Source organism: Marinobacter sp. LQ44, assembly GCF_001447155.2.
GTDB lineage: Bacteria > Pseudomonadota > Gammaproteobacteria > Pseudomonadales > Oleiphilaceae > Marinobacter.
Map to the genome: position 1 here is coordinate 3,376,108 of NZ_CP014754.1, position 56,784 is coordinate 3,432,891.

53 protein-coding genes, 2 rRNA genes and 1 other RNA gene (1 of these 56 only partly in view) are annotated in these 56,784 nt (G+C 58.3%); 44 read left to right on the top strand and 12 right to left on the bottom strand.

The genetic code is table 11. The features are described from left to right. From ASQ50_RS15495 to ASQ50_RS15565, 15 genes are all read left to right on the top strand, one after another. Nucleotides 1-1,742: ribosomal RNA gene (locus ASQ50_RS15495) — 23S ribosomal RNA — on the top strand (it extends 1,150 nt beyond the left edge of the window). Nucleotides 1,743-1,848: 106 nt separating this feature from the next. Beyond that, a 5S ribosomal RNA gene (rrf, locus tag ASQ50_RS15500) occupies nucleotides 1,849-1,962 on the top strand. A gap of 113 nt (nucleotides 1,963-2,075) precedes the next feature. Then, entirely contained in the window at nucleotides 2,076-3,626 is a 1,551-nt protein-coding gene (locus ASQ50_RS15505; protein ID WP_058092405.1) for a 2-isopropylmalate synthase, read from the top strand. Nucleotides 3,627-3,668: 42 nt separating this feature from the next. Beyond that, complete coding sequence (locus tag ASQ50_RS15510; RefSeq protein WP_058092406.1) at nucleotides 3,669-4,478, top strand: hypothetical protein; 810 nt, start codon at nucleotides 3,669-3,671, stop codon at nucleotides 4,476-4,478. Then, complete coding sequence (gene rimI, locus ASQ50_RS15515) at nucleotides 4,478-4,957, top strand: ribosomal protein S18-alanine N-acetyltransferase (RefSeq protein WP_058092407.1); 480 nt, start codon at nucleotides 4,478-4,480, stop codon at nucleotides 4,955-4,957. Before ASQ50_RS15510 ends, rimI begins: the two co-directional genes overlap by 1 nt. A gap of 61 nt (nucleotides 4,958-5,018) precedes the next feature. After that, nucleotides 5,019-6,599, top strand: a complete 1,581-nt coding sequence (gene prfC, locus ASQ50_RS15520; protein ID WP_058092408.1) for a peptide chain release factor 3 — start codon at nucleotides 5,019-5,021, stop codon at nucleotides 6,597-6,599. A 19-nt stretch (nucleotides 6,600-6,618) separates the two neighbouring features. Then, nucleotides 6,619-7,386 carry a TatD family hydrolase gene (locus tag ASQ50_RS15525; protein WP_058092409.1) on the top strand — a complete coding sequence of 256 codons (768 nt, stop codon included), beginning with the start codon at nucleotides 6,619-6,621 and terminating at the stop codon, nucleotides 7,384-7,386. Between the two features lie 219 nt (nucleotides 7,387-7,605). Then, nucleotides 7,606-8,034 (top strand): 50S ribosomal protein L13, encoded by a 429-nt coding sequence (gene rplM / locus ASQ50_RS15530; RefSeq protein ID WP_022988664.1) that lies wholly within the window; start codon nucleotides 7,606-7,608, stop codon nucleotides 8,032-8,034. A gap of 12 nt (nucleotides 8,035-8,046) precedes the next feature. Beyond that, nucleotides 8,047-8,439 (top strand): 30S ribosomal protein S9, encoded by a 393-nt coding sequence (gene rpsI, locus ASQ50_RS15535; protein WP_058092410.1) that lies wholly within the window; start codon nucleotides 8,047-8,049, stop codon nucleotides 8,437-8,439. A 237-nt stretch (nucleotides 8,440-8,676) separates the two neighbouring features. Beyond that, entirely contained in the window at nucleotides 8,677-9,270 is a 594-nt protein-coding gene (gene petA / locus ASQ50_RS15540; RefSeq protein WP_058092411.1) for a ubiquinol-cytochrome c reductase iron-sulfur subunit, read from the top strand. Then, nucleotides 9,270-10,502 carry a cytochrome b gene (locus ASQ50_RS15545; RefSeq protein ID WP_058092412.1) on the top strand — a complete coding sequence of 411 codons (1,233 nt, stop codon included), beginning with the start codon at nucleotides 9,270-9,272 and terminating at the stop codon, nucleotides 10,500-10,502. The genes petA and ASQ50_RS15545 overlap by 1 nt, the downstream gene beginning before the upstream one ends. Next, on the top strand, nucleotides 10,502-11,257 hold the full coding sequence (locus tag ASQ50_RS15550) for a cytochrome c1 (protein ID WP_058092413.1): 756 nt from the start codon (nucleotides 10,502-10,504) through the stop codon (nucleotides 11,255-11,257). Before ASQ50_RS15545 ends, ASQ50_RS15550 begins: the two co-directional genes overlap by 1 nt. A 105-nt stretch (nucleotides 11,258-11,362) precedes the next feature. Next, nucleotides 11,363-11,992: a glutathione S-transferase N-terminal domain-containing protein gene (locus tag ASQ50_RS15555; RefSeq protein ID WP_058092414.1), complete on the top strand. Its 630-nt coding sequence runs from the start codon at nucleotides 11,363-11,365 to the stop codon at nucleotides 11,990-11,992. Nucleotides 11,993-12,049: 57 nt separating this feature from the next. After that, the gene (locus tag ASQ50_RS15560; protein WP_197463856.1) at nucleotides 12,050-12,460 is read left to right on the top strand and encodes a ClpXP protease specificity-enhancing factor; all 411 of its coding nucleotides are present in this window, start codon (nucleotides 12,050-12,052) and stop codon (nucleotides 12,458-12,460) included. A 99-nt stretch (nucleotides 12,461-12,559) separates the two neighbouring features. Further along, a complete protein-coding gene (locus tag ASQ50_RS15565) occupies nucleotides 12,560-14,044 on the top strand; it encodes an IS1182 family transposase (RefSeq protein ID WP_076657121.1) in 1,485 nt (494 codons plus the stop codon). Nucleotides 14,045-14,120: 76 nt separating this feature from the next. Here ASQ50_RS15565 and ASQ50_RS15570 read toward each other — a convergent pair whose 3' ends face one another. The 3 genes from ASQ50_RS15570 to ASQ50_RS15580 are packed head-to-tail and all read right to left on the bottom strand — an operon-like array spanning nucleotide 14,121 to nucleotide 16,972. Beyond that, entirely contained in the window at nucleotides 14,121-14,711 is a 591-nt protein-coding gene (locus ASQ50_RS15570; protein WP_058091019.1) for an SIS domain-containing protein, read from the bottom strand. A gap of 8 nt (nucleotides 14,712-14,719) precedes the next feature. Further along, complete coding sequence (locus ASQ50_RS15575; protein WP_058091018.1) at nucleotides 14,720-15,085, bottom strand: YraN family protein; 366 nt, start codon at nucleotides 15,083-15,085, stop codon at nucleotides 14,720-14,722. Between the two features lie 12 nt (nucleotides 15,086-15,097). Then, nucleotides 15,098-16,972, bottom strand: coding sequence for a penicillin-binding protein activator (locus ASQ50_RS15580; RefSeq protein ID WP_068351562.1), 1,875 nt, complete (start codon nucleotides 16,970-16,972; stop codon nucleotides 15,098-15,100). A 151-nt stretch (nucleotides 16,973-17,123) separates the two neighbouring features. Between ASQ50_RS15580 and rsmI the strand changes: the two genes are divergently transcribed. The 18 genes from rsmI (at nucleotide 17,124) to lpxC (ending at nucleotide 36,795) form a co-directional block, all read left to right on the top strand. Beyond that, nucleotides 17,124-18,002, top strand: a complete 879-nt coding sequence (gene rsmI / locus ASQ50_RS15585; RefSeq protein ID WP_058091017.1) for a 16S rRNA (cytidine(1402)-2'-O)-methyltransferase — start codon at nucleotides 17,124-17,126, stop codon at nucleotides 18,000-18,002. Between the two features lie 39 nt (nucleotides 18,003-18,041). Further along, nucleotides 18,042-18,393: RNase P RNA component class A (rnpB, locus tag ASQ50_RS15590), an RNA gene on the top strand. Nucleotides 18,394-18,697: 304 nt separating this feature from the next. Further along, nucleotides 18,698-19,150, top strand: a complete 453-nt coding sequence (gene mraZ, locus ASQ50_RS15595; RefSeq protein WP_058091016.1) for a division/cell wall cluster transcriptional repressor MraZ — start codon at nucleotides 18,698-18,700, stop codon at nucleotides 19,148-19,150. Next, nucleotides 19,147-20,103, top strand: coding sequence for a 16S rRNA (cytosine(1402)-N(4))-methyltransferase RsmH (gene rsmH / locus ASQ50_RS15600; RefSeq protein ID WP_058091015.1), 957 nt, complete (start codon nucleotides 19,147-19,149; stop codon nucleotides 20,101-20,103). The genes mraZ and rsmH overlap by 4 nt, the downstream gene beginning before the upstream one ends. 26 nt (nucleotides 20,104-20,129) lie before the next feature. Next, entirely contained in the window at nucleotides 20,130-20,534 is a 405-nt protein-coding gene (ftsL, locus tag ASQ50_RS15605; RefSeq protein WP_058091014.1) for a cell division protein FtsL, read from the top strand. Nucleotides 20,535-20,565: 31 nt separating this feature from the next. Then, complete coding sequence (locus ASQ50_RS15610) at nucleotides 20,566-22,308, top strand: peptidoglycan D,D-transpeptidase FtsI family protein (RefSeq protein ID WP_058091022.1); 1,743 nt, start codon at nucleotides 20,566-20,568, stop codon at nucleotides 22,306-22,308. Between the two features lie 4 nt (nucleotides 22,309-22,312). Continuing rightward, a complete protein-coding gene (locus tag ASQ50_RS15615) occupies nucleotides 22,313-23,797 on the top strand; it encodes a UDP-N-acetylmuramoyl-L-alanyl-D-glutamate--2,6-diaminopimelate ligase (protein ID WP_058091013.1) in 1,485 nt (494 codons plus the stop codon). Continuing rightward, entirely contained in the window at nucleotides 23,794-25,191 is a 1,398-nt protein-coding gene (locus tag ASQ50_RS15620) for a UDP-N-acetylmuramoyl-tripeptide--D-alanyl-D-alanine ligase (protein ID WP_058091012.1), read from the top strand. Before ASQ50_RS15615 ends, ASQ50_RS15620 begins: the two co-directional genes overlap by 4 nt. Then, nucleotides 25,176-26,261, top strand: coding sequence for a phospho-N-acetylmuramoyl-pentapeptide-transferase (gene mraY, locus ASQ50_RS15625; RefSeq protein WP_058091011.1), 1,086 nt, complete (start codon nucleotides 25,176-25,178; stop codon nucleotides 26,259-26,261). Before ASQ50_RS15620 ends, mraY begins: the two co-directional genes overlap by 16 nt. A gap of 15 nt (nucleotides 26,262-26,276) precedes the next feature. Further along, nucleotides 26,277-27,617, top strand: a complete 1,341-nt coding sequence (murD, locus tag ASQ50_RS15630) for a UDP-N-acetylmuramoyl-L-alanine--D-glutamate ligase (protein WP_058091010.1) — start codon at nucleotides 26,277-26,279, stop codon at nucleotides 27,615-27,617. Next, nucleotides 27,617-28,816 (top strand): putative lipid II flippase FtsW, encoded by a 1,200-nt coding sequence (gene ftsW, locus ASQ50_RS15635; protein WP_058091009.1) that lies wholly within the window; start codon nucleotides 27,617-27,619, stop codon nucleotides 28,814-28,816. The genes murD and ftsW overlap by 1 nt, the downstream gene beginning before the upstream one ends. After that, nucleotides 28,809-29,894, top strand: coding sequence for an undecaprenyldiphospho-muramoylpentapeptide beta-N-acetylglucosaminyltransferase (murG, locus tag ASQ50_RS15640; protein WP_058091008.1), 1,086 nt, complete (start codon nucleotides 28,809-28,811; stop codon nucleotides 29,892-29,894). The genes ftsW and murG overlap by 8 nt, the downstream gene beginning before the upstream one ends. After that, on the top strand, nucleotides 29,887-31,326 hold the full coding sequence (gene murC, locus ASQ50_RS15645; RefSeq protein ID WP_058091007.1) for a UDP-N-acetylmuramate--L-alanine ligase: 1,440 nt from the start codon (nucleotides 29,887-29,889) through the stop codon (nucleotides 31,324-31,326). Before murG ends, murC begins: the two co-directional genes overlap by 8 nt. Further along, on the top strand, nucleotides 31,323-32,300 hold the full coding sequence (locus ASQ50_RS15650) for a D-alanine--D-alanine ligase (RefSeq protein ID WP_058091006.1): 978 nt from the start codon (nucleotides 31,323-31,325) through the stop codon (nucleotides 32,298-32,300). Before murC ends, ASQ50_RS15650 begins: the two co-directional genes overlap by 4 nt. Then, on the top strand, nucleotides 32,293-33,132 hold the full coding sequence (locus ASQ50_RS15655; protein WP_058091005.1) for a cell division protein FtsQ/DivIB: 840 nt from the start codon (nucleotides 32,293-32,295) through the stop codon (nucleotides 33,130-33,132). The genes ASQ50_RS15650 and ASQ50_RS15655 overlap by 8 nt, the downstream gene beginning before the upstream one ends. 36 nt (nucleotides 33,133-33,168) lie before the next feature. After that, on the top strand, nucleotides 33,169-34,404 hold the full coding sequence (gene ftsA, locus ASQ50_RS15660; protein ID WP_058091004.1) for a cell division protein FtsA: 1,236 nt from the start codon (nucleotides 33,169-33,171) through the stop codon (nucleotides 34,402-34,404). A gap of 102 nt (nucleotides 34,405-34,506) precedes the next feature. Further along, on the top strand, nucleotides 34,507-35,664 hold the full coding sequence (gene ftsZ, locus ASQ50_RS15665; RefSeq protein WP_058091003.1) for a cell division protein FtsZ: 1,158 nt from the start codon (nucleotides 34,507-34,509) through the stop codon (nucleotides 35,662-35,664). Between the two features lie 216 nt (nucleotides 35,665-35,880). Further along, nucleotides 35,881-36,795: a UDP-3-O-acyl-N-acetylglucosamine deacetylase gene (gene lpxC / locus ASQ50_RS15670; protein WP_058091002.1), complete on the top strand. Its 915-nt coding sequence runs from the start codon at nucleotides 35,881-35,883 to the stop codon at nucleotides 36,793-36,795. A gap of 11 nt (nucleotides 36,796-36,806) precedes the next feature. On the opposite strand, the gene ASQ50_RS15675 is transcribed toward lpxC, so the two are convergent. Further along, entirely contained in the window at nucleotides 36,807-37,259 is a 453-nt protein-coding gene (locus ASQ50_RS15675; RefSeq protein WP_058091001.1) for a DUF721 domain-containing protein, read from the bottom strand. A 235-nt stretch (nucleotides 37,260-37,494) separates the two neighbouring features. On the opposite strand from ASQ50_RS15675, the gene ASQ50_RS15680 reads away from it, so the two are divergent. From ASQ50_RS15680 to ribA, 6 genes are all read left to right on the top strand, one after another. Beyond that, on the top strand, nucleotides 37,495-38,430 hold the full coding sequence (locus ASQ50_RS15680) for a M23 family metallopeptidase (RefSeq protein ID WP_227513190.1): 936 nt from the start codon (nucleotides 37,495-37,497) through the stop codon (nucleotides 38,428-38,430). Between the two features lie 89 nt (nucleotides 38,431-38,519). Next, nucleotides 38,520-41,252 (top strand): preprotein translocase subunit SecA, encoded by a 2,733-nt coding sequence (secA, locus tag ASQ50_RS15685; protein ID WP_058090999.1) that lies wholly within the window; start codon nucleotides 38,520-38,522, stop codon nucleotides 41,250-41,252. Between the two features lie 102 nt (nucleotides 41,253-41,354). After that, on the top strand, nucleotides 41,355-42,572 hold the full coding sequence (gene argJ / locus ASQ50_RS15690) for a bifunctional glutamate N-acetyltransferase/amino-acid acetyltransferase ArgJ (protein ID WP_058090998.1): 1,218 nt from the start codon (nucleotides 41,355-41,357) through the stop codon (nucleotides 42,570-42,572). Beyond that, nucleotides 42,553-43,533, top strand: coding sequence for a Nudix family hydrolase (locus ASQ50_RS15695; protein WP_058090997.1), 981 nt, complete (start codon nucleotides 42,553-42,555; stop codon nucleotides 43,531-43,533). Before argJ ends, ASQ50_RS15695 begins: the two co-directional genes overlap by 20 nt. 91 nt (nucleotides 43,534-43,624) lie before the next feature. Continuing rightward, a complete protein-coding gene (moaC, locus tag ASQ50_RS15700) occupies nucleotides 43,625-44,107 on the top strand; it encodes a cyclic pyranopterin monophosphate synthase MoaC (RefSeq protein ID WP_058090996.1) in 483 nt (160 codons plus the stop codon). 132 nt (nucleotides 44,108-44,239) lie between these two features. After that, nucleotides 44,240-44,851, top strand: a complete 612-nt coding sequence (ribA, locus tag ASQ50_RS15705) for a GTP cyclohydrolase II (protein ID WP_058090995.1) — start codon at nucleotides 44,240-44,242, stop codon at nucleotides 44,849-44,851. 56 nt (nucleotides 44,852-44,907) lie between these two features. Here the strand turns inward: ribA and dxs are convergent, their stop codons facing one another. The 4 genes from dxs to ASQ50_RS15725 all read right to left on the bottom strand — a co-directional run bounded on the left by dxs (nucleotide 44,908) and on the right by ASQ50_RS15725 (nucleotide 48,960). Further along, nucleotides 44,908-46,839 (bottom strand): 1-deoxy-D-xylulose-5-phosphate synthase, encoded by a 1,932-nt coding sequence (dxs, locus tag ASQ50_RS15710; protein WP_058090994.1) that lies wholly within the window; start codon nucleotides 46,837-46,839, stop codon nucleotides 44,908-44,910. Nucleotides 46,840-46,975: 136 nt separating this feature from the next. Beyond that, on the bottom strand, nucleotides 46,976-47,872 hold the full coding sequence (gene ispA, locus ASQ50_RS15715) for a (2E,6E)-farnesyl diphosphate synthase (protein ID WP_058090993.1): 897 nt from the start codon (nucleotides 47,870-47,872) through the stop codon (nucleotides 46,976-46,978). Beyond that, complete coding sequence (locus ASQ50_RS15720; protein ID WP_058090992.1) at nucleotides 47,872-48,129, bottom strand: exodeoxyribonuclease VII small subunit; 258 nt, start codon at nucleotides 48,127-48,129, stop codon at nucleotides 47,872-47,874. The genes ispA and ASQ50_RS15720 overlap by 1 nt, the downstream gene beginning before the upstream one ends. 57 nt (nucleotides 48,130-48,186) lie before the next feature. Further along, entirely contained in the window at nucleotides 48,187-48,960 is a 774-nt protein-coding gene (locus ASQ50_RS15725) for an NRDE family protein (RefSeq protein WP_058090991.1), read from the bottom strand. Nucleotides 48,961-49,059: 99 nt separating this feature from the next. On the opposite strand from ASQ50_RS15725, the gene ASQ50_RS15730 reads away from it, so the two are divergent. From ASQ50_RS15730 to ASQ50_RS15745, 4 genes are all read left to right on the top strand, one after another. Continuing rightward, nucleotides 49,060-49,857 carry a sulfite exporter TauE/SafE family protein gene (locus ASQ50_RS15730; RefSeq protein ID WP_058090990.1) on the top strand — a complete coding sequence of 266 codons (798 nt, stop codon included), beginning with the start codon at nucleotides 49,060-49,062 and terminating at the stop codon, nucleotides 49,855-49,857. A 10-nt stretch (nucleotides 49,858-49,867) separates the two neighbouring features. Next, nucleotides 49,868-50,656: a prolipoprotein diacylglyceryl transferase gene (gene lgt, locus ASQ50_RS15735; RefSeq protein WP_058090989.1), complete on the top strand. Its 789-nt coding sequence runs from the start codon at nucleotides 49,868-49,870 to the stop codon at nucleotides 50,654-50,656. Beyond that, a complete protein-coding gene (locus ASQ50_RS15740) occupies nucleotides 50,653-51,492 on the top strand; it encodes a thymidylate synthase (protein WP_058090988.1) in 840 nt (279 codons plus the stop codon). Before lgt ends, ASQ50_RS15740 begins: the two co-directional genes overlap by 4 nt. A gap of 393 nt (nucleotides 51,493-51,885) precedes the next feature. Further along, nucleotides 51,886-52,401 carry a dihydrofolate reductase gene (locus tag ASQ50_RS15745; RefSeq protein WP_058090987.1) on the top strand — a complete coding sequence of 172 codons (516 nt, stop codon included), beginning with the start codon at nucleotides 51,886-51,888 and terminating at the stop codon, nucleotides 52,399-52,401. 20 nt (nucleotides 52,402-52,421) lie between these two features. On the opposite strand, the gene ASQ50_RS15750 is transcribed toward ASQ50_RS15745, so the two are convergent. After that, complete coding sequence (locus tag ASQ50_RS15750) at nucleotides 52,422-53,945, bottom strand: DEAD/DEAH box helicase (protein WP_058090986.1); 1,524 nt, start codon at nucleotides 53,943-53,945, stop codon at nucleotides 52,422-52,424. Nucleotides 53,946-54,142: 197 nt separating this feature from the next. Here ASQ50_RS15750 and ASQ50_RS15755 point away from each other — a divergent pair, with 197 nt between their 5' ends. Further along, nucleotides 54,143-54,931: an acyl-CoA thioesterase gene (locus ASQ50_RS15755; protein WP_058090985.1), complete on the top strand. Its 789-nt coding sequence runs from the start codon at nucleotides 54,143-54,145 to the stop codon at nucleotides 54,929-54,931. 12 nt (nucleotides 54,932-54,943) lie between these two features. Here ASQ50_RS15755 and ASQ50_RS15760 read toward each other — a convergent pair whose 3' ends face one another. From ASQ50_RS15760 to ASQ50_RS15770, 3 genes are all read right to left on the bottom strand, one after another. Beyond that, nucleotides 54,944-55,843 (bottom strand): haloalkane dehalogenase, encoded by a 900-nt coding sequence (locus ASQ50_RS15760; RefSeq protein WP_058090984.1) that lies wholly within the window; start codon nucleotides 55,841-55,843, stop codon nucleotides 54,944-54,946. A 122-nt stretch (nucleotides 55,844-55,965) separates the two neighbouring features. After that, complete coding sequence (locus ASQ50_RS15765; RefSeq protein ID WP_058090983.1) at nucleotides 55,966-56,214, bottom strand: hypothetical protein; 249 nt, start codon at nucleotides 56,212-56,214, stop codon at nucleotides 55,966-55,968. Between the two features lie 97 nt (nucleotides 56,215-56,311). After that, nucleotides 56,312-56,662, bottom strand: coding sequence for a hypothetical protein (locus tag ASQ50_RS15770; protein WP_058090982.1), 351 nt, complete (start codon nucleotides 56,660-56,662; stop codon nucleotides 56,312-56,314). Nucleotides 56,663-56,784 lie beyond the last annotated feature (122 nt).

The window sequence follows — 56,784 nt, forward strand, 5'->3', positions numbered from 1 at the left end:
CGGCTGCATACATTGTATGCGGGGTAGGGGAGCGTTCTGTAAGCCTGCGAAGGTGTGTTGAGAAGCATGCTGGAGGTATCAGAAGTGCGAATGCTGACATGAGTAACGACAATGCGGGTGAAAAACCCGCACGCCGGAAGACCAAGGGTTCCTGCGCAACGCTAATCGGCGCAGGGTGAGTCGGCCCCTAAGGCGAGACCGAAAGGTGTAGTCGATGGGAAACGGGTTAATATTCCCGTACCTTGGATAGCTGCGATGGAGAGACGGAGAAGGCTAGGTGAGCCGGGCGACGGTTGTCCCGGTTTAAGCGAGTAGGGAGTGGACTTAGGCAAATCCGGGTCCACAATCCTGAGACGCGACGACGAGTGCCCACGGGCGCGAAGTCATTGATGCCCTGCTTCCAGGAAAATCTTCTAAGCTTCAGGCTATTCGAGACCGTACCCCAAACCGACACAGGTGGTCAGGTAGAGAATACCAAGGCGCTTGAGAGAACTCGGGTAAAGGAACTAGGCAAAATGGTGCCGTAACTTCGGGAGAAGGCACGCCGGTGTGTACGTGAAGCCCCTGCGGGTGGAGCGGAAGCCGGTCGAAGATACCAGGCCCCTGCGACTGTTTATTAAAAACACAGCACTCTGCAAACACGTAAGTGGACGTATAGGGTGTGACGCCTGCCCGGTGCCGGAAGGTTAATTGATGGGGTTAGCACTCGTGCGAAGCTCTTGATCGAAGCCCCGGTAAACGGCGGCCGTAACTATAACGGTCCTAAGGTAGCGAAATTCCTTGTCGGGTAAGTTCCGACCTGCACGAATGGCGTAACGATGGGGGCGCTGTCTCTACCCGAGACTCAGTGAAATTGAAATCGCCGTGAAGATGCGGTGTATCCGCGGCTAGACGGAAAGACCCCGTGAACCTTTACTATAGCTTCACAGTGAACTTTGAGCATGCTTGTGTAGGATAGCTGGGAGGCTTTGAACCCGGGACGCCAGTTCCGGTGGAGCCAACCTTGAAATACCAGCCTGGCATGTTTGAGGTTCTAACTCTGGCCCCTTATCGGGGTTGAGGACACTGTGTGGTGGGTAGTTTGACTGGGGCGGTCTCCTCCCAAAGCGTAACGGAGGAGCACAAAGGTGGGCTAAGCACGGTCGGACATCGTGCGGTTAGTGTAATGGCACAAGCCCGCTTGACTGCGAGACAGACACGTCGAGCAGGTACGAAAGTAGGTCATAGTGATCCGGTGGTTCTGTATGGAAGGGCCATCGCTCAACGGATAAAAGGTACTCCGGGGATAACAGGCTGATACCGCCCAAGAGTTCACATCGACGGCGGTGTTTGGCACCTCGATGTCGGCTCATCACATCCTGGGGCTGAAGCCGGTCCCAAGGGTATGGCTGTTCGCCATTTAAAGTGGTACGCGAGCTGGGTTTAGAACGTCGTGAGACAGTTCGGTCCCTATCTGCCGTGGACGTTGGAGATTTGAGGAAAGCTGCTCCTAGTACGAGAGGACCGGAGTGGACGAACCTCTGGTGTTCGGGTTGTGTCGCCAGACGCATTGCCCGGTAGCTATGTTCGGACAGGATAACCGCTGAAAGCATCTAAGCGGGAAGCCCCTTCCAAGATGAGATCTCCCTGAGGCCTTGAGCCTCCTGAAGAGCCGTTCAAGACCAGGACGTTGATAGGCTGGGTGTGTAAGCGCTGTGAGGCGTTGAGCTAACCAGTACTAATTGCTCGTGCGGCTTGACTATATAACACCCAAGACAATTGCGGATAACGCAGAGCAACGCGAAAGCCACGCTCAAACGAAATCAACATCACGTTCCATCTCGTCCTTCCCAGTGATCATCCGTTTTGCCTGACGACCATAGCGGTCTGGAACCACCTGATCCCATCCCGAACTCAGAAGTGAAACAGACCAGCGCCGATGGTAGTGTGGTTCGCCCATGTGAGAGTAGGTCATCGTCAGGCTCCTAATGCCAAAGCCCCAGCATCCTTGATGCTGGGGCTTTTTTATTTGTGCCTCGGGAGAAGTGATATACTCCCTACCATTATCCGAACCAAGTTTTGATGGGAGCCTTCCAATGGCCGCAACTGATCACCTGGTCATTTTTGACACTACTCTCCGTGATGGCGAACAGAGCCCTGGCGCCACCATGAACAAGAACGAGAAGCTGCGTATTGCCAAGGTGCTCGAGAAATTGCGCGTGGATGTGATAGAGGCCGGCTTTGCAATTGCCAGTCAGGGCGACTTCGAAGCGGTCAAGGCCATCGCAGAAACCATCAAGGATTCCACGATATGTAGTCTTGCTCGTGCCCTGGACAAAGATATTGATCGTGCGGCGGAGGCCATCCGCCCAGCGGACAGCGGCCGTATCCATACCTTTATTGCCACCTCACCGATCCATATGAAGCATAAGCTGCAGATGGAGCCGGATCAGGTAGTGGAGCAGGCGGTTCGGGCGGTAAAGCGTGCTCGTAGCCATACCGACGACGTGGAGTTTTCCTGTGAAGACGCCGGTCGTTCCGAGCTGGATTTCCTATGCCGAATTATCGAAGCGGCGATTGATGCCGGCGCCCGAACCATTAATATTCCAGACACTGTCGGTTATGCAATCCCCGAGCAGTTCGCTGAAACAATTCGACAGCTATTGAACCGTATCCCCAACGCTGACAAAGCCATTTTTTCCGTCCATTGTCATAATGATCTGGGGCTGGCTGTGGCTAACTCTCTTGCTGCGGTTACCAGTGGTGCCCGCCAGGTGGAGTGCACCATTAACGGTCTGGGTGAGCGTGCCGGTAATGCTTCTCTGGAAGAAATCGTGATGGCGGTGCGTACCCGTCAGGATCTCTTCAATATTGATACACGAATCGATACCCAGCACATCGTGCCGGCGTCCCGGCTTGTGTCGACCATTACCGGTTTTCCGGTACAGCCGAACAAGGCCATTGTGGGTGCCAATGCCTTTGCCCATGAGTCCGGCATCCATCAGGATGGCGTACTCAAACACCGGGAAACCTATGAGATTATGCGCGCGCAAGACGTGGGCTGGCATACCAATAGCCTGGTTCTGGGTAAGCATTCCGGTCGTAACGCCTTCCGTACCCGGTTACTGGAACTGGGCATTCAGTTCGATACCGAGTCCGAGCTGAATGAAGCGTTTACCCGTTTCAAGGCCCTGGCTGATCTGAAGCACGAGATTTTTGATGAAGATCTCCAGGCCATAGCCAGCGACACGCGTCAGAAAGACGAGGAGGGGCGTTATGGTCTCGTCTGCATGCAGGTCTGCTCGGAAACCGGTGTTGTACCCAAGGCTCATCTGACCCTGACCATGGATGGCAAGGAACACACGGTTGAGGCCGAGGGTAGTGGTCCGGTGGATGCAACATTCAAGGCGATTGAGTCGCTGGTTGATTCAGGCTGTAATCTCCAGCTGTATTCCGTGAATAATATAACCAGTGGCACCGATGCCCAGGGCGAAGTGACCGTGCGCCTTGAGCGTGGCGGGCGTATTGTCAATGGCGTTGGCTCTGATACTGATATCATCATCGCATCAGCAAAGGCCTATATCGAGGCGTTGAACCTGATTGCCAGAGGTGGTATTCGTCAGCACCCTCAGGTGGCCGATGTCTGATAGTGACGTTATGTGGCACTTGTCCCCGGTCAGAGGCATGACGTGATCCGAACAGAAGCGGAAAGGCAGTTCTATCTCGGGGCCGCAGGCATTCATCTGTGGTATGCCCGCGCACCGCTGCCTGGCGCGGCGCCAAGCCCGGAGTATGATTTCGGCGTTGCCGAAGTCGAGCCAGCCCCGGTCGTTGTTGATGCGCCGGCAACCAAGCGTGCCGTGCCCACTCGCCCTGCCGTTGATCCCGGCAATAAAGACCGTCTGGCGCAACTCAAGAATCTGATGGAGACCGGCGCTGGTAAACCAGATAAAGCAGCGCCGCTGGCCGAGGCTGAGTCGCAAGTTGTGGATTCCGTCGAGCCAGACTCGGCAGCAGACCTGTTGGGTGAAAATCAGCCCAATGTCAGCCCACGGGTTGCTTCGATCAAAGATATCGCTCGGCTGTGTCTGCAGTTCTGGGTGGGAGATAGAGTTCTTTTGCTTGCCAATCTCTCCGAGGAAGCCAGTTTCAGCATGCAGGACGCACTGGCTCGCAACATTCTTCGCAGTCTCGGTGAGCAGACCCTGGACATGTCAGACGTCATTCGCTGGCCACTGTTCAATAATCTGAGGGTGTCGCTCAACAGTGATGCAGATCTGACGGGCTTACTGCGGCAAGCGCTGGTCCCTGCCACTGGCAAGTCTGTCATAGCGCTTGGTCTGGGAGCCGGGGCCGGTGCGGTGCCCAATATCCTTTCCGACGTTATGGGTCGCGGCCCGGAAGTGGTGTTTGACGCCTCCCTTGCTGGCCTGGCAAGTAACCCGGTATTGAAACGAGAGTTATGGCAAAAGATTCGCTCCCTGGGCGCGAAGGATTAATGTCAACACAAATCCTTCGCCAGGTTCAGAATCAGGACCTGACGGTTCGCAGCCTCGTGGAATCCGATCTCCCCCGAGTGATGGAACTGGAGCGCCTGGGGTATTCTCACCCCTGGCCGGTGTCTGTATTCCAGGACTGTTTTAAGCCGCAATATCGACTGTGGGCGCTGATGCAAGGCGATGAGTTGGTCGGTTATGCCGTAGTCAACTATATGGTTGATGAGGCTCACCTGCTGAATGTCTGCGTGCATCCTGCCCTGCGGGGTCACGGAGCTGGCCGTTACTTGTTGCGCTACGCCGTGGCTGAATCTATCCGGGACGGAATGGTACAGATGATTCTGGAAGTCCGGCAAAGCAACGAAGCGGCGGCTGCGTTGTATGCCAGCGAGGGATTTGAGGAAATCGGCCGCAGGCCCGGCTACTACCCGGATGCCACTGGACGAGAAGATGCCCGCGTAATGGTCTATCGGTTCACCTGACCCCACGCTACCCCGTATAATAGACCGCTTTTCACCCAACCCAATCAGGTTTCCGTTGTTTATGTCTAACCTATCCCAGGAAGTGGCCAAGCGCCGCACCTTTGCGATTATCTCGCACCCGGATGCCGGTAAAACCACCATTACCGAGAAAGTGCTGCTCTTCGGTCAGGCGCTTCAGAAAGCCGGAACGGTCAAGGGCAAGAAGTCCGGCCAGCACGCAAAGTCCGACTGGATGGAGATGGAAAAGGAGCGGGGTATCTCGGTCACCACCTCAGTGATGCAGTTTCCTTATGGTGGCAAGCTGGTCAACCTGTTGGATACCCCAGGTCACGAAGACTTCTCTGAGGATACCTATCGGACCCTGACGGCGGTTGATTCGTGCCTGATGGTTATCGACAGCGCCAAGGGCGTTGAGGAACGCACCATCAAGCTGATGGAAGTGACCCGCCTGCGTGATACGCCAATCATCACCTTCATGAACAAACTGGATCGCGACACCCGGGACCCGATCGAGTTAATGGATGAAGTGGAAGATGTTCTAAAAATTGCCTGCGCCCCCATCACCTGGCCGATTGGCATGGGCAAGAGTTTCAAGGGTGTCTACCACTTGTATCGGGATGAAGTGATCCTCTATCAGACTGGCCAGGGCCACACCATTCAGGAAAAGCGGGTTGTCAAAGGCCTGAATAACCCCGAGCTCGATGAAGCGATTGACGGCTATGCCGCTGACCTGCGTGACGAAATTGAATTGGTTAAGGGTGCGTCTCATGAGTTTGATCATGAGGCATTCCTTGCCGGGCAACTAACCCCGGTGTTCTTTGGTACAGCACTCGGTAATTTCGGTGTGGACCATATGCTGGACGGCCTGGTTGACTGGGCGCCTGCGCCCCAGGGGCGCGAAACGGATGTGCGCAAGGTCGAGCCGGCGGAGGATGCTTTTTCCGGTTTTGTATTCAAGATCCAGGCAAACATGGACCCACAGCATCGTGACCGGGTCGCGTTCCTGCGTATCGTGTCAGGTCGCTATAATCAGGGTATGAAGGCGCGCCATGTGCGGATTGGTAAAGAAGTGAGGTTCTCCGACGCTCTGACGTTCATGGCGGGTGACCGTGAACATGCCGAGGAGGCATACGCTGGCGATATTATCGGTTTGCACAACCACGGTACGATCCAGTTGGGCGATACCTTTACCGCCGGCGATGACATGAAGTTCACCGGCATTCCGAACTTCGCGCCGGAGCTGTTCCGCCGTATCCGCCTGAAGGATCCGCTCAAGGCGAAGCAATTACAGAAAGGCCTGATCCAGCTCTCTGAGGAGGGTGCTGTTCAGGTGTTTCGGCCGGTGAAGAACAACGATCTGATTGTTGGTGCAGTAGGCGTCTTGCAGTTCGATGTGGTGGTTAGTCGCCTCAAGAGTGAATACAAGGTTGAGGCCGTTTACGAGCCGATCAATGTTGCCACTGCACGCTGGGTGAGCTGCAGTGATGAGCGCAAACTCGATGAGTTCCAGCGCAAGAATCAGGAGAACCTGGCCCTCGATGGCAGTGACCGGCTGGCCTACATTGCACCGACCATGGTCAACCTGAATCTGGCTCAGGAACGTTATCCGGATATCCAGTTCCATAAAACCCGGGAACACTGATCGGCCACCGGAGGACTCCATGCAGCTGGTTGATGCCCATTGCCATTTCGACTTCCCCGAGTTTGATGGGATTCGTGACCAGGTGTTGGCGGAGGCCAGAGGCCGGGGAGTGGAGGCGTTGGTCATTCCGGGTGTTCGCCGGGCGGACTGGGCGCGGGTTCAGGCGCTGGCTTCACCGGATAGGGGGCTCTGGATTTGCCTGGGAATTCATCCCTGGTTTGTTGGAGAGCACAGTGAGCAGGATCTGATTGTCCTCGAGGCGCAGCTCGCCGACCTCCCCGAGGGCTGCGTAGCGCTGGGAGAATGTGGCCTTGATGCTCTTCATGGTGAACTCGCCGCGCAATTGCCTTGGTTCCAGGCGCAGGTTGATATTGCCGCGAGGGTGAAGTTGCCGTTGGTCATTCACTCGGTGCGCAGCCATGATGAAGTGCATGGGTTGCTGCGCTCTTCCGGTTGGTCTGGCCGGGCCTTGGTTCATGGCTTCTCCGGAAGTTACCAGCAAGCCAGAAAGCTGGTGGATCTTGGCTGTTATATCGGGGTTGGTGGTGTGATCACCCACGATCGGGCGCGTAAAACCCGCGATGCGATTGCCAGGTTGCCGGTCGAGGCCCTGGTGATCGAGACCGATGCGCCCGACATGGCTCCGGCCGGTGTGGCCAAGGGACAGAATTCACCGATTTACCTGCCGAGGGTACTGCAGGCGTTGGCGGAGCTGAGGGCCGAGTCGGCCGAAACGCTCTCTGAAGCCTTGTATGATAACGTTCGACAGTTGTACGGCTGGTGTTGATGCCAGTGCAGAATAGGGGATTGACGAAACACAGTGAGGCAGGGTTGGTTTTCCTGACTGCTTCGAGTATACTTCGCGCCCTGGCTTTTCAAGGCGATGTCACTATCTCAGCCCCGAATGGTGGCGACGTCAACATACAGGTATGAACCTCCTCCGGATGCCTTGCATTTACCGGTGGTGGTTTTTAACGTTTCTTATATAGCGTTCAAGGCGGAATCAATGAAGACTCTGAGTGCGAAACCAGAAACAGTAAAACGTGACTGGTACGTTGTAGACGCAGCCGGCAAGACGCTGGGTCGTCTGTCAACCGAAATCGCCCTTCGTCTGCGGGGCAAGCATAAGCCTGAGTATACCCCTCACGTGGACACTGGCGACTACATCATTGTTATCAATGCCAGCCAGGTGAAGGTTACCGGCAAAAAGGCATCGGCAAAGATGTATTACAGCCATACCGGCTTTCCGGGTGGAATCAAATCCATCAACTTCGAGAAGCTGGTTGACAAGGCTCCCGAGCAAATCATTCAGAAGGCCGTAAAAGGTATGCTTCCGAAGGGTCCGCTTGGTCGCGCCATGTTCAAGAAGCTGAAAGTGTACGCAGGCGCTGAGCATGCTCATGCCGCCCAGCAGCCCAAAGAACTCGACATCTAACGGAAGGCGAATATGTCTGTAGCACAAAATTACGGTACTGGTCGCCGCAAATCATCCACGGCTCGCGTCTTTATCAAGCCGGGTAGCGGTAACATCTCCATTAACGGTCGCACCATCGAAGATTTCTTCGGTCGTGAAACTCTTCGCATGATCGTTCGTCAGCCGCTGGTTGTTGCTGAGTCTGCTGATCGATTCGACATCACCATCACCGTAAAGGGCGGTGGTATCAGTGGCCAGGCTGGCGCAATTCGCCATGGTCTGACTCGTGCGCTGATGGAATACGACGAAACTCTGCGCCCTGCGCTGCGTAAAGCGGGTTACGTAACCCGTGACGCCCGTAAGGTTGAGCGTAAGAAGGTTGGTCTGCGCAAGGCGCGTAAGCGTCCGCAGTACTCCAAGCGTTAATCGGCGCCATTGCCGATGGAAAAACCCGATCCTATGGTCGGGTTTTTTTATGCCTTGAAGGTCGCCAGATTTTTGATCTGACGCAGGGATAGGCTCTCAGTTGAGCCTTTCCGGCTTGTAAGCGAGGGGTAATTTCATTACCATTTCAGCGCTTATATTTTTGGGTTGTGAAGTCCTTTTCGAAGCGCAGTGCCGGTTTTTCCGCGTCTGTGCCTCGCCTGATGGGAGAAAACCATAATGAGTAATGGCGACGTGAACCAAGGTCGACGCCGGTTTTTGATCGGTGCAACGTCCGTGGTGGGTGGTGTCGGCGTCGTCGGTGCAGCGGTCCCTTTCGTGGCGTCCTGGAATCCCAGTGCGAAAGCGGAAGCGGCCGGTGCTCCGGTAACCGTAACTGTCGACAAGATCGAACCTGGACAACAGATTACCGTCGAATGGCGGGGTAAGCCGGTGTGGATTATCCGGCGCACCGACGAGATGCTTGAGAACATTGAAAAGCTGTCTCCGCGAATGAAAGATCCTGAGTCCGAAGACCCTCAGCAACCGGCTTACATCACCGGCGCACAGCGGTCCATCAAGCCGGAGTTTATTGTCCTGGTGGGTATCTGCACGCACTTGGGGTGCGTGCCAAGCTATCGCCCGGAAGTGGCGCCGGCTGACTTGGGTAGTGAATGGTTGGGTGGTCTTTTCTGTCCGTGCCATGGCTCCCGATTCGACTTGTCCGGTCGTGTGTTCTCCAATCAGCCGGCTCCGCTGAACCTTGAGGTTCCGCCGTACCGGTTTGATGACGATGCGACCATGACCATTGGTCTTGATCCGGAGGCAGCGTAATGAACAAACTGCTTAATTGGGTAGACGAGCGTCTGCCGGTTGTCGATGCTTGGAACAAGCATGTAGGTAAGTATTACGCTCCGAAGAACTTCAATATGTGGTACTTCTTCGGTTCGCTTGCCATGCTGGTGTTGGTGAACCAGCTGGTCACCGGAATCTGGCTGACCATGAGCTATAATCCGTCTGCGGAAGGTGCGTTTGCTTCCGTTGAGTACATCATGCGTGATGTCGAGTGGGGCTGGCTGCTTCGTTATCTGCACTCCACCGGCGCGTCAGCGTTCTTTGTGGTGGTCTATCTGCACATGTTCCGTGGTCTGATGTACGGCTCGTACCAGAAGCCGCGTGAGCTGATCTGGATCTTCGGCATGCTGATCTACCTGGTGCTGATGGCAGAGGCATTCATGGGCTACCTGCTGCCCTGGGGTCAGATGTCTTACTGGGGTGCTCAGGTTATCGTTAACCTGTTCGGTGCAATTCCGGTAATTGGTGAAGACCTGTCTCTGTGGATTCGTGGTGACTACCTGATTTCCGGTATTACCCTGAACCGCTTCTTTGCCCTGCACGTGGTTGCATTGCCGATCGTACTGCTCGGTCTGGTGGTGCTGCACATTCTGGCGCTGCACGAAGTGGGTTCTAACAACCCTGACGGTATTGATATCAAGAAGAACAAGGACGAAAACGGTATTCCCAAAGACGGCATTCCGTTCCACCCGTACTACACCGTACATGACCTGTTGGGTGTGGCGGTCTTCTTCTTCATCTTCTTCATCGTTGTGTTTTACTTCCCGGAGATGGGCGGCCTGTTCCTGGAGAAGCCGAACTTCGAACCTGCGAACAGTCTGAAGACGCCGGCACACATCGCACCGGTATGGTACTTCACTCCGTTCTACGCAATGCTTCGTGCGGTAACCGTTGATCTCTTTGGTCTCGATGCCAAGTTCTGGGGTGTGGTTGTGATGGGTGCAGCAATTGCCATCCTGTTCGTGCTGCCATGGCTCGACAAGAGCCCGGTGCGGTCTATCCGCTACAAGGGCTGGATGAGTAAGGTTGCGCTGGCCATCTTTGTCGTCAGCTTTATCGTCCTGGGCTATCTGGGTATCGTTCCGGCCACCGAGGGTCGTACCATCGTCGCCCAGATTCTGACAGTGCTGTACTTCCTGTACTTCATTCTCATGCCGTTCTACACGCGCATGGAAAAAACCAAGCCAGTACCAGAGAGGGTGACAGGATAATGAGAAAGCTGATTTTTGGTCTTTTCATCGCAATCCTGCCGGCTCTCGGGCTGGCGGCTGCTCCCGGCGGTCCTCTCGACACCATGAAGCCGGATCACACCAACAAGGAATCACTGCAGCGGGGCGTGGCATTGTTCACCAACTACTGCATGGGTTGCCACTCCATGGAATACGCCCGTTACAAGCGGGTGTCGGATGACCTGGAGATTCCGGCGGAACTCTACGAGGAGAACCTGATCTTCACTGGTGCCAAGATCGGTGAGTTGATGCAGATCTCCATGAGTAAGGATATGGCTGCCGGCTGGTTCGGTGCTCCGCCACCTGACCTGACTCTGGTCACGCGTGTGCGTGGTGAATCCTGGGTGTACTCGTACCTGCGAGGTTTCTACCAGGATGACACTCGCCCACTGGGTGTGAACAACGTGGTATTCGCCAACGTTGGTATGCCCCATGTGATGGTCGAGATGCAGGGTCTGTGTGCCGTCGAGCCGAAGATTGGTGTCGGCGCCTCGGTTGAGCCGCTTAGTGGTAACATCAATAACGCGGATGTCTGTCCGGAATATGCCATCGAAGGCAATATGTCGGGTGCAGACTTTGACCGTGCCATGTGGGACCTGACCAACTTCATGTCTTACATGGGGGATCCGGTGAAGGTCGAGCGTGAGCGTCTGGGGATTTTCGTGCTGATCTTTGTGGCGATCTTCTTCATCTTTGCGTACCTGCTTAACCGCGAGTACTGGAAAGACGTGCACTAAGATTTAGGGTATAATCCCGTATCCTGAATTCCAGCGGGTCGGTAAGGTCCGCTGGAATTTTGCGTTTGTGGATTGTTTCGATTTTTAGAATCGTGAGGTAGCTATATGGGCGTTGTGACCAAGCGGTCATCAATGACGTTTTTCTCGGATCCGGCCAGTCATTACAGCCACCGTGTTCGCATTGTTTTGGCTGAAAAGGGTGTAACCGTTGATATCGTAGACGTGGATCCGGACAACCCGCCTGGAGAATTGGCGGACCTGAATCCGTATAACGCCCTGCCTACTCTGGTGGATCGGGATCTCGTTCTGTACGAGCCCAACATCATGATGGAGTACCTGGACGAACGTTTCCCGCACCCGCCATTGTTGCCGGTATACCCGGTCGCGCGGGCCAATAGTCGCCTGATGATTCACCGTATTCAGAAAGACTGGTGTGGCCTGGTTGATCAGGTTCTGGCGCAGCCGACGGGCAAAGCGGCAGATGCGGCTCGTAAAGAGCTGAAAGAGAGTCTGCTGGCAACAGCGCCTCTGTTTGCGGAAATGCCGTTCTTCCTGTCAGAAGAGTTCACTATCGTGGATTGCTGCATCGCGCCAATTCTCTGGCGCCTGCCGGCGCTGGGCATTGATCTGAGTGACAAGCAGGCCAAGCCTATTCAGAAATACATGGACAGCATCTTTGCCCGGGAAGGTTTCAAGGCAAGCCTTTCAGACCTGGAAGAAGACATCCGAAGCTGATCGGCAAGCCCGCATGGCGGGGCAGGAGTGGTTGCAGTGCCTGATATGAGTGTCACTATGACGTCTAGCCGTCCATACCTGGTACGATCCCTCAATGAGTGGATTCTGGATAACGACTGTACCCCTTACATCGTGGTCGACGCGGGTGTGCAGGGTGTTCAGGTGCCGACAGAACATGTCGCCAATGGTCAGATCGTCCTGAATATCAGCCCTGGCGCGGTTCGGGGATTGGTGATCGGTAATGGCGCGCTGGAGTTCAGCGCGCGCTTTGGCGGTGTGCCCATGCAGGTGTTTATTCCGTTGCAGGCGGTCATGGCTATCTACGCCAAGGAAAATGGTGAAGGTATGGTGTTCGGCAGTGAGCCGGGTTCGCCGGATCCTGATGGCGGGGCGGATACAGATGCTCCGACGGGCAGGCGCTCAGATGAGCGCCCGAGTGGGCGACCAACCCTGAAAGTGGTGAAATAAAAAAAAGCCGGCGAAAGCCGGCTCAGACTGCTGACAAACCCTCGCCATTTCGGCGGGGGTTTGTTGTAATTGGGGTATCGACTTTTCAGAGGCTGCCCCATGCTCAAAGAGCCGTCCCCGCAACAACACGAACTCGAGATGGTCAGTCTCGAATCGCTGGTCCCCGACAACCACCTTCTCCGCAACATTGATCAGTACATCGATTTCGAATTTATTCGTGACCGGGTTCGACATTTGTACTGCTCGAACAATGGTCGGCCGGCACTCGATCCGGTGGTGCTGTTCAAGATGCTGTTTCTGGGCTATCTGTTCGGCATTCGCAGTGAGCGTCAGCTGGTGCGGGAGATACAGGTTAACGTGGCCTATCGTTGGTTCTTGCGCTTCAACCTGACCGACAAGATTCCGGACGCCTCTACTCTGAGCCAGAACCGCCGGCGGCGGTTCCAGGACACTACCATCTATCAGGACATCTTTGATGAGATCGTGCTCCAAGCCATGGGCTATGGCCTCGTGGGCGGCGAAGTGTTGTACACCGACAGCACGCACCTCAAGGCCAACGCCAACAAGAACAAGTACGATCTGAAACAGGCGGAGGAGAAGGTGGCGGCCTACCTGAACAGCCTGGAAGATGCCATCGAAGGCGATCGCAAAGCCCAGGGCAAAAAGCCCTTGAAAACGAAGCTGTCCGAGCAGCCAGCCAAGACCAAAGACACCAAGATCAGCCGTACCGATCCGGACAGTGGCTATATGGTTCGGGAAGGCAAGCCCAAGGGCTTCTTCTACCTTGATCACCGCACCGTCGATGGCCGCAACGCCATCATCACCGACAGCTACGCCACGCCGGCCAACCTGCACGACAGCCGCCCCTACCTCGACCGGCTCGATCGACAATGTGAGCGATTTGGCTTCGATGTCTGGGGTGTAGGCCTGGATGCGGGTTACTACACGGCAGGTATCTGCAAGGGCCTGGAAGACCGGGGCATCTATGGGGTCATGGGTTACCGGCGACCAAACAAGCCCAAGGGCTATCTCCCAAAGCGGGCCTTCACCTATGACGCTGAAGCGAATACGTATCGCTGCCCGCAAGGTCAGCAACTGATCTACGCCACGACCAATCGGCTGGGCTACCGTGAGTACAAGTCCAATCCGGCTCACTGCAAAGACTGCCCACTATTAAGCCAATGCACGCGCAGCGCCAACCACGTCAAAGTGCTTACCCGGCATGTCTGGCAGGACAGCAAAGACCGAACAGATAGTTACCGGTTAACCCCGTGGGGCAAGGCGCTCTACAAACGACGACAGGAAACCGTGGAGCGGTCGTTCGCCGATGCCAAACAGTTGCATGGTCATCGTTACGCTCGATTGCGAGGGCTCTCGAAAGTGCGTGAACAGTGCCTGTTGGCCGCCGCTGCCCAGAATATGAAGAAGATCGCGCAGATCCTGGCGCGTCTTTTATGGCTCAAATCCCTTGGTATACCTGGGTTACAGAGGCCCATCCGGGAATGGGCCCAAAAACTGGCCGATCTGGAGTGTTGGGAATCCGGTCGGGATTATTGGACTCAATCCATCGCCAACGGAATTTAACAGCGTCCAAACGCAACGAACCCCGGAAAAACCGGGGTTCGTCAGCAATCTGAGCCGGCGAAAGCCGGCTTTTTTGTTATCCGCCAAACAGTTTGTGGTCAACCAGGTCGCATAAGGTGTTGATGATCAGCAACATTAACGGTGTGGCTTCGTGGGGGGCAAGGTCATTCAGGGCAATTTCATGATCTTCCGGGTGCATCAGAGAGGTAATGTCTGATTTTTCCCGGGCGCTCAGTACCACCACCTGCATCTCCCGGTCGTGGGCGGCCTGGATGGCCTGGATGAGGTTGGCCTTGTGCCCGTCATCGACAATGACAAACAACAGGTCGCCGGGCTTGCCGATGGCGCGAACCTGTCGGGAGAAAGTGTCGTTGAACCGATTATCCCTGCATATGGCCGAATAGGTGGTGGCATCTGCGCCGAGATTGATGGCAGGCAGTGCCGGACGGTCCTGCTCAAAGCGGTTCAGCAGTGCCGTGCAGAAATACTGGGCGAGGATATTGGCGTTGCCATTGGCACAGGCGATGAGCTTGCCGTCCTGCAGCAGGGTATTTACAAAGGCGTCTGCTACATCCTCGATATCTGGCCCGGCGGTGCTGGCGGCCTGGGCAGTCTGTTCCATGTGGTTGGCAAACCACTGGTTGATCTTTTGTGCAGTGTCGGTCATTGGTTCGGTTATTCTGCCTGGATTGCATTTTTGATCCATTGTACCCGGTATTTGCGCACCGTACCCGGCATGATCGCGACGACGTCAATTCTGGAGGCGATGTTCCACAAGCCGTGCCTGTGCAGGTAATAAGAGGCAGCCCGGAGCAGTCGTCGCTGCTTGCCATAGGTGATGGAGCTTGCTGGATCGACCAGGCTGCCATCGCCGCGATAGCGAACCTCGAAGAACACCAGGGTATCGCCGTCCTGGCCAATCAGGTCAAGTTCTCCGCCCCGGTTGTAAACGTTCTGCTCCAGAATGGTAATACCGTTTTTCATCAGATAGCGGGCGGCTACCCCTTCGTAGTGACTTCCTATGGCGCGCTTGCCTTCCATGGCTTGTGTCCTCTACAGGCGTTGGCTGTCGCCTTGTTCAGTCCCCCGGGAGTCTTCCAGGGTAGGAATCTGGTTGAGTTCCGGGGCGAGGACCGGGCGCCCATTCTGGAACTGTGCCCAAAGTTGATGGCGATGGATGGCGCCATCCGGGGTCATGGTGAGGGTGCCCGTCTGGCCATCAATGGCGGCGCCTTCAACTTGCCGTAGAAGTGGCAGTCGCTTGCTCAATTGCCAGGCGTCGGCCCCCATGGCAAACAGCCGGCCCAACTGGCCCCGGGTGCCGCTGAGATTCTGCTCAGCCTGGGTTCGCAGCGGATTGTCTTCGGCCAGGATCCAGGGGATGTCAGTAAACGTCACCCGGTTAAGGTCGCGGTCACGCCCCGGGTCCGGGGTGCCCTCGTAGACAATGGATGGGGAATATACCGGCAGGTCACCGGAGAAATAGAACGCAAACAGCGGATTGAACTGGCGTGCCACGGTAGGTTGCGCAACCAGCACAATGGCCTCGGCATCCTGGCGGCGACGGGGCTCAAATTCGACGTTCTGGCCAATGGTTCGTTCAACCTGAATCGCCCGCTGACGGGATGTGGTGACACCGAGCAGATCGGCGGTCACTGACCGGAAGTTGTCCTCCGGGAAAAACCGCTCGATGTCCAGGACGGTGCCGTTATTATTGGCCATGCGTTGAAGCAATGCCTGTTCCACGCGATCACCCCATTCACCCCGGGGAATGAGCACGAGGATCTGGCGGAGCGACTGTGCTGCCAGTTGGTCGGCAATCTGCCGTGCTTCATCCTCCGCAGACAGGCCGAATTGGTAAAGCCCGTCGGGCACCCGGCTGTCCGCTGGCAGGTAGTTTAGACCGAGTACTGGGACCGCGAGCGTGTTTCTCGAGCTCAGGCTTGCCAGTGCGTCTTTCTCGAGGGGGCCAACGATCAGGTCGATGTTCTGGCCAGCCAGCTCCTCATACAGCGCCGTAAAAGGTTTGCTGGAGGTGTCGACAATGCGGATGTCGGTTTTGCTGCGGTCCGCGCTGTCATCACTGAAGTAGGCGGCGAGGAAGCCGTCCCGGATTGCGCGCCCGGCACTTGCCAGTGATCCTTGCAGGGGAAGCGCCAGTACAATGCGCTCCGGCCGGCTGGTGGCGAGTTCCGACAACAGGCGCAGGTCTGTCGGCAGGATTTGTGCTGCAGGGTGCCCTGGCCAGTTGTTCTGCCAGGCCCTGATCAGGCGCCCCTGTTCGTCCAGGCCGACGTCGCGTGCGCGCAAGGTGGTGGCCAACTCCAACCAGCCCTGTTCTTCGAAGCCGATGGCTGTTGCTGAGGCCTCATTCAGCGCCTGCCCCGGGATTGTCCTGAGGTATTGCCAGATCTGATTGTGGGTGTCCTGTGGGTTACTCTGGGTGTCAGTCTGGCTAAGCAGCATCAGGGTGAGCGCCGCGGACAATTGATCATCATCGAGGGCGAACGCCTGCGCTTGTAATTGCGCCGCTCTTGCCATGATGTCTGACGGATAGCCAAGGAAATGGTCTGGTGACAGATTGCCGACCAGTACAGTTGCCCACTCGCTGTCTTGGAGTTCGACAGCGCTGGCCATGGACAGCAGCAATTTCTGGCCGGTTAGCTGGCTGTCGATAGTGTCCAGCTGCTGGCTGCGGAGGATCTGACGCGCCGCCTTGTGGTTGCCCTGGTCCTGGAAATTGCTGGCAATCCGTAGCAGGTAACGCTGTGCTGTCACGGGGTCTCTTTCGCTGGCAGCAAGTTCGAGTGCGCGCTCTGGTGTCTCTGCCACCTGGCTGTCGAGGTTGACGGTGGCGCAACCCGCAGTCAGAAGGATGACCAGGGTGATCAGGGCAAAAGGTGTTCGATGGCTGCGGTATTTAGTCATGGCAGGCTCGGAGTCTCCGGATCATTAGGCTTGTGGTGCCGCTTTATTGGTGGCAAGTTTACCAGCTCCCGGCCCATTTCACATGACATGCCTGTCATGGGCGCCGGGTTGCACGGGAGTGATGCGGCTCCTGTTCTCTATCGGTGGGAGTATGTGTATGTCCGGTTCGGAAAATGTCCGGAAAGAGATGGATGGTGTTCTCTACGTGGTGGCAACGCCAATTGGTAATCTGGACGATCTTTCTGACAGGGCTCGTCAGACCTTGGCGAAGGTCGACCTGGTGGCTGCCGAGGATACCCGCCATTCAGGGCGTTTGCTTCAGCATCTCGGGTTGAGCAAACAGATGATGGCGCTGCATGACCACAATGAGCGTGCTCGGGTAGCCGGTATTCTGGATGTACTGGCCGCAGGGCAGCAGGTGGCATTGGTGTCTGATGCCGGCACACCGCTGATCTCGGACCCAGGTTACTTGCTGGTTCGCGAGGTTCGCGCGGCGGGTTACCGGGTGTCGCCGGTGCCTGGCCCGTGTGCGCTGGTTGCTGCGCTGTCTGTGGCGGGGCTGCCGACCGACCGATTTCTGTTCGCGGGCTTTTTGCCAGCCAAACGCTCGGGTCGGCAGGCCGCGTTAAAGGAATTGGCGCAGGAACCGGCCACTCTGGTGTTCTATGAGTCGCCACATCGCATTATCGATTTCATGAAAGACCTGACTGAAGTGTTGGGGAGTGACCGGGAGTGTGTGTTGGGGCGGGAGCTGACCAAGGCCTTTGAGACGTTCTATAGTGGTCGCGCGGATCAGGTGCTTGAACAGCTGCAGGGTGACCCTCATGGCGCCCGGGGTGAGTTTGTGGTGATGATTCGCGGCGCGGCGCCGACACCCGCCGGAGAAGCCTCTGCACTGGATGTCGATAAACTGCTGGGGTTGCTGATCAAGGAGCTGCCGGTGAAAAAGGCGGCCCGGATTGCGGCGGAAGTCAGTGGGCTGGGTAAAAATGAGTTGTACCAGCGTGCGCTGGAGCTGAAAGATCATTAAGGTCTTGCATGGTGGCGAATGCGGGGGTATTGTCGGCACCGAGCTCGCCAGACAGTCGCCGCCGGTTTCGATCGGGGGAGGAAAGTCCGGGCTCCGCAGGGCAAGGTGCCAGGTAACGCCTGGGCGGCGCGAGCCGACGGAAAGTGCAACAGAAAGTATACCGCCTAAGTGCCTTCGGGCGCCGGTAAGGGTGAAATGGTGCGGTAAGAGCGCACCGCGTGGCTGGCAACAGTCCACGGCGATGGTAAACCCCACCTGGAGCAAGACCAAATAGGAATCCAATGGCGTGGCCCGCGCTGGATTCGGGTAGGTTGCTTGAGGCCTGCGGTGACGCAGGCCCTAGATGAATGACTGTCCAAGACAGAACCCGGCTTATCGGCGAGCTCGCCATTTTCTCTACTGCTGTGATATCCATCCTTCTCACAATTCGGCCTTTATAGCCAAAAAATCTTAAACCTCAGAAAGGCTCTTTAGAGTTTTCTGCAGGTGCTTGTTTTTTCTCCTTTTCTTTACGTCTTTTTAACGATTATCTAAGTTTCCCCTTTGTAACCTCTTGTCATTAAAGGAACTTTCGCCTGTCTGGTGCCGAATGCGGCGCTTGCATTGTCTTTTGCGTGTTTCTATAGTGTGCGGGAGTGGGAAAAAGTGGTTTCAAGTGGTTTTTTGTGGAAATAGTAGCCTTGGATACGGCATAAATGAGCAACTTTCTTGGCAGTCATGCCATCAATATGGACGCGAAGGGTCGCCTGGCGATCCCGACAAAAGTGCGTGAGGAGCTCGCGCACCTTTGTGGTGGCCGTATTGTTCTGACCGCCAATGCTGACGAAGAGCGTTGCCTTTTGCTCTATCCAGAGCCGGAATGGGAAACCCTCAGGCCAAAAATTGAAGCGCTGCCGAACATGAATAAAGCCGCCCGGCGTTTGCAGCGGCTGATTCTTGGTAATGCGGCGCCCATGGAGCTGGATTCTGCTGGCCGCATCCTGGTGCCGCCAACGCTGAGAAGCTACGCGCATCTGGAGAAGAAGCTGATGCTGATTGGTCAGGGTAAGAAGCTGGAGCTCTGGAGCGAAGAGCGCTGGTTTGCTTGGCTGGACGAATCCTCTGGTGATGAAGATATGCCGCCGGAGATGGAGGCGCTGTCCCTATGACCGAAACAGAGCAAGCGTCAGGCCAGCCATTCCGACATCGCTCGGTGTTGCTGGATGAGGCTGTCGATTTTCTGGTTAATGACCCGGCTGGTCGTTACGTGGACGCCACCTTCGGTCGGGGCGGTCACAGCCGCCTGATTCTCGGTCAGCTGGACGCCCAGGGCAGCTTGTTGGGTATCGATAAAGACCCGGAAGCCATTCAGGTTGCAAAAGACCTGGCTGCGCAAGACAGCCGGTTCTTCTGGTACCACGGATCCTTCTCTGAGCTCAATCAGGCATTGGAGAGCCAGCAATGGTCGGCGGTGCAGGGCGTGTTGATGGATCTTGGGGTGTCGTCACCACAGCTGGACGATGCCGCGCGCGGATTTTCGTTTATGCGCAATGGTCCGCTGGATATGAGGATGAATCCCCAGCAGGGCCAAAGCGCTGCCCAATGGCTGGCAACCGCAGACGAACGCGACATCGCAGATGTTATCTGGCGCTACGGAGAAGAGCGTTTCTCCCGCCGTATAGCGCGCCTGGTAGTTGCCCGCCGGCAGGAAGAGGCCATTGAGACAACCCGCCAGTTGGCGGAGTTGGTGGCTGAGGCGGTGCCCAAGAAAGAAAAGCACAAGCATCCTGCAACAAGAACGTTTCAGGCTATCCGGATCTTTATCAATAGGGAGCTGGAAGACCTGGAGGTCGGGCTGACGGCTGCGGTCGAGCGCTTGGCGCCGGGTGGCCGCCTGGTCGTGATCAGTTTTCACTCGCTTGAAGATCGCCTGGTAAAGCGCTTCATGCGGGATCTGGCCCGTGGCCCGAAGATACCCAAGGGTGTGCCGGTTACCGCTGACCAGGAGCGTTCGGAATTTTGCCTGGTAGGTAAGGCCAGCAAGGCCAACGAGCAGGAAATTGCCGAAAATGTCCGTGCCCGCAGTGCAGTCATGCGGGTACTGGAAAGACGAACCAACTAATCGAATTCGCAGGGGAGCGCGACGTTATGGGCGCGGTAGCCATCGAACAACCAACCAAGACCACCAGGCTCAGCAAGCAGCGGGTTCGTGACGGCGTGGCAACCGCCGTGCGCCTGTCCCGGCAGGTTTTCGACACCACGCGGGAGAGCCGGGTGGTGGTGACTCTGGCGTTGGTGGCGGTATTAACACTGTCTGCCATCGGTGTTGTTGTCAGTGCCCACGAAAACCGGGAGTTATTCAATACGTTGTCCGGGTTGCAGCAGCAACGTGATGCTTATCAGCGGGAATGGAGTCAGCTCTTGCTTGAGCAGAGTGCGCTGAGTGCTCATGGGCGCGTAGAACACCTGGCGGCAGAACGTTTCAATATGGTGGTGCCGGGGCGACAGGACATAGTTCTTGTGCCGCTGATGTCTCCGGTTGCGGCGAAATAACGATCATAACAAACACATCAGGGTGATCGATTTGTCCGGTCAGGGAAAGCAGGCAGCAAACTGGCAGCAGCGTTTGTCCGCGGGGTTGAAGGCCTGGCGCTTCGGCTCGGTGCTGGGCGTTTTTCTGCTGGTGATGCTGGGTATTGGCTGGCGTCTGGTCGATCTGCATGTGGTGGATAAGGAGTTTCTGCGCCAGCAGGGCGATGTCCGGACCATCCGGGTTGAGTCGATTGACGCTCATCGTGGCGTGGTCAGCGATCGCCATGGTGAGCCATTGGCGGTCAGCACCCCGGTTCAGACACTGTGGGCAAACCCCTCTGAAACTGATCCTGATGATCCCCGGTTGGCGGGTCTGGCTCGCCTGTTGGGTATGACTGAAGGTTCGCTGCGGGAGCGTTTGCGTACGTTTGCGGGTCGTGAATTCATCTATCTGCGCCGGAAAGTTCAGCCCAGCCTGGCGCGTGAAGCGCTGGATCTTGGGATCGGTGGCATCTATGCCCGGCAAGAATACCGTCGGTACTACCCTGCCGGAGAGGTGACTGCGCATGTGGTCGGTTTCACCAATATCGACGAACTGGGGCAGGAAGGGATTGAACTGGCCTATAACCAGTGGCTAACCGGCGAGCCCGGGCGCAAGCGGGTACTCAAGGACAATCGTGGGCGTGTCATCAAAGACCTGATGCTGATCCGGGATGCCCGGCCCGGCCGGGATCTTGAGCTCAGCCTGGACCTGAGGCTTCAGTACCTGGCCTACCGGGAACTCAAGGCAGTGGTGACTGCTCATAATGCCCGGGGCGGCACGCTGGTCATGCTGGACGTGGATACCGGTGAAGTTTTGGCAATGGTTAACCAGGGTTCATACAACCCCAATGACCGGGCCCAGTTATCCGCGGATAATCTGCGCAACAAAGCAATCACCGACTTGTTTGAGCCAGGCTCCACCATCAAGCCGATTACCATCGCGGCGGCACTGGAGTCCGGCAAGTACCAGGTTAACAGCACCATAGACACCTCACCCGGCTTTCGCCGATTTGGTCGTTTTACCATCCGGGATGCGCGAAATTACGGAACCATGGACCTGACAGAAATGATCGTCAAATCCAGTAACGTGGGGGTCAGCCAGATTGCCACGGAGCTTGGGGGCGATGTGTTGAGGAATCTGTTCGCCAGGATGGGGTTGGGGCAGGCAACCGGTATCGGCTTCCCAGGGGAAGCCGTTGGTGTTTTACCGGCACCGCCAAGGTGGCGCCCGGTTGAAGAGTCCGCATTGTCTTACGGCTACGGTATGAGTGTGAATGCCTTGCAGTTGGCCCAGGCTTACATGGTGATCGCCAATGGTGGCATCCGGTACCCGTTAAGCCTGATGAAACAGGAAGCTCCACCCCAAGGCCGGCGAGTGTTGAGTGAAGATGTCGCATTGGCCGTGCGCGGTATGTTGAAGGAAGCCGTGGCACGGGGTACCGGTGGTCGTGGCCAGCCAGGCCTGTACGCTGCCGGCGGCAAGACCGGGACGGTTCACCTGGTGGGCGCCCGGGGTTATGAAAAGAGTCAGTACAAAGCGATATTTGCGGGCATGGCGCCGATTGATGACCCGCGTATCGTGACGGTTGTGGCCGTGGATGCGCCCCAATCCGGAGAGTACTACGGTGGCGAAGTGGCGGCCCCTGTATTCGCCCGGGTGATGGGTGACGCACTGCGACTGCTGAATGTGAAGCCTGAACTGGAAGTCAGCGGGGCCAAAGCGCCCCGTCGGGCCTCCGGAGAGAGAGGGTAACACCATGTGCATCACATCTATCAGCAACTTGTTACAGGGTATTGTCGACGTGCCATCGGTGTTTGATGTCACGATTCATGGCCTGAAGACCGACAGCCGAACGGTGACGTCGGGGGATGCGTTTATCGCACTGGCCGGGGCTCGAACGTCATCGGAGCAATACGTTGACCAGGCGATATCGGCGGGTGCCACTGCGATACTTCTGGAAGCTTCGGAATCGAGGGAATGCCACGAGCGCCATGGCGCGTTGGTAGTGCCCGTGGTTGGGCTCCGGGCCCAGTTGGGACGGATTGCAGATCGATTTTTCGAGCACCCCTCCCGGCATTTGCGCCTTATTGGCGTGACCGGTACCAACGGGAAAACATCGGTCACCCAGTACATCGCACAACTTTTGAAGGAAACCGGCACCCCCTGCGGTGTGCTGGGCACGCTGGGGTATGGCATGCCAGGTAACCTCCAGCCGGCAACCCACACCACACCAGACGTTGTGCAGGTCAACCGGGTGCTGAACCGTATACGCCACGACGGTGGTCGTGCCGCGGTGATGGAAGTGTCATCCCACGCATTGGATCAGGGGCGGATTGACAAGCTGACCATGACCGGAGCGGTGTTTACCAATCTTACACGGGACCACCTGGACTACCACGGCTCCATGGAAGCCTACGGCGAGGCCAAAGCCCGATTGTTTCGCAGGGAAGAGCTGCACTTTGCGGTAATCAACTTTGACGATCCTTTTGGGCGGCAGTTATTCGAACAGCTCAATGGGCAATGTGACCGGGTTCGTTACAGCCTGCATGAGGCTCAGACCGAGTTGTGGCTGAAAGATTTCGCGCCGGTGGCGACTGGCTTCCGGGCCCGTGTTGATGGCCAGTGGGGCGAATTCGACCTGCAGGTGCCGTTATTGGGTAGCTTCAACGCCAGCAATGTACTGGCGGCACTGGCTACGGTCCTGACGCTGGGGGTGCCTGTTGACAGGGCAGTCGCCGCAACGGCAGGGCTGACCCCGCCACCGGGGCGGCTGGAGCGGTTCACCGGTGCCGACGGCCGGAACGTGGTTGTGGACTACGCGCACACGCCGGACGCCCTCGCCAATGCCTTGGCGGCCCTGCGCTCCCACGTCACCGGCCGGCTGATCTGCGTGTTCGGTTGTGGTGGTGACCGGGACCCCGGAAAGCGTCCGGAAATGGCCCGCGAGGCGGAGAAACAGGCAGATGTGATCATCGTCACCGATGACAACCCTCGATCTGAACACCCGGCGCGGATTGTCCGTGATATTGAGCAGGGTTTTTCAAAGGAAGGGTGTTTCAAGGTTATCCATGACCGCGCTGAGGCGATAGCGGCAGCGGTGACCATGGCCGGGCCGGAAGATCTGGTGCTGATCGCCGGGAAGGGACATGAAGCCTGGCAGGAGATTGCCGGGCAGAAGCTTCCGTTCAGTGATGCAGAGCAGGTTCGCCACCTATTGAAGCTGAATGGGGGTGTGGCATGATGCGCGCCTTTTCGCTGGCGGAGGCCCGCGACTGGTTGCAGGCAACCGTTGCCGGATCCGTTTCTGCGCTTGATGCGGTTCGGTTTGACGGCGTTTCCACCGACACCCGGTCTGTGGTGCCAGGGCAGCTGTTTGTGGCACTGCGAGGCGAGCGGTTTGACGGTCACGGATTTGTCCGGCAAGCGATGGAGCAGGGAGCGGTTGCGGCGGTTGTGGATACCGCCGACAGCTCCCTGGCGATCCCACAGTTGGTGGTCGCCGATACGGTGGATGCGCTGGCGCGGCTCGCGGCCGGAAATCGCGATGAAAGCAGCGCTCGCTTGTTGGCGGTGACCGGCAGCAGTGGCAAAACCACGGTCCGGGAAATGACGTCGGCGATTCTTGCGGGCATGGGGCCGACTCTGACCACGGAGGGCAACCTGAATAATCACATCGGGGTGCCGCTGACCCTGTTCCGCCTGGCACCAGAGCACCGGTTTGGTGCCATTGAGTTGGGTGCCAGTGGCCTGGGAGAAATTGCCCACACGGTGGCGGTGGTTCGCCCAGAAGTGGCAATCCTGACCAACGCCGGCCAGGCACATCTGGAAGGCTTCGGCAGCTACCAGAACATTGTACTGGCCAAGGGTGAAATTATTGATGGTGTGCCCGCCGATGGGGTGGTTGTGCTGAATCGCGACGACCCCGCTTTTGACCAGTGGCGCGAGCGGGCGGGCCGGCGCCGGGTGCTGAGCGTTTCCCGGCTCGGGGTTTCAGATGCTGACTATCAGGCGGTCGCCAGCACCCCGATGTCAGAGGGGTTTGAAACCGAAGTAACCGGTCCGGAAGGCTGGCATTGCAAGGTTCGTATACCGCTGGCCGGCGAACACAACATAACCAATGGTCTGCTGGCGCTGGCGGCTTGCCGGGCGCTGGGAGCCACGGATCAACAGATCGTGGACGGCCTCGCAGGGGTGCAGGCGGTGAAAGGGCGATTGCAGGTACTGAACCCCGCAGCCGATTTGACCGTGATTGATGACAGCTACAACGCCAACCCGGCGTCCATGATCGCTGCCCTGAATGTGCTGGCGGGTTACCCCGGTACTCGGGTGGCGGTATTGGGTGCCATGGCGGAGCTGGGTGCGGAGGCTGCCGAGTTGCACCGGCAGGTGGGTGCCCATGCCCAGGCCAAAGGCATTGAGCGCCTGTTGGCGGTAGGCCCGGGTGCAGAGGCATACGAGGCCGGTTTTGGTGCCGGCACTGAAATTTTCCAGAGTCATGAGCAGGCTGTGCCGGCCATCGTGGATGGCCGGCAGGGCGCTATAACAGTTCTGGTGAAAGGTTCTCGCAGTTCCGCCATGGATCGCGTGGTGGAGGGGATTCAGACAAAGGTGAAAAACACATGCTGCTCTGGCTGACAGAGATTCTATCGCAATACTTTTCCGCACTGACGGTGTTTCAGTACCTGACCCTGCGCGCCATTCTGGGCGTGCTCACAGCGCTGTTGATATCGCTGCTGATCGGGCCGGTGATGATTCGCAAGCTAAGCCAGTACCAGATTGGCCAGGCGGTGCGTGATGATGGTCCGCAGACCCATCTCAGCAAAGCCGGAACACCGACCATGGGCGGTGCGCTGATTCTGGTGGCGATTGCGATTTCCACCCTGTTGTGGGCGGATCTGAGCAACCGCTACGTCTGGGTGGTGCTGTCTGTCACGCTGCTGTTTGGTGCGATTGGCTGGGTTGATGATTACCGTAAAGTGGTTGAGCGTAATCCCCGTGGCCTGCCTGGGCGCTGGAAGTATTTCTGGCAATCGGTCATCGGCGCTGCCGCAGCTATTGTGCTTTACATGACGGCATCGCTGCCCCAAGAGACCTCGCTGTATCTGCCATTCCTGAAAAACGTATCACTGACCCTGGGGCCGGTGATGTTCATTCTTCTGACCTACTTTGTGATCGTTGGTAGCAGCAACGCCGTGAACCTGACCGACGGTCTGGATGGCCTGGCCATCATGCCGACGGTGATGGTGGCGAGTGCGCTGGCGATCTTTGCCTATGTGTCTGGTCATGCCCAGTTCGCCAACTATCTGCTGATTCCACACCTGCCGGGTGCCGGTGAGCTGATCGTGTTCTGCTGTGCGCTGGTCGGGGCGGGGCTTGGTTTTTTGTGGTTCAACACCTATCCGGCTCAGGTGTTCATGGGGGATGTAGGTGCACTTGCACTGGGCGCTGCCCTGGGCGTGGTGGCCGTGATTGTCCGCCAGGAGATCGTGCTGTTCATTATGGGCGGCGTGTTTGTGATGGAAACCATCTCGGTGATCCTGCAAGTGGCTTCGTTCCGGCTGACCGGGCGTCGCATTTTCCGCATGGCGCCGTTGCATCACCATTTTGAATTGAAAGGCTGGCCCGAACCGCGCGTTATTGTGCGTTTCTGGGTGGTCACTGTGGTTTTGGTACTGATTGGCCTGGCCAGTCTGAAAATCCGATAGGAAGTGGTTACAGCTATGAGTGTCATTGTTTCGGATCGTCGCACATTGGTAGTAGGGCTCGGTAAAACCGGGCTCTCCTGCGTGCGCTATTTGTCCGGAACGGGCCGCGACATTGCTGTGGCTGACAGCCGGGAAAACCCGCCCGGGCTGGAAGAACTGCGCGCGGGCTGGCCGGATATACCGGTCTATCTCGGAGCGTTTGATCCCTCGTTGTTTGCCGGTTTTAACGAACTGGTGGTCAGCCCGGGTATTGCCATTGCGGAGCCAGCCATTGCCGCTGCCGCCAAAAATGGCGCTCGAGTTCGCGGTGATATTGATGTGTTTGCCGACGCGGCAGATGCACCCATCATAGCCATCACGGGTTCCAACGGTAAGACAACGGTCACCACTCTGGTCGGGGAAATGGCCCGGGCGGCGGGGCGGAACGTCAAGGTTGGCGGCAATATCGGTACACCCGCCCTGGATCTCCTTGGTCAGGGCGCAGACCTGTATGTGCTGGAACTCTCGAGTTTTCAACTGGAAACCACCGAAGAGCTGAACGCCGAGGCCGCCACCGTGCTCAATGTCAGTGACGATCACATGGACCGTTACCCGGACAAAATGGCGTACTTTCAGGCAAAACAGCGGATTTACCGGGGCTGTAAGAACGCCATTGTGAATCTTGACGACGCCCTGAGCACTCCCATGGCGCGGGATAACCTGCGGTTTATCTGTTTTGGCTTTAATCGGGTGAACCCGGAGACCTTCAGCACCCGGGACGACGATCAGGGAACCTGGATAACCTTCGGGTTCGACAACCTGTTGCTGGCCAGCGAGCTCAAGCTGATGGGGCGGCACAACATCAGCAACGTGATGGCCGCATTGGCCCTTGGTCACGCAGCGGGCCTGCCAATGGAGACCATGCTTGGGGTGGCACGTGAGTTTACCGGCTTGCCCCATCGCTGTGAGTTTGTCCGGCATCTGGATGGCGTTGATTACATCAATGATTCCAAAGGCACCAACGTGGGTGCCACTGTTGCCGCGATCGAAAGCCTGGCGCCCCAAGACGGCCAGGTAATCCTGATTGCCGGTGGCGATGGCAAAGGCGCTGACTTCAAACCCCTGGCGGAACCCGCAGCCAGATACTGCCGTGCGGTCGTATTGATGGGGCGTGATGCCGACACCATTGCCAGGTCGTTGGCCGACGGTGTTGACATCGTTAGGGCAGAGTCGCTGGCCGAGGCCGTCGAGCAAGCGCGCCGGCTGGCGCAGCCAGGCGACCGGGTGGTGTTGTCACCGGCCTGCGCCAGTTTTGACATGTTCCGGGATTATAACGATCGCGGAGACCAGTTCCGTGTGTTGGTGGAGGCCCAGTGATGCAAGTGGGTGCAGCCAGTTACCGGCCACAAGCCTGGTTAGGTGATCTCCAGCCCCTGCCAGTGCTGGTGGTGACATCCGTTGCGCTTCTGGTGCTGGGCGTGGTGATGATTTCGTCTGCCTCCATGGATATGGCAGCGGCCACCATGGGCAACAGTTATCACTACGTGATCCGGCAGGTGCTGTTTGCGGCGCTCGGTTGCCTCATGGCCCTGGTCGCCGTGAATGTGCCGGTGTCCTGGTGGGAGCGCAGCGGGTGGCTGCTGCTGGGTGTCGGCATGCTCGTCTTGGTGCTGGTGCTCACACCCATGGGGCGCACAGTCAACGGCTCAACCCGCTGGATTCCTCTGGGACTGTTCAATGTGCAGGTATCCGAGGTGGCCAAGCTTTGCCTGATCGCCTATCTGGCCGGATACGTGGTTCGGCGCCGGAATGAGTTGCTGAACACCTGGTCCGGGTTTCTGAAGCCCCTGGTGGTGTTGGGCCTGGCGTCGGTGCTGCTGGTGATTCAGCCAGACTTCGGCGCCACCGTGGTGCTGGTCACCGCCGCAGCGGGCATGATCTTCCTTAGCGGCGTTCGGCTAACCCGGTTTGCTCCGTTGATCGGCATCCTGGCGTTGCTGGGAACCGTTCTGGTGGTTACCCAGCCGTATCGTCTGAAGCGGGTGGTGAGCTATCTGGACCCCTGGAAAGACCAGTTTGATACCGGGTACCAGCTTACCCAGTCGCTGATTGCTTTCGGTCGGGGCGAATGGGCCGGTGTTGGCCTGGGCAATTCGATCCAGAAGCTGTTCTATCTGCCGGAGGCACATACCGACTTCATCTTCGCCATCATCGCCGAAGAGTTTGGTTTGTTGGGCTCGCTGATTGTGTTGGCATTGTTCACCGCACTGGTGGTGAGCGGGTTGGTGATCGCGCGGCGGGCGGAGAAAGCGGGTATGCCGTTTGGTGCGTGCTTCAGTTATGGCCTTACCCTGCTGATGGGTCTGCAGGCGGGTATCAATATGGCCGTCAGCACGGGATTGTTACCCACTAAGGGGCTGACGCTGCCCTTGGTGAGCTACGGCGGATCCAGCCTGATGATGACCTGCATTGGTATCGGCGTGTTGGCAAGGGTTGAAATTGAACGGCTTGATAAGGTGCGAATGAATTCAGAACAAACCAGAAAAAAAACGCGGGGAGGTGCTGTGTATGAGTAAGCCCCGTCGTTTTCTGATGATGGCTGGTGGCACCGGTGGCCACGTATTCCCCGCGCTGGCGACCGCCCGTGCGCTGCAGGACAGAGGCCACGAGGTGTTCTGGCTGGGCGCAAAGGGCGGTATGGAAGAGCGGCTGATTGGCGAGACGGATATTCCGCTGTCGCTGATTCATGTTTCCGGGCTTCGTGGCAAAGGCAAACTGGTCCTGTTGCTGGCACCGATCCGCTTGATGCGCGCTCTGGGTGAGGCGTTCACCGTGCTGCGAAAGATCAAGCCGGATTGCGTTGTGGGCATGGGTGGCTTTGTGACTGGCCCGGGTGGCATCGCTGCCTTTCTGCAGCGTGTGCCCCTGGTGATCCATGAGCAGAATGCCATCGCGGGAATGACCAACCGTTGGCTGACTCGGGTTGCGGATACGGTGCTCGAAGCCTTTCCCGGGAGCTTTGGGGCGAACGTGGTAACCCGCTGCACCGGCAACCCGGTGCGCAAAGACGTCACCGAAATCGACGAGCCGGAGCGCCGCCTCAAGGGCCGGACCGGGCCGGTGCGTGTTCTGGTTGTGGGCGGCAGTTTGGGTGCCCGGGTTTTCAACCAGCAGGTACCAGCTGCACTGGCGTTGTTGCCGGAGGAACTGCGCCCGGAGGTTCGGCACCAGTGTGGTGAAAAAAATGCGCAGGAAGCCCGGGACGCCTATGAGGCTGCCGGTGTCTCGGCCAGTGTTGAACCGTTTATCCGGGACATGGCCGAAGCCTACGCCTGGGCAGATATTGTGGTGTGTCGGGCTGGAGCCCTGACGGTATCAGAACTCTGCGCCGCTGGCGTCGGGGCCGTGTTGGTCCCTTTCCCCCACGCGGTGGACGACCACCAGACCCGCAATGGCGAACACATGGTAAAAGCAGGGGCAGCCATTCTGATACCCCAGCAGATGATGACTCCGGATGTGCTGGCGGAGACCTTGAAAGATCTCGCAGGCGACCGGGAACGAATTTCGACAATGGCGACGGCCGCCCGCTCACTGGCCCGCCCTGATGCAACGGAGAGAGTCGTGAATTACTGTCTGGAGGCCGCCAATGGCTGAAGTAACCAATCCGCCGCTGGTCTATCAGGTGCCCGAAATGCGCCGTATTCGCCGTATCCATTTTGTTGGTATCGGCGGTGCGGGCATGAGTGGCATCGCAGAGGTGCTCAAGAACCAGGGTTACGACGTGTCCGGGTCGGACCTGAAAGAGAGTCCGGTTACCGGCCGCCTCCGCGCCATGGGCGTAGAAGTCCAGATCGGCCATCGGGCGGAGAACAGTGAGCAGGCAGACGTCGTGGTCGTCTCTTCTGCTGTCGCTGGCGACAACCCTGAGGTGACAGCCGCCCGCAGCCGCCGCGTGCCGATCGTACCGCGAGCAGAAATGCTGGCGGAAATCATGCGCTATCGCCATGGCATTGCCATCGCTGGCACCCACGGCAAGACCACCACCACCAGCCTGATTGCCTCGATTCTTGGGGAAGCGGGCCTGGACCCGACCTTTGTCATTGGCGGCAAGCTCAACAGTGCCGGTACCAATGCCCAGCTCGGTGGCTCCCGGTACCTGGTGGCAGAGGCTGACGAAAGCGATGCATCGTTCCTGCACCTGACCCCAGTGATTTCGGTGGTGACCAACATCGAAGCCGACCACATGGATACCTACGGCGGTGATGTTGAAAAACTGAAACAGACGTTCGTGGACTTTCTGCACAACCTGCCATTCTACGGCATTGCCGTGATGTGTGTGGATGACGCCTACGTGCAGGAAATCATTCCGAGGATATCCCGGGCCATCATTACCTACGGCATCGACAACCCGGATGCGGATTACCGGGCCGAGCAGATCAGTTCAGATGGTCTGAGAACCCATTTTGTTGTGCGCCGCCCAGGGAATCGCTCAGACCTGACGGTCGAGCTGAAAATGCCGGGCCGTCACAATGTTTTGAATGCTCTGGCTGCCATTGCCGTTGCCACCGATGAAGGGGTGGATGATCAGGCAATCTGTCGGGGCCTGGCGGGCTTTGCCGGTGTCGGCCGGCGCTTCCAGGTGTATGGCGAATACCGGATTCCGCAAGGGTCGGTAACGCTGGTGGACGATTACGGGCACCATCCCACGGAAGTGGAAGCGGTTATCCGTGCCGCACGCGATGCCTGGCCTGGCCGGCGCATTGTCATGCTGTACCAGCCCCATCGCTACACCCGTACCCGGGATTTGTACGAAGACTTTGTACGTGTGTTGTCGGAACTCGATGGCCTGTTATTGATGGATGTGTATTCAGCCGGCGAGCCGGCAATACCCGGTGCCGATGGCCGTGCCCTGTGCCGGAGTATCCGGCAGCGTGGCAAGGTTGAGCCGGTGTTCGTCGAGGAAAACCGGGAAATCGAAAACCTGTTGGAAAGTGCCCTGAAAGACGGCGACCTGCTGATTACCCAGGGTGCCGGCGATATTGGTGGCGTTGCTGCACGACTGGCTGCGGCGGGAGTGAGCAAGTGAGTGATTTGAGTCATACCAACGCACAGCCCTATCAGGCATCACCGGAACTGGTGAAAGCCTTCGGGCGCGTGGCGGTCTTCATGGGGGGCGATTCCGCAGAGCGGGCGGTGTCCCTGAAGAGTGGCCAGGCTGTGTTGTCGGCGTTGCAGTCGGCCGGCGTTGATGCCTTTGGTATTGACGTGCGTGGCTGCCTGCTGAAAACCGTCGAAGCTCCGGAGTACGACCGGGTGTTTATTGCCCTGCACGGCCGGGGCGGCGAAGACGGCACCCTGCAGGCGATTCTGGGGCAGGCGGGCATTCCCTACACCGGCAGCGAGGTTTTGGCCTCGGCACTGGCAATGGACAAGTTATGTACCAAGTATGTATTCCAGGGCTGCGGTCTGCCAACGCCTGCATTCCGGGCCATGACCTCCGCCGCGGAGGCGGATGAGATTATCCGGAGCCTGGGCACACCGTTGAGTGTCAAGGCGGCCCACGAAGGTTCCAGTATCGGGATCTTCAAGGTTCACAATGTCGAAGAGCTGGCGGAGGCCTATCGAAAGGCAGCGGAAATCGATGATCTTGTGCTGGTGGAGCAGTGGATTGAGGGGCCGGAATTTACCGTCAGCCTGCTTCAGGACAAAGCTCTGCCGGCCATTGGCCTGAGTACAGACCATACCTTTTACGACTACGACGCCAAGTATCTGGCCGACGATACCCGGTACCGGATTCCGTGTGGCCTGGCCCCGGACGATGAAGTCCGGTTGCAGCACCTGGCGCTGGACGCCTTTCGGGTGCTCGGGTGCAGAACCTGGGGGCGGGTCGACATCATGCAGGATGCTGACGGCGAATTCTGGTTGCTGGAGGCGAACACTGTCCCTGGTATGACTGACCACAGCCTGGTGCCGATGGCCGCCAAGGCAGCAGGCATCAGCTTCGAAGAGCTGGTCGTGCGGATTCTCAAGGACACTCTGCCGGAGGCGACGAATGCTTGAAACATTACTGATCCGGAGCCGGGCGGTACCGCCCGAGCCGCCCCGGCGACGGGGGGCAACCTCGGTCGGACCGGAGCGGGACCGGTTTGGTGTGTTGCGAGGGGTATTGTCGGCGGTGCCCTGGCTGCAGGTGGGGCTGGGCGCGACCATTGTTCTGCTGGCGGCCATGGTGCCCTGGGCAACCGACCGGCTGCTTACCGCCATGGACCAGCAGATCATTGCGGTGGATGTGCGCGGAGACTTTGTTGGCGACAGCTCGGTGGCCGTGGAGCGTGCTGCCGGAGCCTGGATTGGCAAGAGTTACTTCGCTACCGATCTGGCGGAGGTGAAAGCCGAACTGGAACAGCGGCCCTGGGTAGCCTCGGCCGCGGTCAGGCGGGTTTGGCCAGGGCGGCTGGAGATCGACATCCGGGAGAAAAAGCCATTGGCGTATTGGACGGATGGCCGGCTGGTAAGCAGGTCAGGCGAGCTATTCCTGCCGCCAAACCCGGAAGTGGCGGGCAGATTGCCCAGGCTGGCGGGGCCGGATGAGCGGGTGCGAGAGGTGATTTCCATGGCCCGCACCATGAGTGACCAGTTGGCCGGCTACGGGCTCGGATTTGCTGGCTTGTCCCTGGAACAACGGGGCGCCTGGACACTCACGCTGTCAAACGGCATTGAGGTGGTTTTGGGGCGCGACAAGGTTGAGCAACGTTTTGAGCGTTTTATTACGGTTTATGAGAACCGCCTGGCTTCGCGAGTGGACGAAGTCAGTCGGGTTGATGCCCGCTACTCCAACGGCGTGGCGGTGCAGTGGAAGTCGGATGTGGCAACCGCCGCGCCGAAATCCTGATAACGATTATTACGAACCTGGGGTTTGGTGAAACACATGTCATCGGTTGAAACGGAAAACATGATTGTCGGCCTGGATATCGGAACTTCCAAAGTGGTTGCGATTGTCGGCAAGCGCAAGATGGATGGAACCATCGAAGTGGTTGGTATTGGCTCACACCCGTCCCGCGGCCTCAAGCGGGGGGTGGTGGTGAATATCGAAACCACGGTTCAGGCCATCCAGCGGGCAGTGGAGGAAGCCGAGCTGATGGCTGGCTGCCGAATTCATTCGGTCTACGCAGGCATCGCGGGCAGTCATATCAAGAGCCTGAATTCCCACGGCATTGTGGCCATCCGCGACCGGGAAGTGACTCAGGCCGATATCGACCGGGTGATCGACGCGGCCCAGGCGGTTGCCATACCCGCGGATCAGAAAATCCTGCATATCCTGCCGCAGGAATTCGTGATCGATAACCAGGAAGGCATCAAGGAGCCCATGGGCATGTCCGGTGTGCGCCTGGAAGCCAAGGTGCACCTGGTGACCTGTGCGGTAAACGCGGCACAGAACATCGAGAAATGTGTGAAACGCTGCGGCCTTGAGGTAGACGACATCATTCTTGAGCAGCTGGCATCGAGCCACGCGATTCTGACCGAGGACGAAAAAGAGCTGGGTGTCTGTGTGGTGGATATCGGCGGGGGCACCACCGATATCGCGGTGTTTACCGGCGGTGCGATCCGCCATACCGCGGTGATTCCCATTGCCGGTGATCAGGTCACCAATGACATCGCCATGGCGCTGCGCACGCCAACGCAAAATGCCGAAGAGATCAAGATCAAATACGCCTGCGCGCTGACTCAGCTCGCCGGTGCCGATGAAACCATCAAGGTTCCGAGTGTCGGGGACCGGGCGCCCAGAGACCTGTCACGCCAGGCGCTGGCGGAGGTGGTGGAGCCCCGCTACGAGGAGCTGTTCACTCTGGTGCAGTCAGAACTTCGCCGGTCGGGATTCGAAGACATGATTCCCGCAGGCATCGTGATTACGGGCGGTTCGTCCACCATGGAAGGGGTGGTGGAGCTGGCCGAAGAAATCTTCCACATGCCGGTAAGGCTGGCCTGTCCGCAGGCGGTCTCCGGCATGACCGAAGTGGTCAACAACCCGATCTACGCCACGGGTGTGGGGTTGTTGATTCATGGCTTCCGGCAAATGGATCTTGGCCGGGCGCCGGTGCTCAAGGGGGAGGATGCCCCTTCCCTGATTGAGCGCATGAAAGCCTGGTTTACCGGTCACTTCTGACGGTGAATCAGCAGGTAGTACACGAAGGTATCTCGAAACACACAAAACGATCGAATGAAACCGGTCTGGAAAGACCGGAAACAGCACGAAGGAGTAGGGGATATGTTTGAACTCGTTGATAGTGTTCAGCAAAACGCAGTTATAAAGGTTGTCGGTGTTGGCGGCGGTGGCGGTAACGCCGTTCGTCACATGCTTAACAGCGACATTGAAGGTGTGGAATTTATCTGCGCCAACACAGACGCCCAGGCACTGAAAGACCTGGACGCCCGCCAGATTATCCAGCTTGGTGGCAACATCACCAAGGGCCTGGGTGCCGGTGCCAACCCGGAAGTGGGCCGTCAGTCTGCCCTGGAAGATCGTGACCGTATTGCCGAGGCGCTCAGTGGCTCGGATATGGTGTTTATCACCGCCGGTATGGGTGGTGGAACCGGCACCGGTGCCGCGCCTGTTGTCGCGGAAGTCGCCCGGGAACTGGGTATCCTGACCGTTGCCGTGGTCACCAAGCCGTTCCAGTTTGAGGGTGGCAAGCGTATGAGCGTGGCCGAGTCCGGCCTGAAAGAGCTGGGCGAGAGCGTTGATTCACTGATCACCATCCCGAATGAGAAGCTGTTGGCGGTGATGGGTAAGAAGACCAGCTTGCTGGACGCCTTTGCCTCCGCCAACGACGTGTTGCTGGGCGCGGTTCAGGGTATCGCTGACCTGATCACCCGCAACGGTATGATCAACGTTGACTTTGCCGATGTTAAAACCGTGATGTCCGAAATGGGTAACGCGATGATGGGTACCGGTCGTGCCACCGGCGAGAACCGCGCCCGTGAAGCTGCTGAGGCCGCCGTTCGCAGCCCGCTGCTGGAAGACATCAACCTGCAGGGCGCCAAAGGCATCCTGGTCAACATTACCGCCGGCATGGATCTGAATCTGGGCGAATTCTCCGAAGTTGGCGACATCGTTCGTGAATTTGCGTCAGACGCCGCCACGGTAGTGGTGGGCACCGTTATCGATCCGGAAATGACCGACGAGCTCAAGGTGACCGTGGTGGCGACGGGTCTCGGTGGTGAACGTGAGAAGCCCACCAAGGTGGTGGACAACTCACGCACACTGGACGGCAAGACCGATTACAACCAGCTGGATCGGCCTGCTGTGCTGCGTCGTCGTGCGGTTTCGCAGGGCAATGTGGCGCTGGACCAGAGCAAAGAAAGCGAAGAGCAGGGCGTGGACTATCTCGATATTCCCGCATTCCTTCGCCGGCAGGCTGATTGATAATCTGTCTCACCTGTGTTCGGGGGTATCGGTTTCAATGCAGTGAAATGGAACCTTTAGTCCGGAATAAACGTGAGCTGGTTGGCCATAGCGGATGACTATTGCAATTTTTAAGTAAAGTCATGTTGGCTAAATGGTGCTCAGTCTTGAATTCTGATATTCTCCGGGCAGTTTTTTGCTCAGAATATCGACTTTTTGTGACGGAATGATGAACCGATGATCAGACAACGGACACTCAAAAATACCATCCGTGCGACCGGTATCGGCCTGCACTCAGGGGAAAAGGTTTACCTGACCCTGAAGCCGGCTCCGGTTGATACGGGCATCATCTTCCGCCGTACGGACCTCGACCCGATGGTTGAGATCCGGGCATGCGCGGAAAATGTAGGTGAGACCATGCTGTCCACGACGCTGGTAAATGACGGTGTCCGTGTGGCGACCGTAGAGCATTTGCTCTCAGCCATGGCTGGTCTTGGCATTGACAACTGCTACGTCGAACTGAGCGCGGCGGAAGTACCGATTATGGATGGTTCAGCCGGGCCGTTCGTATTCCTGCTGCAGTCGGCCGGCATTTCCGAACAGGATGCCGCCAAACGCTTCATCCGCATCAAGCGGGAAGTCACCATCGAAGAAGGTGACAAGAAAGCGACCTTCCTGCCGTTTGAAGGCTTCAAGGTCAGCTTCGGTATCGACTTTGACCATCCGGTGTTCAAGGGTCGCGCCCAGACCGCAACAGTGGATTTCTCCAGCACGTCTTTTGTGAAGGAAGTCTCCCGTGCCCGTACCTTCGGGTTCATGCGCGATATCGAGAAGCTGCGTGCGATGAACCTGGCGCTGGGTGGCAGTGTGGACAACGCCATTGTGGTCGACGACTACAAGATTCTTAACGAGGATGGCCTTCGTTATGATGATGAGTTCGTCAAGCACAAGGTTCTGGATGCGATCGGTGATCTCTACCTGCTGGGCAACAGCCTGATCGGTGAGTTCCGCGGTATCAAATCCGGTCACGACCTGAATAATAAGCTGCTGCGCAAGCTCAGGGCAGAAGAAGACGCATGGGAAGTGGTGACCTTCGATGATGAAGCCACTGCTCCTATCTCTTATATGAAACCTGTGCTCGCGGTGGGTTAAGGCCGGAAGCCTTAATCCCGGACGTGGCTTGCGAGTTTTTCGAGAACCTCGCGTAGTGCTTTATCCTTCGTGTGCCCGGCTTCCTCTTCGAGGAGCCGGGCATTTTCTTTGCTCAGGGGTGTCATTTTTACCTCGGGTTTCTCCCGGTACCTCAGGGGTGACACCTTGATGCGAACCTTCCAGACAAATCTGAACAGCTCCTGCTCCCGTAGTTTCTCCATAATCTCGTGTTGCCGAAACCGTAACCGGGTAGCCTTGCTGGCGTTGTCGGTGGCCAGTACCAGTTCTCCGTCGGTACAGCTGACAAAGCGGGTGCCTTCTGCGAGCTCTTCCGGAATGGCGTCGATCACTTGTTGCTCCGCCTGCTGGTGAAGCTCGGCTTTGGTCAGCAGGGCCTTCAGAGTAGAGCCGGGGCTGGACGCCGCTTTGCCAAAGATCATTTTTTGGTCATTTTTTTTGCTCATAACCGGCTTTTTTCTCGACGGGACTGTTTACGATTGGTTACACTTCGGCACGCTTTGTGCGTAGCACTGGTATTCCACTCGTTTTACATTGTCACAAACGAGTATGTCTACCGGGCGCTGCGATTTATCAGTACGTAGTTGTTGCCAAGGATAGCAGAACCGCTCGGATATTTATTTCCGGGCCGCAGCACTACAGGGACAGGTATGCGGCTCTTCAATGAAATCGAATGACGATATGAACGTAATATTCGTTGGCAAACGCCACGGCCGTTCCCGGGCAATCGCGCTCAACGCTGGTGTTGTTGCAGTACTGGTGTTTACGGTGCTGGCGCTGCTGTTGGCGGCTGGCTGGGCGGGTTATCAGGTGGCCGTGGCAAAGGCGGAAGCCAAAAAGCCCACAGAGACCGAACTGGTATCTACCTGGCAGGACAAGCTTCAGGAGCAGCGGGCCGAGGTGACGCGGGTTCGGGAGAACGTGCAGCAGCAGGTGGACGCTTTGACACTCCGGCTTGGTGATATCCAGGGGCGGCTTCTGCGACTGGATGCCCTTGGTCAGCGCTTCGTTGAGTCCGGGCTGGTGGCCAGCGATGAATTCAACTTTGATCAGCCGGCGGCTGTGGGTGGCCCCGAAGACGGTATGGGTGGTGAGTCCTACAGTGCCCCTGAATTGACCGATATGATCGAGCAATTGGAGCGCACGCTGGATGATCGTGAAAAGCAGCTGCGATTGCTTGATAAGGTGGCGTCCCGCAACAAGCTCGAAGACGAGCTGTATCTGCAGGGCCGTCCCATTACCTGGGGTTGGTTGTCGTCCCCTTATGGATACCGTACCGACCCCTTCACTGGCAAGCGCCGCTGGCATGCCGGAGTGGACCTGGCCGGCAAGGAAGGCAGTGATATCATCACTGTCGGTGCCGGCGTGGTGACCTTCGCCGGTGACCGCTTTGGCTACGGCAATCTGGTTGAGGTAGATCATGGCGACGGGCTGGTTACCCGTTATGCCCACGCCAAGACCATCAAGGTCGAAACCGGTGATGTGGTCCAGAAGGGGCAGGTTGTGGCACTGATGGGAAGTACCGGCCGGTCGACTGGCCCCCACGTGCATTTTGAAGTGATCCGCAATGGCAAGTCCGAAAATCCTGAGAAATATATCCAGCGCGCAAGCCGCTGATTCCATTCCCGTGAACCCCACCTTTTGTCCTGTCGCCAAATAAGGTTAGAATGCCGGCTTCCTCCGTTTAACTGAAGAAGCAGTGGTCTATGTTCACAAAGCTTGCAACGAAGATGTTCGGCAGTAAAAACGCCAGAGAAATCAAGCGGATGCGCAAAACCGTTACGCGCATCAATCAACTTGAAGAGGCGCTGGGCGGGTTGTCGGATACCGAGTTGCAGGGCAAGACCGCTGAATTCCGCCGGCGTCTTGATGAGGGTGAAGCCCTGGATGCCCTGTTGCCCGAAGCCTTTGCCACCGTTCGCGAGGCCAGCCGCCGTGTGATGGGGATGCGTCATTACGACGTACAGCTGATTGGTGGTATGACCCTGCACGAAGGCCGCATTGCCGAGATGAAGACCGGTGAGGGTAAAACCCTGGTGGCCACCGCAGCGGTTTATCTCAACGCATTGCCCGGCAAGGGCGTTCATGTTGTCACCGTCAACGATTACCTGGCAAGCCGTGATGCCGAGTGGATGGGCAAGCTGTATCGCTTCCTTGGCCTGACCATTGGCGTGGTCGTTGCTGGGCAGCCGCCGGAAGAGAAGCGCGCCGCCTACCAGGCAGATATCACCTACGGTACCAACAACGAATTCGGCTTTGACTACCTGCGCGATAACATGGCCTTCAGTATTGATGACAAGGTTCAGCGCGGTCTCAACTTTGCCATCGTGGATGAGGTGGATTCCATCCTGATCGACGAAGCCCGTACCCCGCTGATTATTTCCGGTGCTGCAGAAGATTCCTCGAAGCTCTATCAGGCCATCAATACGCTGATTCCGGGCCTTGAAAAAGGCGAGGTCAGTGAATCCGGAGAAAGCTCCGGCGACTTTACCATCGACGAAAAGTCACGCCAGGTGGAACTCACCGAGGCCGGTCATGAGAAGGTTGAGGAATTGCTTCTGGAGCGAGGCCTGCTGCAAGAGGGTGAAAGCCTGTACTCGGCAGCCAACCTGAGCCTGCTGCACCACGTTCATTCAGCCCTGCGGGCTCATCACCTGTTCCAGAAGGATGTCGACTACATCGTTCAGGGCGGTCAGGTGGTGATCGTTGATGAACACACAGGCCGGACCATGCCGGGCCGCCGCTGGAGCGAAGGCCTGCACCAGGCCATCGAGGCGAAAGAAGGCCTGAAGATCCAGGCCGAAAGTCAGACCCTGGCATCGACCACCTTCCAGAACTATTTCCGTCTGTACGACAAGTTGGCCGGCATGACCGGTACGGCCGATACCGAAGCCTTCGAATTCCGCCAGATCTACGGTCTGGACGTGGTGGTGATTCCGCCCAACAAACCCATTCAGCGGATTGACTATAACGACCTGGTGTACCTGACCCAGGAAGAAAAGTTCCACGCCATCATTGATGAGATCAAGGATGTCACTGGTGAAGGCCGGCCTATCCTGGTGGGTACCGCATCCATCGAGGCCTCCGAGCTGCTGTCCATGCTGCTCAAGAAGGCCCGCATCGAGCACAAGATCCTCAACGCCAAGCAGCATGACTCTGAGGCACTGATCATTGCCCAGGCGGGCCGCCCCGGCGCAGTGACGATTGCAACCAACATGGCCGGTCGTGGTACAGACATTGTGTTGGGCGGTAACTGGGAATACGAAGTGGCCGCCCTGGATAATCCGTCCGAGGAAGAAGTCGCCCGCATGAAGGCGGAGTGGACCGAACGCCACAATCAGGTGCTGGATGCCGGTGGTCTGCATATTATCGGTACCGAGCGTCACGAATCCCGGCGGATCGACAACCAGTTACGGGGCCGTGCCGGCCGTCAGGGCGATCCGGGTTCTTCCCGTTTCTTCCTGTCGCTGGAAGATAACCTGATGCGGATCTTTGCGCCTGAACGGGTGAAGAACCTGATGCAGGCCATGGGTATGAAAAAGGGTGAGGCCATCGAGCACCGTATGGTCACCAACGCCATCGAGAAATCCCAGCGCAAGGTGGAAGGTCGTAACTTCGACATGCGTAAAACCCTGCTGGAATACGATGACGTAGCCAACGATCAGCGCACGGTGATTTACGACCAGCGAAACGAGGTGATGGCGTCTGACGACATCTCCGAGATGATCGACACCATTCGCAGCGATGTGGTTGACGCGATGGTCAGCGAGTTTATTCCGCCCCAGAGCATGCCGGAACAGTGGGATGTGGCCGGGCTGGAAGCGCAGCTGCAATCTGAAATGGCGATTGATCTGCCGATTCAACAGTGGCTGGACGAAGACAGCAAACTGTATGAGGAAAACCTGCGCCAGAAGATTCTTGACGCCATCGTCACCGAATATAAGGCGAAAGAAGAGATTGCTGGCGCAGAACCCATGCGCAAGTTCGAGAAACAGGTGTTCTTGCAGGTGCTCGACACCCTGTGGAAGGAGCATTTGTCGAACATGGACCACCTGCGCCGCGGTATCCACCTGCGCGGTTACGCTCAGAAGAACCCGAAACAGGAATACAAGCGCGAAGCCTTCAACCTGTTTGAGACCATGCTGGACACCATGAAGCGTGACGTCATCCGTGTGTTGTGCCATGTCCGGGTTCAGAGTCGCGAAGAGATGGAAGAGATCGAGCGCCGCCGCAAGGAAGAGCTGGAGCGGGAAATGGCCCGGGCCAAGTTGCGGCACGATCAGACCAGCGCGACCCAGGGTGAAGATGCTGGCCAGGGCAACCAGGCCCAGGGCACCCCGGAGACCTTTGTTCGCCAGGAGCGCAAGGTAGGGCGAAACGAGCCGTGTCCCTGCGGGTCTGGCAAGAAGTACAAGCAGTGTTGCGGTAAGGTCAGCTAAAACCTGAGCAGCAACCCCGGCACCAGAACCCGCAATCGGCCAGTGTATGGGCGGTATGCGGGTTTTGTCGTTTACAGTTTCGGATAAATTCAGGAGGCAGGCATGGCGGTAGGTCCCGGAACCTTACCCGAGTTTTACCCGGTGGCGGGTATCAAGGTGGGGATTGCGAGCGCGGGTATCAAAAAGCCCGGGCGTAAAGACATAGTGGTGTTCGAGTTGGTGCCGGAGGCAAGGGTAGCGGGCATATTTACCCGTAATCAGTTCTGCGCGGCTCCTGTGGTACTCAGCCGGAAACACTTGGCCCAGGGCGCACCCCGCTACCTGCTGATCAACACCGGCAATGCCAACGCCGGTACCGGAGAGCGGGGTGTGGCCGACGCCCTGCGTTGTTGTGAGGCGCTGGCCGCCGAAGCGAGCGTCAGCTCTGACGCGGTGTTGCCGTTCTCAACCGGTGTGATCGGTGAGCCCCTGCCGGTCGACAAGATTATCAAGGCGCTGCCGGAAGCCCTGGCCAATACCCGGGAAGACCGCTGGGCGGAAGCCGCCAGTGGCATCATGACCACCGACACCCGGCCCAAGGGGGCGTCTGTGCGGGTGGACCTGGGTGGCCATGCGGTGACCATTTCCGGCATCAGCAAGGGCGCGGGCATGATCCGGCCAAACATGGCCACCATGCTCGGGTTTATCGCCACCGACGCCCGCATTGCACCCGACGTGCTGCAGTCATTGGCGTCGGAACTGGGCGAGAAGTCGTTCAACCGGATTACCATTGATGGCGACACCTCCACCAACGATGCCTGCATGTTGATGGCCAGTGGCCAGTACGACGGGCCGGAAATTACCGCAGACAGCCCGCACCTGCCGGCGTTGAGAGAAGCCCTTCGCCAGGTATACCTGGACCTGGCCCATGCCATTGTCCGGGACGGTGAGGGTGCCACCAAGTTTGTCACCATCGACGTCAGCGGTGCTGCCAGCCAGCAGGAGGCGCTGGATGTGGCCTATACCGTCGCGCACTCGCCGCTGGTGAAGACCGCGCTGTTTGCCTCGGACCCGAATTGGGGCCGGATTCTGGCGGCGGTGGGGCGCGCGGGCGTGCCGGACCTGGACCTGGGCTCTTTGGAAGTCTATCTGGGGGATGTCTGCCTGGTGCGCAACGGTGGCCGTGCCGAGGATTACTCCGAGGACCGGGGGCAGCGGGTAATGAGCCAGGAAGAAATCACCATTGCCATCGACCTCAAGCGCGGTAGTGTCCAGGAAACCGTGTGGACCTGTGACTTCTCCCACGACTATGTGACCATCAATGCCGAATACCGTACCTGAGCCTGAGACCCTGGCGGGGAAGAAGCCGGTCCACGTTGCCGTCGCCGTCATTATCCGTGACGGCCGGGTTCTGATTGCCCGCCGTCCGGATCACGTGCATCAGGGCGGACTGCTGGAGTTCCCGGGTGGCAAGGTGGAGCCGGGGGAAACCGTACAGCAGGCCCTGGTTCGGGAGATTGCCGAGGAAACCGGCCTGCAGGTACCCCCGGCCAGCCTGGAGCCGGTGATCGGTATCCGCCACGACTACGGTGACAAACAGGTGTTCCTGGATGTCTGGAAAACCTCGGGGGCCGAGGGGCAGCCAGAGGGCCGGGAAGGACAGCCGATCAGTTGGCTGCGCCCGTGCGAGCTCGCCGATGCGGATTTCCCTGCCGCCAACCGCCCGATCATCAGGGCACTCAATTTACCGCAGCGCCTGGCTATTGTTGGCCCCATGGCATCCTGGCAGGACGGTATCAGCCGGCTGGAACGGTCGATTGGCGGGATGGCGGGGCAGCTGGTTGTGCTTCGGGCGCCTCAATTACCGGATAACGATTACCTGAAACTGGCGGCAGAGGCTTTGCCGATCTGTTCCGGTGCCGGCGTCGGACTGGTTTTGCATGGCCATCCGCGTTTGCTGGGTGCATTTCCGAAAGCTGCCGGCCTGCACCTGCCCTGGCGTGAGGCTCAGGCGCTCTCAAGGCGCCCTGTGCCGGCCGATCGATGGCTGGGTGTGTCGTGCCATGACCGGGGGCAGCTGCACCATGCAGCGGCCCTGGGTGCGGATTACGCGACGCTGGGCCCGGTGTTGGAAACGTCCACCCATCCGGGGCAACCCGGAATGGGCTGGGAGCAGTTCGAATTCCTGGTGGCCAATGCCAGGCTTCCAGTCTACGGGCTGGGGGGGCTGGCGCCAGGTCATGAAACACTGTGTCGTGAGCGGGGCGGCCAGGGCATTGCCGGCATCGGTTTCTGGTGGTGAGCCACTGGCGGCGATTACGGATTTCCGCCAGCATCAGCCTGTGCGACAGTGGTTAAACAGTGACAGATCAACAACGACCGGGGAGTGCAGCGTGAGCAAGTTGACCCATCTGGATGATAAGGGCGAAGCCCGAATGGTGGATGTGACGAGCAAGGCCGTCACCGAGCGGGAGGCCCGGGCGGAAGCAACCATCCGCATGGCGCCGGAAACCCTGCGAATGATCATTGATGGTGAGCATCCCAAGGGCGACGTGCTGGCTACCGCCCGTATTGCCGGCATCATGGCGGCCAAGAAGACCCATGACCTGATTCCCCTGTGCCATGCCCTGAATCTGACATCGGTGAAAGTGGAGTTGTCTCCGGGGGCGGATGGCGCCTCGGTGCATATCCTTACCCGTTGCAAGCTGTCGGGGCAGACTGGTGTCGAGATGGAGGCGCTCACGGCTGCCAGTGTTGCCGCGTTGACCCTGTACGACATGTGCAAAGCCGTTGATAAGGCGATGGTGGTGGATGGTGTGCGGCTGCTGGAAAAGAAGGGTGGTCGCTCGGGACACTGGCGCGCGCCGGAACAATGATCTGCTCTCTGGCCTTGGCCGTACTCTTTCCGACCACACTGTATTCGGAGAGTAAACGTGCCAACACTACGCCAGGCAAGCAGCCGCATGATAGAATGCCCGCCCAATTTGTCAGAACCACGAGGAAATACAGTGGCTGTTCGTTACATTGAGACCTGCCGTTTGCCCACCCCCTTCGGTGTGTTCGACATGCACGGCTTTGAGGAGCCGGACACCGGAAAGGAGCATGTGGCACTAACGCTGGGCGATATTGATAGCGATGAGCCGCTGCTGGCACGTACCCATTCCGAGTGCCTGACTGGCGACGCCCTGTACAGCATGCGCTGTGATTGTGGGTATCAGCTGGAAGAAGCATTGCGCAGCATTGCCCGCGAAGGCCGTGGCATTCTGATGTATCTGCGCCAGGAAGGCCGTGGCATCGGGTTGCTGAACAAGATTCGCGCCTACCGGTTGCAGGATCAGGGCGCAGATACCGTAGAGGCCAACGAGCGGCTGGGTTTTGGTGCGGATTTGCGGGACTACAGCATGTGCAAGGACATGCTCGAGCACCTGGGGATCCGAAGCCTGAAGCTGATGACCAACAACCCCAGGAAGGTCAAGGCGCTGGAGTCTTACGGAATTCAGATTTCGGAGCGGGTTCCCCTGCACGTGGGTCGCAACCCGCACAACGAACACTATCTCAATACCAAGCAAAGCAAGCTCGGCCACTGGCTCGAGACTCATCAGGATGACGACCCGGCCTGATTGAGCCGGTTGGCAGAGTCGGCTGATAGCACGGCTGCGCTATCAGCCAGCAGTGATCACTTGATGGCGGTCAGGGCGGCGTTACCGAGGCGGTCAATCCGACTGGCGATGGCGCTACGGATACCTTCCGGGTCCAGCCCGCATTCCTTGAGCAATTCCCCGTGCTTGCCATGGTCGACGAAGCGGTCAGGCAAGCCCAGCTGCAGCACAGGCAGCATCACTTCCCGTTTATTCAGGCATTCGGTCACTGCGCTACCGGCACCGCCGGCCACCACGTTTTCTTCCAGCGTTACCAGCAGGTCATGTTGTTCGGCCAGTTCCAGTACCAGGCTCTCATCCAGTGGTTTAACGAAACGCATATCCGCCACTGTCGCATTCAGGCTGTCGGCCGCTTCCAGGGCTGAGCCCAACAGGGTGCCAAAGTTAAGTATGGCCACCCGAGCGCCCTCGCGAACAACGCGACCCTTGCCGAGGGGCAGAGCCGTCAGCGCCTGCTGGATTTCGGCACCGGGGCCGGTGCCCCGGGGGTAGCGCACGGCAGCTGGGCCATGGTACTGAAGACCGGTGTGCAGGAGCTGGCGGGTTTCGTTTTCATCTGAGGGGGTCATCACCACCATTTTCGGGATGCAGCGGAGATAGCTGATGTCGAACGCGCCGGCATGGGTCGGGCCGTCTTCGCCCACCAGCCCCGCCCGGTCGATGGCAAACAGCACGTCCAGATCCTGGATGGCAACGTCGTGAATCAGTTGGTCATAGCCCCGTTGCAGAAATGTGGAATAGATGGCCACGACGGGTTTGGCACCGTCACAGGCCAGTCCGGCGGCCAGGGTGACCGCGTGTTGTTCGGCGATGGCGACGTCAAAGTAGCGGTCCGGGTAGCGTTCGGAAAACGCCAGCAGGTCTGAGCCTTCACACATGGCGGGTGTAATGCCGACCACGCGCTCATCCTGCTCGGCGGCATCGCACAGCCACTGTCCGAAGACGTTGGCGTATTTTGGTTTGGCCTGCTTCGGTTTGACCGGCTCCGGTTTGCTCGGTGGCACGGGTTCAATCTTGTTGATGGCGTGATAGCCAATGGGGTCCGCCTCTGCGGGCGCAAAGCCCTTGCCTTTGGTGGTGACCACATGCAGGAACTGCGGGCCGTCCAGCTCCCGGATGTTCTCCAGGGTTTCAACCAGCAATGGCAGGTCGTGGCCATCAATGGGGCCGATGTAGTTGAAGCCCAGTTCCTCGAACAGCGTGCCCGGGGCAATCATGCCCTTGAAGTGTTCTTCGGTTTTCTTCGCCAGCGCCATCAGGTGTGGGGTGCTTTTCAGCACTTTCTTGCTGCTGTCCCGAACCTGGTTGTAGGTTCGGCTGGCCAGCAGCTTGGCAAAATAGTTGGACAACCCGCCCACGTTGCGGGAGATCGACATGTCATTATCGTTCAGGATTACGAGCATGTCGGCATGCAGATGGCCGGCGTGGTTCAGGGCTTCGAAGGCCATCCCGGCGGTCATTGCGCCGTCGCCGATTACGGCAATGCTCTTGCGCCCGGTATTCTGCATGCGGGCTGCAATGGCCATGCCCAGTGCGGCGCTGATGGATGTGCTGGAGTGGCCAACGCCAAAGGTGTCGTATTCACTTTCCGCGCGTTTCGGGAACCCGGCCAGGCCATCCTTGCGGCGGATGCTGCCCATCTGTTCCCGGCGACCAGTCAGGATCTTGTGGGGGTAGGCCTGGTGGCCAACATCCCAGACCAGTCGATCTTCAGGCGTATTGAAGACATAGTGCAGGGCGACGGTCAGTTCCAGAACGCCGAGGCCGGCACCAAAGTGCCCGCCGGTCTGGCCGACAGACCAGAGCAGGAAAGCCCGGAGTTCTCTGGCCAGTTGTGGAAGATCTTCCTCGGGCAGGGTGCGCAGCTGGGCGGGCACGTCAATCCGGTCAAGAATGGGCGTGTTGGGCCGCTGCGACGGGATTTCCCTGAAAATGTATGTGTCCTGCATCAGCTCGGGTCTTTATCGGAATATGGGTTCTATGACTGGCATTATAAGGGAACAGGGAGGTGTGTTTCACACTTCCCGGGCCAGATGTTACAAAACGGTGTCGTCATACCGGCCGATTCTTGTTTGTCAGCGCGGTTCAGTGGCTTCTGGCCACCACATAATCGGCCATGGCCCTTAGCACCTCGGCTTCGTCGCCGAAACTGTCCAGGGCACTCTGGGCCTGATCCAGCAGCTTCTCCAGGTGTCCCCTGGCGCCGGAAACACCCAGCAGGGCCGGATAGGTGGGTTTCTCCCTGGCGGCGTCCGAGCCCTGTCGCTTTCCGATGACTTCGGTATCGCCTTCAATATCCAGCAGGTCATCCTGCACCTGAAACGCCAGGCCCAGGGCGCTGGCAAAATCAGACAGGGCGGCCAGTTGTTGGTCTGTGACCGAACCGGATGCCAGCGCGCCAAGGCGAACACTGGCTTCGATCAGGGCGCCGGTTTTGTGGCGATGCATGGACTCAAGCTGTTCTATGGTCAGTTGGCGGCCAACCGATTCCAGATCAATGGCCTGGCCGCCAACCATGCCCTGATGTCCGCTGGCGGTCGCCAGTTCCCGAATCATTGCGATGCGTTGTTGGTCGGACAGCTCCGGGGCCTCCGCCAGAAGTGCAAAGGCCAGTGTTTGCAGCGCATCGCCGGCCAGTATGGCGCTGGCCTCATCAAACGCGATGTGAACGGTTGGTCGGCCACGCCGAAGGTCGTCGTCATCCATGGCGGGCAGGTCGTCGTGCACCAGGGAATAGGCGTGCACCAGTTCCAGCGCACAGGCGGGGGCCAGCGCCGCTAATGGATCGGCGCCGATGGCGCGGGCCGCGGCCAGGCACAATGCCGGGCGAATGCGCTTGCCACCGCCCAGAACGCTGTAGCGCATGGCCTCATCCAGCCTGGGTGAGGCGGCGCCATCGCGAATAGAGCGTTCCAGTGCCTGGTCAATCTGCTGGCGGGATTGCTCCAGAAATTCCAGAGCCAGGGACAGGCGCTCACTCATCAGTTGGCATCATCCGCTGAAAAGGGACGGGTCTCCAGGGAGCCATCGCTGTTCTGAACCAGCTGTTCAACACGCTGTTCGGCGGTTTTCAGGGCGGTCTGGCATTCTCGGGTGAGCTTTACGCCCCGTTCGAAGGCTGCCAGTGACTGCTCCAGCGAAAGCTCTCCCTGCTCAAGATCGCGAACCAATCGTTCAAGTTCGTCCAGGGATTTTTCAAAGTCGGCAATGGATGTGCTGCTGTTATTCTCACCGGCCATGGGCGACCTCCGGTCAGGTGTTTCGGAAATTGCGCGGATTATATCAGAGTCCCTGAGCTATCGCTGCCAGGCGAATTGGCGTTTTTCCAGAGTGACAGCATTCGGTCCCCAGGATTGCTCGGTGACTGACACCTGGCCCTGTCGGGACACGGTAACAACCGTGGTTGCTCGGGTTCCGTAGTGGTCGCCGACGATGAATGGTGAAGACAGAAATCGCTCGGTTTCCATGCCAACGCCGGTATCCGGAAGGCTCCGGTCGGGCGCTGGCGTGGTGTCCTGCAAGAGTGACAGTAGCTGTTTGTGCAGCGGCGCCGGGTCTTGGCGCGCTTGTTCCACGCAATGGCCAACGGCCTTGCGTAGCCTCAGCAGTTTTGGCCAGGGGGTCTGCAGCAGGTGGTTGCTCAGGCCATAAACGCCCCGGAATACCTGCCGGCCCGGGTGGGCGTCCCGATTGCTGTAATACCAGCCTCCAAGACCGGTCAGCTTCACCAGGTTGAACCCCGCATAGCGCCCGGGCTCTGCATCCAGTGAGGATTGCAGTTCACCGGTTGAGAGTCTCAGTGCGTGTAAGGGCAGTTCGCCACGGCTTTGGCGGCCAGCCTCGGGGCTTCCTTCCCGCACATTGGTAACGGCTGTTACCGTGCCGTCGGTATTGACCGCCAACCAGGTGCCGCCGGATTCCAGGTCCTGTCCGGCCAGAATCTGCTGGCCGCTGTTATCCTGCCACCAGTCCATGGCGGCGGTGGGGCGCCGGAAGAACTCGTCCCGGTTGGCTGCCACCACCAGGGGAAATTCCGGGCTTTGTCCGATGGCGAAAGCAATGAGGCACATGGTCGATGGCAATCCTTTAATTGAATTGGGAGGCTGCAGCGTTTGGCAACAATGCGTATCATACCAGCCTGATTTATTCCCGGGATTAAGCAAACAAACATGACCCTGATCGGTATATTCATTCTGTATCTGGCACTAGGTGCACTGGCAGGCACCATGGCAGGCCTGTTCGGAATCGGCGGTGGCCTGGTGATCGTTCCGGTGCTGATTTTCACTTTTGGCTTCCAGGGGTTCAGTGCCGAGATCGCCGCTCACCTCGCTATTGGTACTTCTCTGGCCACGATTGTCTTTACGTCCATCAGTTCCATCCGCACCCACCATATCCATGGGGCTGTCCGGTGGGAACTGGTGCGGCCCATGACGGTCGGAATCATCGTCGGGGCGTTGGCCGGGGCGTGGACGGCATCGCTGCTGAGTGGCCCGATGCTGAAAACCATCATTGGCGCCTTTGCGATTCTGGTCGCGGTGAAAATGCTGCTGGAAGCAAACCCTAAGCCCGGTCGGGATGTGCCTGGTAACGCCGGGCTCGGGGTGGCCGGTGGGTTTGTGGGCTGGGCATCTGCCATCTTCGGAATTGGTGGTGGCACACTCTCCGTGCCTTACCTCACCTGGTGTAACGTGCGCATGCAACAGGCTGTCGCCACGTCCGCGGCCTGTGGCTTGCCGATTGCCTTGGCTGGTGCTGCTGGCAACATCTGGACCGGCTGGCAGAACCCGCAGCTGCCCGATTTCAGTATTGGGTTTATCTATTTGCCGGCGTTGGTCGGTATTGTTGCCACCAGTGTCTTTTTTGCCCGTTTCGGTGCAAAGCTGGCACACAAGCTGGATGGCCGCCTGTTGAAGAAGATATTTGCCGTTGTGCTGATCCTCGTCGGCCTCCGATTCCTGCTGAGTTGAGAGCGTATTCATGTTGCAACACCCGCAGATTGACCCGGTGGCCATCGCCATCGGCCCCCTGAAAATCCACTGGTATGGCCTGACCTACCTGGTTGGCTTCGCCGCTGGCTGGTGGCTTGGCCGCCTGCGTAGCCGCAAACCCTGGTCGCCCCTGAATGAAGAGCAAGTAGGTGACCTGCTGTTTTACATGGCCCTGGGGGTTATTCTCGGTGGCCGTTTCGGGTATGTGGTGTTTTATAACTTCGATGCCTTCCTGGCCGACCCGTTATGGTTGTTGCGGGTGTGGGAAGGGGGAATGTCGTTCCATGGCGGCCTGCTGGGCGTTATGCTGGCGATGTGGTGGTTCGGGCGTAAAACGTCGGCCGGGTTCTGGAGCATCGCCGATTTTGTGGCGCCGCTGGTGCCGGTGGGCCTGGGCGCGGGCCGCATCGGCAACTTCATCAATGGGGAGCTCTGGGGCAAACCGACGGATGTGTCCTGGGGCATGGTGTTCCGCACCGCTCCAGACAGCCTGGCCAGGCACCCCTCCCAGCTCTACCAGTTTGCCCTGGAAGGCGTGGTACTGTTCGCCATCCTGTGGTGGTTCTCCTCCCGGCCGCGCCCGAAAATGGCCGTCTCTGGCCTGTTTCTGGCCTGCTATGGCAGCTTCCGATTCTTTACCGAATTCTTCCGCCAACCTGACCCGCAACTGGGTTACCTGGCCTTCGACTGGCTGACCATGGGGCAGGTGCTATCGTTGCCCATGGTTATTGCCGGCGCTGCCCTGATTGTTATTGCTTACCGGAGAAACGCTGCATGAAAGCTTACCTCGACCTGATGCAAGACGTTGTCGACAACGGATTCGACAAGGGTGACCGCACCGGGGTTGGCACCCGCTCCGTGTTCGGCCGGCAAATGCGCTTCAACTTGCAGGACGGCTTCCCCCTGGTGACCACCAAGAAAGTCCACCTGCGAAGCATCATCTACGAATTGTTGTGGTTCCTGAAAGGCTCCACTGACAACAACTGGCTGGCGGAACGAAAGGTCAGCATCTGGAATGAATGGGCACTCGATAATGGCGACCTGGGGCCGATTTACGGCAAGCAGTGGCGCAGCTGGCAGTGCCACGACGGTCGGGTGATCGATCAGATCAGCGAGGTTATCGAGCAAATCCGAACCAAGCCAAACTCCCGGCGCCTGATTGTCTCCGCCTGGAACCCGGCGGAACTGCCGGACGAGTCAGTCAGTCCTCAGGATAATGTGCGGGAAGGGCGCATGGCGCTCGCTCCCTGCCATTGTCTGTTCCAGTTCTATGTGGCGGACGGCAAGCTGTCTTGCCAGCTTTACCAGCGCAGTGCGGATCTGTTTTTGGGGGTGCCTTTCAACATTGCGTCTTATGCTTTGTTGACCCACATGATTGCCCAGCAGTGTGATCTGGACGTTGGTGAGTTTGTGCACACGTTTGGGGACTGTCACTTGTACAGTAATCACCTGACCGACGATATCGTGTTCGAGCAGCTAAAGCGCGAGCCCCGTGCGTTGCCGAAGCTGGTGATCAAGCGCAAGCCGGAATCGATTTTTGATTACGAGCTGGAAGATTTCGAATTCGAAGGTTATGACCCTTACCCGGTGATTAAGGCCCCGATAGCGATCTGACTTCGAGTTGCGGAGCGCGGACCGATTGGCTGGGGGGAGGCAGGTCAGCGGGTGGGGCTTTCCGAAAAACGCTGTGAATACGTCCGTGTACGCTTGGCTCCGCCATCCATGGCTCCGCACATTTTCGGAAAGCCCCACCCACTGCCCTGCTTTCGAACAATGGTGATCGAAGATCCCGTATGCGCAGTAAGGTTTTAAACAGTCCGGCCTGCCTGAATGGTTAAGCCGCAAGGGGGCGGGGATGCCTCTCCAAAAATGTGCGGAGCCATGGATGGCGGAGCCCAAGCCGCGCAGGGATGCCTTGAGGCGTTTTTTGGAGAGGCATCCCCGCCCTCTTGCCGCCCCCCAAGGCTCAAGCCAAAGGCCCAGAACTCCAGGTTATGAGGACCAAATATGAGAAAGGCACTGATTGTTGCGATGTCCCGGAATCGCGTCATTGGGCGGGACAACAAGCTCCCCTGGTATCTGCCTGGCGATCTGCGTTATTTCAAGCAGGCCACGATGGGTAAGCCCATCATCATGGGGCGGAAAACCTGGGATTCTATCGGAAGACCACTGCCGGGGCGGATGAATGTGGTGATTTCCAGAAACCCGGAATGGCAGGCGCCCGCCGGCACGGTTGCGGCGGCATCATTGGATGAGGCGTTGGTCAAGGCTCAGGCCCAGGCGGAGCTGGAGGGTGGTGATGAGGTAATGATTATCGGCGGTGGCCAGATCTACGCCGAGGCGCTGCCCATGGTTGACCGGATGTACATCACACAGGTACACGCCGAGGTAGATGGCGACGCTTACTTTCCGGAAGTGAACTGGGATGACTGGGAAGAAATCGGACGCGAAGATTTCTCCGCGTCTGACAACAATCCTTACGACTACAGCTTTGTCGTCTACCAGCGTAGCCGGTCAGCCTGACCGGCTAGCGGTTCTGGCCCTTAGCGCGGGGCGCGCTTGGGGCCATTGGCAGAGGGCTTGCCGCCTTTGCCAGCAGGCTTGCCCTTGGGCGGTCCCTTGCGGAAGCCGGGCTTGCCATCTTTGCTGAATTTCTTGCCGGGTCCACCCTTGCGGAAACCGCCTTTGCCCGGAGGTGGGCCTTTGCGGTCGCGACGGGGCGCTGCGGACACTTCCGGCAGGGCTTCGGGCTGCTCCAGCGGCAGTGAATCCGGCTGGGAGGCTTCAAGCAAGCAAGCCAGGGCGCCAGCAACGGCGGCCATGTCCATGTCATTGCGCTCGGCAATGTCGTCCAGCAGGGCAATGGCCTTGGCAGATCGGGGATCGTTGGTGAAGCCCAGCAGTTGCTCTTCAAACTGCTCTACCCGCATTTTCTGCAGCGCAGCCGGTGACGGCAGCTGGTACGGTTCCATCGGCGAGTTGGTGGCCCGCTCCAGGGTGCGCAGCCAACTGCGCTCGCGCGGTGTGACTAACAGAATTGCCTTACCGGTACGGCCCGCACGGCCTGTACGACCAACCCGGTGGATGTACGCCTCGGTGTCGTAGGGCACGTCGTAGTTGATCACGTGGGTAATCCGGGGTACGTCCAGACCACGGGCAGCAACATCGGTGGCGATGATGATGTCTTTCTTGCCGCGCTTGAGGTCTTCTACGGTCTGTTCACGCTGGCGCTGGTTGAGGTCACCGCTCAGGGGCGCAACCGCATGGCCTCGGGCTGACAGTTTTTCCGCCAGCAGAGTGGTCTCGGCCTTGGTGCGCACGAAGATAATAGAGGCGTCGAACGGCTCCACTTCCAGGATGCGGGTCAGGGCGTCCAGCTTGCGCTCCGCGTAGACTGGCAGAACGAACTGGGCGATACGCTCAACGGTGCGGGTTTCGCTTTCGATGCGTACTTCCGTGGCGTTCTTCAGATAGGTTTGGGCAACCTTTTTGATCTGCGGCGGCATGGTGGCCGAGAACAGGGCGCGCTGACAGGTGTCCGGAGTCTTCGCCAGAATTGCCTCTACGTCGTCAATAAAGCCCATGCGCAGCATTTCGTCTGCTTCATCCAGCACCAGTGCCTTCAGACTGCCCAGCTTCAGGGTACCTTTGCGCAGGTGGTCCAGCATCCGGCCTGGCGTACCCACGATGACCTGGGCGCCACGCTTCAGGCCGCGAATCTGTGGCGCAAAATCCTGGCCACCGTAAATCGGCAGAACGTGGAAGTGTTTAAACTTGCTGGCGTAGGTGGTGAACGCCTCGGCCACCTGAATGGCCAGCTCCCGGGTAGGGGCAAGCACCAGAATCTGGGGCTCTGCAACGCTGGCATCAATACGGCTCAGCAGCGGCAGTGCAAACGCGGCCGTTTTGCCAGTACCGGTCTGGGCAACACCCAGTAGGTGGTTGCCGGCCAGCAAGGCTGGAATGGATTGCGCCTGGATGGGCGACGGAGTTTCATAGCCAACTGCGGAGACGGCTTCCAGTACTGCTGGATCCAGCCCCAGTTCGGCAAAAGACAATTCTGACATGAATGTACTCGGTATTCGGAGGGTATCGCATTACAAAGGCAATGCATGATTTTGAAACATTATAGTCGGTTTGGACAGTCTTTAACATGACTATTGCCGGTAATAGGGTAGGTAGTTGCCGGGGAAGCAGCTTGCCAGCTTCGGTAAACTGCGGCAGTCTTGGTGGTTTGCAGGCTAATTAACAGGAATGGAAGAGTATGACGTTCGATGAGCTTCTGAATTCGGTGGGCGAGGGCCGGGACGTTGTGATCCCGGCCAGTTGGGGGCAGGGACGGGCCACCTTCGGTGGGCTGGTAGCCGCGCTGGCATTCGACGTGATGGCGTCGAAAGTTGCCCCTGGCAGGGCCATGCGGGCGATGCAGGTGTCTTTTGTCGAGCCGGTGGAACCGGATGTGCCTGCGGTGTTTGAGGCAGAGTTGTTGCGTGAGGGCAAGGCGGTCTCTCAGGTACAGGGGCGAATTCTGCAAAACGGTGAGACCAGGCTGGCGTGCCTGGCGAGTTTTGGTGGTGATCGGGAGTCATCAGTTCAGGTGGCGCCATCGCCCGCCCCGGAGGCTGTTCCGGTAGACCAATGCCAGGAGTTGCCATACATTCCCGGAGTTACCCCGGAATTTACCCAGCATATCGACATGCGCTGGTCGTTCGGCAACATGCCGTTTTCCGGCAAGGGTGGTCGTGAGATGGGGGGCTGGATGCAGTTCCGGGAGACGCCCTCGGCCCTGACCGACGCGCACATTGTGGCGTTGGTGGATGCCTGGCCACCAGCATTATTACCGCATTTGAAGGGGCCCGCACCGGCCAGTTCCCTGAGCTGGGCGCTGGAGATTGTGCATCCGCGGCCGACCATGAAGCCGGGAGAGTGGCTGCTCTACAGGGCCACGATTGATCAGGCAGGCGCCGGTTACGGCCATACCCATGCCGGTATCTGGACTGAGAGCGGCGAACTGGTGGCGCTGAGCCGCCAGACGGTGACCGTTTTTGGTTGAATGGGTGGGGGCTCAGGCCGCCATTTCAGCTTTCAGGGCGTCCAGTATGACCCGGGCAAACTCCCTGGGGGAGTCCTCCTGCAGGAAATGGCCACCGCGCAGGGTAATGTGGGGCTGTCCAAGTGCCCCGGGAATGCGTCTTTGCATGTGACGATCGCCTCCCCGGGTGATCGGATCGCCATTGCTGAAACAGGTGATGAAGGGCTTGCGCCATTTCTCCAGGATCCGCCAGGCCTCGCGGTTGGCGGCGCTGGCTGGATCATCCGGTGAAACCGGAACCAGGCCCGGAAACGCGCGGGCGCCCGCCTTGAATTCCGCGCTCGGAAAGGGTGCCTCGTAGGCCGCCATCTCACCCGGGCTCAGAGCCCTTTCGGTACCCAGCTGTATGATGCGGGCCACGGGAAACCAGGGGCTGTGGCTGGCAAACGCTTTCCACGCACGGAACACCGCAGGCACCGGCGAGTCTCCGGTAGGCAGCATGCCGTTACCGACAATGATCCGGTTGAAACGTCTGTGGTGTTCAGCCGCCAATCGCAGGCCAAGCAGTGATCCCCAATTCTGACAGACCAGGGTGATGTTGGTGAGGTTCAGGTCTTCCAGCCAGCGGGTCAGCCAGTTCATATGGCTGCTGTAGCTGTAGTCCGTCACGCTGGCCGGTTTGTCTGATTTTCCGAAACCGATGAGATCCGGTGCCAAAACCCGATATCCCGCCTCTGCGACCATGGGAATCATGTGTCGGTAAAGATACGACCAGGATGGTTCCCCATGGAGCATGACGACCGGTGTGGCATTGGTCGGACCATGATCGACGAAGTGCATGCGCAGGTCTGGCTCAACGTCCAGATAATTTGCTTGGAAGGGATAATCCGGAAGGCCTGCGAAGCGGGCTTCGTCGGTTCTCAGAATACGCATGCCATCGACTGTCCTGACTGATTGGTTGCGTGATTGTCTTTACGGCAATCGTCGGAAATCAGGATAAATCAGATGGAAATTTTGTGTGTTTGAGTTGCGTAACAGTGCGTTGCCGGTTTGAATCAGGACGCGATATCAAACAGGCGTTCGGGGTTGTCAATCCGGGCCAAGGCATCGTCGCAGCAGTTGACGGCGCCACAGTCGTCGGCCGAGCACAGCCCGATGGTATGGCAATGGATGTCCTGATGGCCGTCGCCCTGGTTCCTGAAAATCCTGGCTCTGGAAAGAATGGAACGGCAATGGCCGCACAACAGTGTCGGCACGGCACTGCCTTCAGCCAGGATGGCGGTGTAATGGGTCGTATTTGTCATAATAATCCTCCTGATCCATAGAACATAAGGGCAAAATGTGACAGTTCAAAGTCGCCACAGTGATCCTGCGTTGGTTCGGGTTCAGCAGTTATACGTATCAGGCGTCAGGATCGACCACGGGGCGACGGTTTGAGCGTTTGTCCTCCCAGTCCAGGTCCTTGGGGTCGTACCATCCGAGTTTGTCCATAACCCGGTGCCGGGTATACTCGGACAGTGTTGGCCACAGTTCCTGGAAGTCTTCCAGCCCTCTATCCCGTTGCCTCTGCTGTTTGCTCTGCAAGCGGTTGATGGTGCGCGGAAGATGTAGGGCTTCACCCAGTTGACCAGGCACCAGAACCTCCTGCCCCATCACCTTGCGACGGTGCATACGCGAAGCCAGAACCTTCTGGAGTTCTGTTGCGGCCTCAAGGGCTGTTTCAACGGTAAAAGCGTCTGAATCCAACAACATGACCTGTTAATTGGCTGATCGATAACCTGATACTATATCGTGAAGGTGGCTATAGTGGCCACGCTATCGTGTTAGTCTGTTTTTTCGTGAAACGTTTATGGGCACCGCTCGCTTCAGGGTAT

Coding starts and splice junctions, on each gene's coding strand:
- ASQ50_RS15505 (WP_058092405.1), top strand. CDS start 2,076: ATGGCCGCAACTGATCACCTGGTCATTTTTGACACTACTCTCCGTGAT.
- rimI (WP_058092407.1), top strand. CDS start 4,478: ATGTCAACACAAATCCTTCGCCAGGTTCAGAATCAGGACCTGACGGTT.
- prfC (WP_058092408.1), top strand. CDS start 5,019: ATGTCTAACCTATCCCAGGAAGTGGCCAAGCGCCGCACCTTTGCGATT.
- ASQ50_RS15525 (WP_058092409.1), top strand. CDS start 6,619: ATGCAGCTGGTTGATGCCCATTGCCATTTCGACTTCCCCGAGTTTGAT.
- rplM (WP_022988664.1), top strand. CDS start 7,606: ATGAAGACTCTGAGTGCGAAACCAGAAACAGTAAAACGTGACTGGTAC.
- rpsI (WP_058092410.1), top strand. CDS start 8,047: ATGTCTGTAGCACAAAATTACGGTACTGGTCGCCGCAAATCATCCACG.
- petA (WP_058092411.1), top strand. CDS start 8,677: ATGAGTAATGGCGACGTGAACCAAGGTCGACGCCGGTTTTTGATCGGT.
- ASQ50_RS15545 (WP_058092412.1), top strand. CDS start 9,270: ATGAACAAACTGCTTAATTGGGTAGACGAGCGTCTGCCGGTTGTCGAT.
- ASQ50_RS15550 (WP_058092413.1), top strand. CDS start 10,502: ATGAGAAAGCTGATTTTTGGTCTTTTCATCGCAATCCTGCCGGCTCTC.
- ASQ50_RS15555 (WP_058092414.1), top strand. CDS start 11,363: ATGGGCGTTGTGACCAAGCGGTCATCAATGACGTTTTTCTCGGATCCG.
- ASQ50_RS15560 (WP_197463856.1), top strand. CDS start 12,050: ATGACGTCTAGCCGTCCATACCTGGTACGATCCCTCAATGAGTGGATT.
- ASQ50_RS15565 (WP_076657121.1), top strand. CDS start 12,560: ATGCTCAAAGAGCCGTCCCCGCAACAACACGAACTCGAGATGGTCAGT.
- ASQ50_RS15570 (WP_058091019.1), bottom strand. CDS start 14,711: ATGACCGACACTGCACAAAAGATCAACCAGTGGTTTGCCAACCACATG.
- ASQ50_RS15575 (WP_058091018.1), bottom strand. CDS start 15,085: ATGGAAGGCAAGCGCGCCATAGGAAGTCACTACGAAGGGGTAGCCGCC.
- ASQ50_RS15580 (WP_068351562.1), bottom strand. CDS start 16,972: ATGACTAAATACCGCAGCCATCGAACACCTTTTGCCCTGATCACCCTG.
- rsmI (WP_058091017.1), top strand. CDS start 17,124: ATGTGTATGTCCGGTTCGGAAAATGTCCGGAAAGAGATGGATGGTGTT.
- mraZ (WP_058091016.1), top strand. CDS start 18,698: ATGAGCAACTTTCTTGGCAGTCATGCCATCAATATGGACGCGAAGGGT.
- rsmH (WP_058091015.1), top strand. CDS start 19,147: ATGACCGAAACAGAGCAAGCGTCAGGCCAGCCATTCCGACATCGCTCG.
- ftsL (WP_058091014.1), top strand. CDS start 20,130: ATGGGCGCGGTAGCCATCGAACAACCAACCAAGACCACCAGGCTCAGC.
- ASQ50_RS15615 (WP_058091013.1), top strand. CDS start 22,313: ATGTGCATCACATCTATCAGCAACTTGTTACAGGGTATTGTCGACGTG.
- ASQ50_RS15620 (WP_058091012.1), top strand. CDS start 23,794: ATGATGCGCGCCTTTTCGCTGGCGGAGGCCCGCGACTGGTTGCAGGCA.
- mraY (WP_058091011.1), top strand. CDS start 25,176: ATGCTGCTCTGGCTGACAGAGATTCTATCGCAATACTTTTCCGCACTG.
- murD (WP_058091010.1), top strand. CDS start 26,277: ATGAGTGTCATTGTTTCGGATCGTCGCACATTGGTAGTAGGGCTCGGT.
- ftsW (WP_058091009.1), top strand. CDS start 27,617: ATGCAAGTGGGTGCAGCCAGTTACCGGCCACAAGCCTGGTTAGGTGAT.
- murG (WP_058091008.1), top strand. CDS start 28,809: ATGAGTAAGCCCCGTCGTTTTCTGATGATGGCTGGTGGCACCGGTGGC.
- murC (WP_058091007.1), top strand. CDS start 29,887: ATGGCTGAAGTAACCAATCCGCCGCTGGTCTATCAGGTGCCCGAAATG.
- ASQ50_RS15655 (WP_058091005.1), top strand. CDS start 32,293: ATGCTTGAAACATTACTGATCCGGAGCCGGGCGGTACCGCCCGAGCCG.
- ftsA (WP_058091004.1), top strand. CDS start 33,169: ATGTCATCGGTTGAAACGGAAAACATGATTGTCGGCCTGGATATCGGA.
- ftsZ (WP_058091003.1), top strand. CDS start 34,507: ATGTTTGAACTCGTTGATAGTGTTCAGCAAAACGCAGTTATAAAGGTT.
- lpxC (WP_058091002.1), top strand. CDS start 35,881: ATGATCAGACAACGGACACTCAAAAATACCATCCGTGCGACCGGTATC.
- ASQ50_RS15675 (WP_058091001.1), bottom strand. CDS start 37,259: ATGAGCAAAAAAAATGACCAAAAAATGATCTTTGGCAAAGCGGCGTCC.
- ASQ50_RS15680 (WP_227513190.1), top strand. CDS start 37,495: ATGAACGTAATATTCGTTGGCAAACGCCACGGCCGTTCCCGGGCAATC.
- secA (WP_058090999.1), top strand. CDS start 38,520: ATGTTCACAAAGCTTGCAACGAAGATGTTCGGCAGTAAAAACGCCAGA.
- argJ (WP_058090998.1), top strand. CDS start 41,355: ATGGCGGTAGGTCCCGGAACCTTACCCGAGTTTTACCCGGTGGCGGGT.
- ASQ50_RS15695 (WP_058090997.1), top strand. CDS start 42,553: ATGCCGAATACCGTACCTGAGCCTGAGACCCTGGCGGGGAAGAAGCCG.
- dxs (WP_058090994.1), bottom strand. CDS start 46,839: ATGCAGGACACATACATTTTCAGGGAAATCCCGTCGCAGCGGCCCAAC.
- ispA (WP_058090993.1), bottom strand. CDS start 47,872: ATGAGTGAGCGCCTGTCCCTGGCTCTGGAATTTCTGGAGCAATCCCGC.
- ASQ50_RS15720 (WP_058090992.1), bottom strand. CDS start 48,129: ATGGCCGGTGAGAATAACAGCAGCACATCCATTGCCGACTTTGAAAAA.
- ASQ50_RS15725 (WP_058090991.1), bottom strand. CDS start 48,960: ATGTGCCTCATTGCTTTCGCCATCGGACAAAGCCCGGAATTTCCCCTG.
- ASQ50_RS15730 (WP_058090990.1), top strand. CDS start 49,060: ATGACCCTGATCGGTATATTCATTCTGTATCTGGCACTAGGTGCACTG.
- lgt (WP_058090989.1), top strand. CDS start 49,868: ATGTTGCAACACCCGCAGATTGACCCGGTGGCCATCGCCATCGGCCCC.
- ASQ50_RS15740 (WP_058090988.1), top strand. CDS start 50,653: ATGAAAGCTTACCTCGACCTGATGCAAGACGTTGTCGACAACGGATTC.
- ASQ50_RS15745 (WP_058090987.1), top strand. CDS start 51,886: ATGAGAAAGGCACTGATTGTTGCGATGTCCCGGAATCGCGTCATTGGG.
- ASQ50_RS15750 (WP_058090986.1), bottom strand. CDS start 53,945: ATGTCAGAATTGTCTTTTGCCGAACTGGGGCTGGATCCAGCAGTACTG.
- ASQ50_RS15755 (WP_058090985.1), top strand. CDS start 54,143: ATGACGTTCGATGAGCTTCTGAATTCGGTGGGCGAGGGCCGGGACGTT.
- ASQ50_RS15760 (WP_058090984.1), bottom strand. CDS start 55,843: ATGCGTATTCTGAGAACCGACGAAGCCCGCTTCGCAGGCCTTCCGGAT.
- ASQ50_RS15765 (WP_058090983.1), bottom strand. CDS start 56,214: ATGACAAATACGACCCATTACACCGCCATCCTGGCTGAAGGCAGTGCC.
- ASQ50_RS15770 (WP_058090982.1), bottom strand. CDS start 56,662: ATGTTGTTGGATTCAGACGCTTTTACCGTTGAAACAGCCCTTGAGGCC.